We start from the raw sequence: 57,671 nt of genomic DNA on the forward strand, positions 1-57,671 counted from the left end.
TGGGGCCCCCTCCCCGCACCCAGAGCAGGAAGGAGAGGAGGAGCGCCCCCCCCCCCCCCCCCCTCCCTCCCCCCCCCCCCCTCCCCTCCCCCCCCCCCCCCCCCCCCCCCCGCCGACGCACGGCCCGCACCACCGGACCGGACCGGCATCCCCCGCCTCACCGACGACGAGGGCCGCACCCTCACCCTGCGCGGATGGAGCGTCGCGGACAAGGCGAACAGCGGTGACCAGGCGCTGACCGCCATCACCGAGAAACACTTCCGCGATCTGCACGCGAAGGGCTTCGACTTCGCCCGGCTGCTCATCTTCTGGGACGACCTGGAGCCGCGCCGGGGCCAGTACAGCACCGCGTATCTGCGCAAGATCGACCGGGTCCTGGACTGGGCGCGGAAGTACGACATCCGAGTGGTGCTCGATGCCCACCAGGACGTCTTCGGCCCGGCGTTCGGCAGTCGGGGCATCCCAGCCTGGGCGACCCGTACCGACGGTCTGCCCTTCACCCCGCACCCCGACGACTGGTTCTCCGAGTACTTCGAGCCCGCCGTGCAACGCGCCTTCACCCATCTCTACGAGGACCCCGATCTCCAGCGAGCCCAGGCGCAGATGTGGAAGGTCGTCGCCGACCGCTACGCGCACCACCCCGCCGTCCTCGGCTACGACCTGATCAACGAGCCGATGGGGGAGCTTCAGGAGGGGGAGGACCTGCCGACAGCTGCCCGGCGCATCGAGGCCCACCAGCTCACCCCGATGTACAACAGGCTGGCCCGCGCAATTCGTTCGGTGGACCGCTCCACCTGGCTGTTCGTCGAACCCACCCCCGCCGTCGGCGAGGGTGTCCCCACCGGGCTGGGCGTGATCAAGGACCACCGGACCGTCTACGCACCGCACTTCTACAACACCGCGATGGAGGCGGGCGCCGACTACGACCCGTCGGCGGGCTGGATCGAGTCGTACGAGGCCGCCGTCACCACGTACCCGGAGCAGCGGCACATTCCGGTCGTCGTCGGCGAGTGGGGCCCATTGAACAACACACTTCCCCAGATGGGCCGTTTCTACCAGGACGCGATGGCCTCCCTGAGCCGCTACACCTCGGGCTGGGCCGGCTGGGCGTGGTGCTACGGCGGCGGTTACTGCGCGCTGGACAAGGACGGTGCGTTCGCGAAGAACAAGGAGCGGACCGCCACACCGTACGCACCCGCCGTCGCCGGAACCGTCCACTCGGACACCTACGACGACACCACCGGCGTCTACCGGCTCTCCTACACGGCGGGCCGCCGCGGCAGCACGGAGGTCTCCCTGCCGCCGACGCCCGGGGAGTGGCGGGTCTCGGTGGACGGCCGTGCCACGGTCCGGAGGCATGGGGGAGAGGTGAGTGTCAGGGCCCGTGAAGGGGCTCGCGTCACGGTCACGGTGACGCAGGCGGCGCGCGGCTGAGCGGTCCTCGCGGCACCCTTGTCAACGATGGTTGACAGGGGTGCCGTGTCAACGTGAGTTGACATCATGACCGAAGCAACGGATTTTGCCGCGCGCGCCGGTGACCGCGACCCCCGGGTGGGATTGCGGGCGGTCGTCGCGCTGCGGCGGCTGCTGGAGCAACTCGAAGCCGTGCAAGTCGCAAGCGCCCGCGCGAACGGCTGGTCGTGGCAGGAGATCGCCGCCGAACTGGGCGTCAGCCGACAGGCCGTGCACAAGAAGTACGGGAGGCATTGATCTTCGAACGATTCACCGAGAGCGCCCGGGCGACCGTGACCGGCGCCGTGACCCATGCCGAACGGGCCGACGCCGAATCAATCACCGAGGAGCATCTGCTGCTCGCCCTGCTGGATCAGCACAGCGGCCGGGCCTCCTTCGCCATCACCTCGCTGGGCCTCGCCGACCGCCGCGCGGCGGTCGAGGCCGATCTGGTCACGGCGCGCCGCCGTGGCGGGCTGACCCGGGCCGATACGGACGCGCTCGCCGGCACCGGCATCGATGTCGCCGAGATCGTCGCCCGGGTCGAGGAGATCCACGGGGCAGGCGCGCTGGACAGGGGCCGGCGGCGCGGGCCGGGGCGTCGCCCGTTCACCCGCGGGTCGAAGGACGTCCTGGCTAGGACACTGCGGATCGCGGTGGGGCGCGGAGATCGCTTCATCGGCGACGAGCACCTGCTGCTGGCGCTCACCGCCTGCCCCGGTGCGGTCGCCGACGTACTCGCCGCCCATGGCGCGACGTACGAAGCGGTGAACCGCGCGCTGTACGGGGACGGGGGCGACACCGCCCCGTCCGTCATCTGAGGGCCGGGAGCCGGTGAGCCGGGGCGGGACCCCGGTTCACCTCTCCCCGCCGTCGTCCTTCCTCAGCAGCGCCTCGATGTGGGCCGCCGCCGTGGACAGCTGGCGGCGGGCCTCCGCCAGCTGCTTCTCCGTGACGCCCTGGTCCCGGGCCGCGTCGCGGATGTCGTCGCGGAAGCGGTCGAGCAGGCGGTCCAGGTCGCGGGCCGGGTCGCCGGTGCGGGCGGTGTCCTTGCCCCATTCCGGGTCGGCGTCGGCGGGCTCAGGCTTGATGTACGGGGGCCGGCTGCCCGTCCTGGCGAAGTTGCCCAACTGGCCGGTGATCTCGGCCAGCCCTTCCCGTACGCCCGAGGGCCAGTCGCCCCGCGCGAAGTGCTCCTGGACCTGGCGGGCGGCGTTCTGCATCTGCTCGCGCGCCTTGTCCTGGGCCTCCTTGGCCTGCCGGCGGGCCTGCTGGGCGTCCTCGCGGGCGCGGCGGGACTCGTCCTTCGCCCGGCGGGCCTGCTCCTTCCACTCCTGTTTGGCCTTGCGCAGCTCCTCCTTCGCGGCCCGCCACGACTCCTTGTCGCCGAAGTCCGTGAAGTCGCCGAAGGGGAAGTCCCGGCCGCCGGTGGACCCGGTGGAGGTCTGCCTGGTCTCGTGCGCCGCGGCCCGCATCTCGCTGCGCAGCTTCCCGGCGGCGCCGCGGACGTCGTCCCGGATCTCGGAGGCCAGTTCGGAGACGGATTCCCTGATCTCCAGTTCCAGATCGGCCAGCTCGCCCGTGCGGCCCGCCAGTTCGGCGCGGCCCGCGTCGGTGATCGAGTAGACCTTGCGGCCGCCCTCGGTGGCATGGGTGACGAGACCCTCGGCCTCCAGCTTGGCGAGGCGCGGATAGACCGTGCCCGCCGAGGGCGCGTACAACCCCTGGAAGCGCTCTTCCAGGAGCCGGATCACCTCGTAACCATGGCGAGGGGCCTCGTCGAGCAGCTTCAGCAGATAGAGGCGGAGGCGGCCGTGGGCGAATACGGGAGGCATGTCAGAGCACCTTTCCGGTCGGCTCGGCATCGTACGGGTCGTCCTCGGCCGGTGGGCGGCGCAGCAGGGCGATCGATCCCGAGACGGTCGTCGCCCTCAGCTTCCCGGTCCCGGCGCCGAGCGTGCCGGTGATCTTCTTCGCCCCCCACTGGCCGCTGACCCGCAGATCCTCGAAGCCGTTGGAGACGGCGCCGCTCGCGGTGTTCGCCTCGACCGTCGCGTCCGCCGGGTGCGGCAGCCGGATGGCGACCTCGCCGGAGACCGTGGCCAGCTGGATGTCCGTGGGCTTCCCGGTCGGGTCCAGATCCAGCACCATGTTGCCGCTGATCGAATCCGCCCGTACCGAGGCCCCGGCGCCCTCGACGACCGTCAGATCGCCCGAGACCGTCTGGAAGCGCAGATCGCCGGTGACCGACTGGGCCTCCACGCTGCCGGAGACCGTCTCGGCCCGGACCGGACCTGCGAGCCCGACGAGCGTGGTGTCGCCGCTGACGCCCCGTACGTCCGTGCGCCCATGGATTCCGGATATGACGGCTCCGGCGCCGACCACGCCCACCTCCACCGCCGACCCGGCCGGCACGGCGAGCGAGACGACCGCGCTGCGGTGCCAGCCCTTGCGGTCGAACCACTTGAGGAAGTCGTTCCACGGCAGGCCCTCGTACGCGACCGTGAGGGCGCCGCCCTCCTGGGTCACGATCAGCGGCGGGCCCTCGATCGCGGAGATCTCCAGCCGGGCCGTCGGCTCCTCGGTGCCGACGACATTGACCGTGCCCCCGACGATGCGCACATTGAGCGACGTCACGGGGTCGTCGAAGGTCAGCTTCTGGGGCTCGGCGATGGCCCATGTCGACACAGGCATGGATCTGGCCTCCCGGGGAACGCGGAATGACGCAACATATCGCGTCTCTTGCAGGACACGATATATCGCGGATCGGGGAAGTCAAGGGAAGTCGAGAGGCGTCACGATGTCATTGACTGATCAAAGACCGTCGAATATGGGCAAATTGCCCTACCGCGTGGGGCATGAACGCGACATCCCCCGTGGGGCGCTGCTGCTGTGCCGTGCCGAACCCGAGAACGTACGGCCGGTAGCCCATCTGCTGCGCGAGCGGATGCTGCTCGCGCCCGCCGGAGACGGGTGGTCCGTCCTCGTACCCGAGGGAAAGCCCTGGCAGAACGATGGCGGGGGTACGGACGCGGAGCACGTCGACCGGGTCGTGGCCGGCTGGGCCACGGCGCTCGCGGTCGGCTCGACCTGGCCCGTCCTCGCCCTGTGGTGGGACGGCGACCGGGCCGGCCATACACTCGCGTCCGGATTCCGGCGCCCGGTCGGCTACATCTGGCTCGCGGACGGCACGCCGGTCGGTGAGGACGAGGCCATGGGTACGTTCGCCGAGCGGCTGGGCCCCGACCCCGTACTGGATGTCCAGGCGCTCGAAGGGCTGACCCGCCCGGACCCGGACGCCGATGCCCGCATCCGGCTGCGCGGGCTGCTCGCCGTCCTCAGCCGCATCGGCCTGGCCCTCCCGCCCGGTCTGGACCCGGACATGCCCGGTGACCGCCTGTACGCGGCGGCCGACGACCGGCCCGAAGCGGAACCGATCGCCCGGACCGGCCGGCGCGAGGCGGTGAGGGTCGAACTCGACGCGGTCGGGAGCAGCCGCCTCGGCCCCTGGATGCGCGGCCCCGGAGCCCGCGTGCTGGGCGGCGCCCAGGTGGCGGCCGGGCTGCGGCTCACCCTCTGGGGGATGAGCCGCAGCAGTGGCGGCCGGGTCTTGGCGGGGGCGCTGCTGATGACGCACGGAGCGCTCGGACTCGCCTACGACCGGTTCAGGGCCGACGGGGCCGATGGCGTCGGGCCGGCCTGACTACTCGTCCTCGTCCTCGTCGTCGAGACGGGCCAGCCAGGTGGCGAGGCGCTCGACCGGCACCTCGAAATCGGGATTGAGATCGACGAACGTACGCAGCTGCTCGGCGAGCCACTCGAAAGTGATCTCTTCCTCGCCTCGCCGCTTCTCCAGTTCCTCGATACCGCGGTCGGTGAAGTACATGCGGCAAGCCTAATGCCTGGTGACAGCCCCGCGAAGGCCGGGATTACGTCCTCGGGCGCGGTCCGCGGCAGCCGCGCGAGCCCGTCGAGAACCGGCCCGCCGCGCCCCGGCGTCATGGTCCATGTCTCTCGCATCGGCGGCGTACTGCCGTTAACCTGCGGGTAGTTGGGGGAACGGGGGGTTTCATGAGTGACGGCGGGGCCCGTATCACGCGTATCGAGATGCCGGACGGCACACCGGTCTGGGCGCGAATCTCCGGGGCGGAGGAGCTGGCGAAGCCCGCCCGGGGGCCGGCGTTCACGGACATCGGCTACGGGGACTTCGCCGAGCAGGTGCAGGCCCGGGTCGAGAGCCTCCAGGCCGTCGTGACCAGCGTCGCGCGTTCGCTCGCCGAGCCGTTGCGGGCGGTGCGGCCCGACGAGGTCAGCGTCGAATTCGGCATCGAGCTCACCGCGAAGGCGGGCAAGGTCGTCGGCCTGCTCGCGGACGGCGAGGCCAAGGGCGGCATCAAGGTCACGCTGACGTGGAGCGGTGGCGGTCCGCCCGCCGATCCGACCCTCCCGGCGCAGACGGGGGCGCGTGGGGCGGGGCAGGCCGCGCCGCAGGCAGCCGTGCCCCAGGCCGCGCAGGCCACCCCGCCCATGCCGCCCCCGCCCTCCTCGCCGCCCGGGCATCCGCCCGCGCCCACGGCACCACCGGCGGCGGTCCCGGCCGCATCCGCGGGGAATCCGGACGCCGGGGCATCCACCGGCGCACCGGCGCATCCGGACGGGCCCGGACCGGACGCCGGAAGCGGGTCATGACCCAGCCGCCGGGCAGGGGCGCAGGGGGCGGCTCGGAGAGTACGTACCGTGCGCTGGCGGGCCTCGTGATGGCGGCGACCGTACGCATCCATCGCCCGGAGCCCGGGTATGCCCCTGACGGATCCGACAGAGGCTTCCTGGGGAGCGGCTTCTTCATCGCCCCGAGCTGGGTCCTCACGTGCGCGCACGTGGCGATGGAGGGGGAGGGGCGTCACGTGAACGTGGTCTTCAAACCGGACCGGGGCAGCGCCGAGACCGCGGTCGAGGGCACCGTGGTCGCCGCCCTGCCCGAGGGCCGTCACGCTACGGCCGGGCCCGGCGGCGCACGGGTCCCGGCGCCTTCGGGCAGCTGGCCCGCCCCCGATCTCGCGCTCATCCGGCTGCTGCGGCCCGTCGAGCACCCCTGTGTGTACGTCACCGAGCGTCCGGCGGGCATGTTCGGCGGCGGCTCGGTCCTCTACACGGGCTGGACCGACGGCGGGTCGGGGCAGTTGACCCGGTTCAGCGGGCGGTGCCAGGTGATGGGCACCTTCGGCGACTGGGCCGAGGACGACGAACAGATGCGGCTCGACGGCGACCGGATGTACCCGGGCCTGTCCGGCGGACCCGTGGTGGATCTGGCCCGCGGCGAGGTCGTCGGCGTACTCAAGTCGCGCTCCGACGGCACGACCGGCGGGACCTCGATCGGCGTCGAGCGGCTGCGCACACTGCCCGTGCCCCCCGGGGCGGTCGCCGCCGAGTCCGACGACCCCTACCAGGCGGTGTTCCACGCCCACGACCGCTACCACGCCGACCGGCACACCAGCCCGGTCGGCATGGACCGGACCTGGGCCGACCTCCAGCGCGAACTGGGTGCCGGAGCAGGGCTCGCCCTCAGTCCCCAGCAACGCGTCGACCTGCTCGGCCGGCTCGCCGAACTCCCGCCCCCGCTCAGCACCCGCAGCCTCCTCGACCTCCTGGACCGGCTGCCGGACACCCACCCGGCCGAGCACCACGCGGCCCCGCGCGGCTGGCGCGACGGACTGGGGACGCTGTACGACGCCCCCGGCGGCGACGGCGCACTGGAACTGATCCTGCGCTACTGCATGAGCGCCATCTCCGCCGAACGCCCTTACGTCCTGCCGTCCACCCAGCTCGCCGAGGCATCCTTGTGGGAATGGGTGAAGCGGATGGCCGAGGACCGGCTCTCCCGCAAGTTCCGTCACGAGCTTGCCGGGCTCCGGCACAACGGCCGGCACGCCCCGGGCCTCGAACACCTGCGAACCCCGGCGCCGACGCTCGAACCCGCCAGGACGCGCAGTGTCCCGTTCGTCCTGCTGACGCTGGAGCCGCGCGGCTGGGAACGGGACCGCTACGACTGGCGGATCGGCGTCGCCCAGCACGGCGGGGACGTCCTGCCCGTCGCCGAGGACAGCCGGGGCACCGCATCGGAGGCCCTCCCGGCCCGGCTCGCGGGCCCGCTGGCGGAGGCGTTCCGGCGGTGCGACGAACCCGACGACCCCGCCGTGCTCCAGGTCGCGGTGGACCAGGCCCTCATGGGCCTGGAGGTCGACGGATGGCGGGTGCCGCCCGACGGGCGGCCGCTCGGAGTGCTGCGCCCCGTGGTCATCCGCCGCCTGGACCACCGTCCGCTTCTGGCCGATGACGGGATCGACGAGCGCGAGGCGCGCTGGAACCGGACCACGACCGCCGCGATGCGGGCCGCCGTCGTCGACTGCGAGGACGGAATGCGGGTACCCGTACCTGTGGTGGAGGAGCTGCGCCAACTGGCTTACGAGACCGTCCCGGTGCTCTGCCGCTACGGTGAACGGGCCCACCCGGAGACCGTGGCCGGTCTCGGACGGGTGATCGACGGGGGTTTCGGGGTGGCCCTCTGGCGGCGCCGGGCGGGCGAGCCGGCCGCGGTCTGCACGGAATTCCACCGGCGCGCCGCCGATACGGTCGCCGAGGCCCGCACCGCCGTTCAACTCCCGAAAAAAGTCCATGAGTTGAGGCAGGGGGTGCATGCGGGCCGTGCGGAGACGTACTGGTCGGACGGTGTCGCCCTGTTCTACGAAGATCCACACCATCCACTGCCCGGCTCCGGGCAGTTCCTTGAGGCGCCGTGAACGGCCGGGCCCTTACGGCGTGTACGCCGGATCGCTACCGTGATGCACGTTCGACTGCTGCCCCTGGCGGACGAGTGACGACGAGGAACGCGTTATGAGTGAACCCAGCGAGTGGCTCATCTACCGAGGGGCCGGCGAACCGCACGAGGGCATCGAGCAGCTGCCGCCCCCGCCGCCCTGGCGGGACTTCGCGGGCCGCGGCGCCCCGGACCCCGACGAGCCGGACGGGGACGGATCCGCCGATCGCCGCCTCGGCGGCTACCGGCACATCGCCGAACTCCACCGGCCGGGTGCCGAAGAGCTCGAAATGATCAACGCCGCGCTCTATCTGCGGCGTCCGCTGCTGGTCACCGGCAGCCCCGGCGCCGGAAAGAGCACGCTGGCCCACTCCGTCGCCCATGAGCTCGGGCTCGGCCGGGTCCTGCGCTGGCCCATCGTCAGCCGCTCGACGCTCCAGGACGGCCTCTACCACTACGACGCGATCGCCCGGCTCCAGGATGTACAGATCGCCGCGCACAGTGCGGCGGCCGGGGCGCCCGGCGCCGAATCGGCACAGAGCGTCGGCAGCTACATCCGGCTCGGGCCGCTCGGCACCGCACTGCTGCCCTCGGACCGGCCGCGCGTACTGCTCATCGACGAGCTCGACAAGAGCGACATCGATCTGCCGAACGATCTGCTCAATGTGCTGGAGGAGGGCGAGTTCGCCATCCTCGAGCTGGAGCGGATCGCCGACCGGCTGCCCGACGGCGAGGCGGAGGTCCTCGACGACGACGGCAACAAGGTGAAGGTGAGGGGCGGCAGGGTGCAGTGCCGGTCCTTCCCGTTCGTGGTGCTCACCAGCAACGGCGAGCGGGACTTCCCGGCGCCCCTGATGCGCCGCTGCATCCACCTGGAGCTCGGACGCCCCGACCACCAGCGGCTCGCGACCTTCGTACGTGCCCACCTGGGCGACGAGGCGGCGCGGTCCGGGGACGATCTCATCGCCCACTTCCTGGAGCGCTCCCGCAGCGAACTCCTCGCCACCGACCAGCTGTTGAACGCGATCTATCTCACCGATGCCGCCGCGCCGGCCGGCCGCGACCGTCTCGCCGACCTGCTCATCCAGCGACTCGACCGGCCGAGGTGATGCGCTGATGGCCGACGGCAAGGCGCGGCACGGACCGGATGAGGGACGCGGCCCCGGCGGCGAGCGGAATGACACCGTGGAGCCTTACGGCACCCATGTCCCGGACGGGGCAATGGACACTGGGTCCAAAGCTCCTGAAGCTGTCGGGCCGGTGCCGGTGCCGGTGCCGGAGCCCGGTCGCGAGCCGCAGCAACAGCCGCAGCCGGACTCCGAGCCGTACGGCGGAGGCCTGCTGCCCGCATTCGTCGCCCGGTTACGCGAAGCCGGGCTCGACCCCGACGCCGAGCAGCTCTGCGACGCCCTCTGGCTGGCCCGCTGGACCCGCCACCCCGACGCGCCGGACGACGAGGACGACGCGGCCGCGCCGCTGCTGTCCGCCGGCCCCGCCCAGGAGGGCCGCCCGGCGGGACGGCCCGTCCCGCAGGTGACCGGACGGGACGAAGCCCCGGACCCCGCCCCGGACGACGACGAGCCCGCGGAGCAGCGGGACCTCGGCGACACCGACCGGCGGATCGCCCTCTACCCCGTACCCCGCACCGCGACACCCGGTGGCCCCCGCCCGGACGGCCCGGCCGGGCGCGGACGGAGCGCCGCCCGGGGCGGCCGGGCGAGAGCGCTCACCGTCGGCGTACCAGCCGCCCCAGCCCTCCCGGCGCCGCTCGAACTCCAGCGAGCCCTGCGCCCGTTGCAGCGCTACCGCCCGGCCGCGCCCCCGCTGCGCCGCACGCTCGACGAGACGGCGACCGCGGAGCTCAGCGCCCGTGCCGGTGGGATGATCATGCCGGTGTTCCGCGGTGCTTCCCGGGGCGAGGCGCTGCTGCAGTGCGTCATGGACGCCTCGTCCTCGATGCTGGTGTGGGACCGGATGTTCGGCGAACTGCAGGACATCTTCGGGCAGTTGGGTGCCTTCCGGGATGTCCAGGTGCGCTATCTGCATCAGGGGCCCGACGGTGCGGCCGCGGTGAGCCGCAGCCCCGATCCGGCCGCCGCACCACTGAACTCCGCGGACCGGCTGAGCGATCCGACAGGCCGTCGTGTCACCGTCCTCGTCAGCGACTGTGCCGGTCCGCTCTGGCACAGCGGCCGGGCCCACCGGCTGCTGCACCAGCTGGCCGGACAGGCCCCGGCCGCCGTGCTCCAGCCCCTGCCGCAGCGGATGTGGAACCGCACCAGGCTGCCGGTCACCTACGGTTCGCTGTCCCGGGGTGACGGGCCCGGCGGCGCCGCCGTACTGAAGGTCACGGAGCACGCCGGAACGGGGCCCGCCGTGCACCCGGGCGCCCTCGCGATTCCCGTACTTCCGCCGGTGGAAGGTGCGTTGGCGGCCTGGGCGAGGCTGCTCTCCGGCACCGGCGCGGGGCGGATCTCCGGAGCCGTCGGCTGGGTACGGGCCGATCAGCCCGCGGCGGCCGCGCAGCGCCCCGGCGACGGGCTGTCCTCGCTCCAACTGGTCAGCCGCTTCCGTTCCGCGGCCTCCCCGGTCGCCGGACAGCTGGCCGTCTACCTCGCGGCGGCTCCGCTGTATCTGCCCGTGATGCAGCTGGTGCAGCGCACGATGCTGCCCCACTCCGGCCCGTCCGAACTCGCCGAGGTACTGCTGAGCGGACTGCTGACGCGGAGCAAGGCCGAGGACGGCGGTCACGACGGCGGCCAGTGGTACGAGTTCGCGCCCGGAGTCCGGGAAGCGCTGCTCGGTCCGCTGGGCCGGGACGAGGCGCTGCTCGTACTCAAGCACTGTTCGCAGTACATCGAGCAGCGATTCGGGAAGGGCGGGCCGAACTTCCCTGCCCTCGCCTTCGCCCAGCTCGGAGAGGGCAGGGACGGATCGTCGCGGTCCACCCGCACCACGGACACCAGGGAGAACGGCGCGCCCGACGGGGAGACCGAAGAGGGTGACGAGAACGGGGAGAGCGGCGCAAGCGGCGGGTCGCGCGCCCCCCATCCCTTCGCCGAGGTCGCGGTCCGCGTACTGGAGCGTTTCATGCCCCTGCCCGAGCAGTTCGTCATCCAGACCGACCGGGACGGCTACCGGAGCCCCGTCCAGACGCCGAACGCGGCGGTGGAGAGCGCCCGCGTCCTCGTGCGGCACTTCGAATCGGACAGCATGGTGCAGTACCTGATCGATGCCGTGCAGCTGCTGCGGGGGGCCACCGAGCGCGAGGAGCGGCCGGGCGCCGACCCCGAACTGTGGGCGGAGTACTCGCGCTGCGTCCTGCGGCTGTGGGAGGTCCAGGGCGACGCCGAACTGCTCCGCGAGGCCGAGTACGCCGCCGAACAGGCCGCCGCGCACCCCGGGGCGGCGCGCGAACGGGCCGTACTGGCGAAGGTGTTGCACGCCGCGGCCGACGACCGGCGGCGGCGCGGCGACCGGCGCGGCGCACTGGAGCTGCTGCGGCGCGCCGACCGCGAGTACACGGCCGCCTGCTCGGCCCCCGGCCTGGATCCCGCCGAGGCCCTCCGGCTCACGCTGGAGCGGGTCCGGGCCCTGGAGGCCCAGTGGCGGCTCGACGGCGACACCGCCCTGCTGCAGGCCGCGTACGGCATGCTGGAGGCGTTCGCCGACGTCTGGCCCGACCAGGAGAACCGGCCCGCCGCCCTGCCACTGGCGCACGGCCGGACCCTGCTGAGACTGGCCGGGGCCACCGTCGACACCGAACAGTCCCGGGTGTATGCCGGTCAGGCGGCGCGCTCCTTGCGCACGGCGTTCGAGCAGGGCGGCGGCCGGCACACCATGGGCACCGAGGTGCGCATCCTGCTGGATCTGGTGGACGCCCTGCTCGCCTCCGGCGAGGAGCCGGACGAGGCGGCGACCCTGATCGAACAGGCCCTGGCGACCGTACGGGAACAGCGGCTGCGCGCCCTCCTCCAGACCCGGGCCGCCCGAGTCCGTGTCGCCCGTTACGAACACACCGGGAACCCGGATGAACTCGTGGACGCCGCCGACTGGTTCGCCCGCGCCGCCCGCGGCGTTCCGCGCGACTCGCAGGCTCACGCCGATCTGCTCGCCGAATGGGGCGGCATCCTGCTGCGCCGCGCCCAACTGCCCGACGGCCGCGCACACATCGGTGCCGCGGTGCGGGTGTTGCGCGACTGCCGTACGGAGACGGCGGCGGGCAGCGCGCGCCAGGCCGAGCGGCTGCTGATGCTGGGGCGGGCGCTGATGCTGCGGCACCGGGCCACCGAGGACCGGGTCGATCTGCGGGAGGCCGAGCATCTCTTCGGGCTCGCGGCCCAGGAGGCGACCGACCCGCTGACCGCGGCGCGCTGCTGGCTGGAACTGGGCCTGTCCCACCTCGACGCCTCCCGGGTGCTGAACCGTCCGGCCCGGCTCGACGAGGCGGCCGAGGCGTTCCGGGGCGCGGCCGAAGCGGCCGGCGCGGCGGAAGCGCAGCTGGAAAGTTCACAACAGGTCCGGCAGGCGGTCGAGTTGGGTGGTACGGCCAACCACTGGCGGGGTATGACATACGAGAGGGCGGGCCGTCCCCGGGCCGCACGCGAGGCATACCGGGCGGCCCGCCAGGAATGGCGCAAACTGCCGGACGGCGGCGGCGCGGCGGGCGAGGCGACCGCCGAGCGGCTGGCCGAGTTGGAGCGCTGAGTGCCGGGCGGGAGCGATCGGGCGGTCCGTCCGGACGGCGACCCCGGTGTGATGTCTTCCGGGAGATGTGCGCCAAGTACGACCGGCGTACGACCGACGCCGGTCGACGGCATGCCCACACAGGCGTATGCCGGACTGTGCGGGGCATCGGTACAGAGGTGACCGGTGCGGGTGAGACCGCACGGGTGTCATCGCAACGCGAGTAGATGTACGTGTGTCAGGGACACGGGCTCGGCGGGACGCGCTCAACGGCGAGCGAGTGACCGCGGGCCCGATGCGGCAGTACGTGTTACGGGGAGGCGTGATGAGCGAGTCGACAGGCAACGGCGGGTCGGGCGGTGGGTCGTCCGGCGGGCCGGACGCGCTGCCGGATCTGCTGGAACTCGATCTGGAGGCGCTGCGGACACTGGACCACCCGGTGCTCAGCGAGGTGGTCGCGGATCTGTGCGGCCGGGCCGAGCAGCCGCGGGAAATGCTGTGGGGATTCAACAGCGCCTTCTGAGGCGGGGAGCCACGCGGTTCCTCAGGACGGGGCCGGAGCCGGAGGATTTCGGTCCGGGGCCCGGTTGAACAGGACATCCTGGCCCGGGACGGGTTTGCCCGCACGGCAGGCCTGGGATACTCGCCTCGGGCCGGCGACGGGGGCCGTCCCGGCAGACATGCAGCACGGGGGTGCCGGAGTGTCTCGACAGGCGACGCCGCGCACACCCCGGCGCGTGGACACCAGTGCCGCCGGCCGACTCCCGGTCCCCTTCGGGCAGTTCATCGTCAAGGTGCACGGCCGGTGCAATCTGGCCTGCCGCTACTGCTACCTCTACGAGGGCCCCGACCGCACCTGGCGCGCCCGCCCGGCCGCCGCCGCACCCGCCGTCCTGGAGCGCACCGCGGACCGGATCGCCGAACACGCCGCGGCCCACGGACTGCGCGACGTCGCCCTCGTCCTGCACGGTGGCGAACCCCTTCTCGCGGGCGTGGACCGGCTGGCCGCCCTCGCCGACCGGGTACGCGACGTGGTGCCCGCGCACTGCACCGTCCACACCACCGTGCAGACCAATGCCACCCTGCTCACCGACGCCCGCATCGCCGCCCTCGCCCGGCACGGCATACGCATAGGCATCAGCCTCGACGGCGGTCTGGCCGCCCACAACACCCTGCGCACCGACCACGCGGGACGACCCTCATGGCCCGCCGCCTCGCGCGGCGCCCGGCTCCTCGCCGAACGGCACCCCGACGCGTACGCGGGCATCCTCACCGTCGTCGACCCGCGGACCGACCCGGTAGAGATGTATGAGTCGCTGCTCGCCCTGCGCCCACCGGCCCTGGACCTGCTGCTGCCGCACGGCAACTGGACGAATCCCCCGCCGGGCCTTCCCGGCGCGGGAACGGCCCCCGCGGGGCCGGGCTCGGGCCGCCCGGCCCCGTACGGCGACTGGCTCATCACCGTCTTCGACCGCTGGTGGCCGGCCGCACACCGGGAGACCCGGGTGCGGCTCTTCGAGGAGTGCATCGCCCTGCTGCTGGGCCTGCCCGCCGCCACGGAATCCCTCGGCCTCGACCCCGTCAACGCGATCGTGGTCGAGACCGACGGCTCGATCGAGCAGGTGGACTCCCTCAAGTCCGCCTACGACACGGCCGCCGCCACCGGGCTCGACGTCTTCCGCCACACCTTCGACGACGCCCTGGGCCACCCCGGCGTCGCCGCCCGCCAGGCGGGCGCCGACGCGCTCGCCGCCGCCTGCCGCGCCTGCCCGCTGCTGACCGTCTGCGGCGCCGGCCACTACGCACACCGCTACCGCGCAGACAACGGCTTCACCAACCCGTCCGTCTACTGCGCCGATCTCGAACGGCTGGTGCGTCACATCGCGGACCGGCTGTCCGACGCAACCGCAGGAGCACACCGATGATCCCCCCACCGAACCCCTTGCTCCCGGATCGCATGCTGCGCCAACTCGGCCGCACGGAGGGCGACTCCGACACCCTCCGCGTCCTCGTACGCGACCAGGACACCCGCCGGCTTCTTCTTTTGCGCGCCCTGCTCGACGCGGCCGAGGCCGCCCCCACGACCGTCTGCCCCCCTCAGGCACTCGACCGGCTGCACCAGGACTGGGTACTGCTGGAATCGTCCGAGCGTGCCGACCGGGCCGCCGTGCGCACCGTCCTGCTCCACCCCTTCACGGGCCCCTGGGCGCAACGCTGCCTGCGCGGCCTCTCCGGCAGTACCCCCGGGATCGAACTCAAGGCCGATATGGACCACTTGAGCGCTCTCACCGCCGCGGCCGCGATCCGCGCGGGAGTCGCGTTCACGACCCGGCTCACCGCACACGACGGACTTCTGTCACTGCCCACCCTGGGCGCCGTCCGCACGGCCTCGGGCTCGGCCGACATCGTCTTCGCCGAAGGGGAATTGACGGTATTCGAGGCCGATGGCCGACCGCTGATCACCGTGCATACGCAACAGGACGGCACGGCCTGCTCCGCCGACCCGCGCTGGCTGCCCGTGCTCGCCCTGCCCGCCGTACTGCCGGGCACCGGACCTGTACCCATGGACGACGTCGACCCGTACCGCACCGAGGGCGGCGGACTCCGGCGCCACGGACTGAGCGCCGCAACCCACATCGACGATCACGAACGCAAGGCCTGGGCCGAGTCCTGGGCCGGAATCGAGCCCCTGCTCCGCATCGGCGGCGAACACCGCCTCACCGAAGCGGCCGTCCTGCTGCGCTGCCTGGTGCCGCTCGGACCGCCACCCGGCTCCGGGCCCCTCGGCGACGGTGTGGCGCACTGCAGCGGCACCAGGCGCGAGGCGTTCGGCGCCGTCCTCAGCAGCAAACCCGCCACTCCCGCCTACTTCGCCTCGACCCTCGTCCACGAACTCCAGCACACCAAACTGGCCGCGCTCGGCTCCCTCGTACCGCTGCATCACGAGGACGCGACACCACGCCACTTCGCCCCCTGGCGCTCCGACCCCAGGCCCTTCGACGGCCTGCTCCAGGGCGCCTACTCGCACATCGCGCTGGCCGACTACTGGCAGCGGTTCGCGCTCAGTGCGCAGCGCGTCACCCACCGAGACCTCGCCTGGGCCGAGCACGCCCGCTGCCGCGAACAGGTCGGGGCCGTAATGCCCGTGCTGGCCGGATCGGCGGCACTGACCCGCGAAGGCCGCGTGCTGGTCGACGAGATGATCGCGCTCTACCACCGTCTGGACGATTGTCCGCCCCCCACGGGTCATCTCGCGCGCGCGGAGGCGTACGTGGCCACCGCCAAGGTGATATGGCAGCAGAGGAACGGCTCGCGAAGGCAGTGAGCGACCGCGTGGTATCGATCGGAGCGACCATGCTCCGGTGTATCTTGACAAGGCCCGTATCTAGGCAGGGAGATGGTTGAATGCCCGGAACGCGTAAGCAAGTTGGAGCAGCCGGGGCGCAGACCGTCACCATCAGTTTCGCCGGTTTCAACCGCGCCTGGGCGGCGTGGACCGCAGACCGTCTGGAGCGGCGTGGGGTGACGGTCGTCCAGCAGCGCTGGGACCCCCCGGTGGAGGTTCCGCTGGAGGAGTCGCTGCGGGATCTGACACTGTCGCGCGGCCGTGTCCTGGTGATCCTCAGCGACTGGTACTTCCAGCTCGGACCGCGCAGCCACGAGGAGTGGAACAGGGCCCTGCGCGAGGTCGTCGCCGCCGACCCCGACCGCTTCGCCGCCGTCTGTGTCACCACCTCCGCGCTGCCCGGCGCCACCTCGGTCTTCGCCGCCGCCGACCTGACCAACGTCGGCGCCGACGAGGCCGAACGGCGCCTCCTTGTACGCCTGGGCCTGCCCACCGACCCGCTCCCCGAGCCCGTCGATGCCAGGCCGGGGACCCGGTATCCGGCCGACACCCCCGAGGTGTGGGGCGGGGTGCCACGCCGCAACACCCGGTTCACCGGCCGTGAGGAACTGCTCAGCAAGGCGTACCGGGCCCTCCAGGACGCCGGACCCGGAGCCGGCGTCGTGACCCTGCACGGCATGTCCGGCGTAGGCAAGACCCAGCTGGCCGCCGAGTATGTCTACCGCTTCGGCTCCGAGTACGACGTCGTGTGGTGGGTGCCCGCCGACCGCCGCGCCCTCTACCGCCAGAAACTCGCCGAACTCGCCCCCGAACTGGGCCTGTCCACCGGTGCCGAGTACGGCGAGCGGCTGCGCGCGGTACGCGATGCACTGCGCCGCGGCGAACCGCACTCCCACTGGCTCCTCGTCCTCGACGGCGCCGACGAACCCGAACACATCTGGGACCTGGTGCCGACCGGCCCCGGACACGTCCTGATCACCTCCCGCAACCCTGAGTGGAGCGAGCACAACAGCAACCTCGTCGAGGTCCCGGTCTACGACCGCGAGGAGTCGGTCGCCTTCATCCGCCGCCGGGCCCCGCGCCTGGCCCCGGCCGAGGCCGACCAGCTCGCCGACGCACTCGAAGACCTCCCGCTGCTCCTCGATCAGACCGCCGGCTGGCTCAACGACTCCGACATGTCGGTCGAGGAGTACATCGAGCTCCTCGAAGGCGGCATCGACCAGGACGTCGTCAAGGTCTCCGCGGACTTCCCGCTCGCCTTCCAGACCGCCTGGTCGATACTGCTGAACAAGCTCAGGGACACCGTCCCCGAGTCCGTCGACCTGCTGCGCCTGTGCAGCTTCTTCGCACCCGGCTCCATCCCCGTACGGCTGCTGAAGGAAATGCCCCCCGGCGAACTGCCGGAACAGCTCTCCGGCCTGATGAACGACCCGCTGCTGTGGAACAGGGCGATCGGCCAGCTCCGCCAGTACTCCGTGGTCCGCCTGGAGTCCCACGAATCGGTGGCCGACGAGGCGTCGTCCGGCGAATCGCTCTACATGCACCGCATGGTCCACCAGATCATCGGCAAGGACATGCCGGAGCGGGACCGTCAGGAGTTCATCAACGTGGTCCGCCGAGCCCTCGCGGCCGCGGACCCCGGCCGGCCCACCGACACCCGTCTGTGGCCCGCCTACGCCGAGATCACCCCGCACCTGAAATGGGCCGACGTACTCAAGAGCACCGACCCGGGAGTGCAGAGCCTGGTACTCAACTGCCTGCGCTACATGTACCTCTCCGGGGAGTACCGGGCCGGCATCAAGCTGGGCGCACGGGCCATGGAGGCCTGGCGGGAACTCCTCGGCGAGGACTACTCCAGAGTCTGGGACCTCCGTTACCACTACGCCAACCTGCTGCGGGCTGTCGGCGACTACGCCGGTACGGAGGCCATCGAACGGGCCGCCGTCGACCATCTGCGCGCCGAACGCGGCCCGCAGGACCTGGAACACCTGCGCGCCGCCAGCGGCCTCGCCGCCGACCTGCGGGGCCTGGGCCGGTACGACGAGGCGCTGAACATCTCCAGCTGGATCCTCGGCGCCTACCGCGAACTGCTGGGCGACCAGGATTCACGCACGCTCAACGCCCAGAACAACCTGGGCACTTCGATGCGTCTGCTGGGCCGGTACGAGGAGGCGCTCGAGCTCAACCAACGCACCCTGGAGGCCCGGCGCCGACTGTTGCGACCGCGCCACAGCTGGACGCTCTATTCCGAGATCAACTACGCCACCGACCTGCGCCTGCTGGGCCGGTACGGCGACGCCCTGTCGCTCCAGAACCAGAGCGCCAGGGTGCACCGGCTGGTCATGGGCTCCGACAACCCGCAGACCCTGCGCGCCGAGCACAATCTCGCGCTGTGCCAGTACCGCTCGGGGGAGCGAGCCAAGGCCGCGGCCCTGTTTACCCGGGTTCTCGAACGATCCGAGCGTGTGCTGGGCGAGGACGACCCCCTGACGATGATGTTCGCGGCCAGCCAGAGCTGCTTCGCCCGTGAGCACGCCGACATCGACCGGGCCAGGGACATAAGCGAGAAGGTCGTCGCCGGCTATGTGGACATGCTCGGCGAGAAACACCCGTATGTGGCGGGGACCCGGGCCAACCATGCCCTGATCCTGCGCAACGTGGGCGAGCGGGACCACGCGCACACCCTCCTGGAGGAGGCGCTCGCCGACATGACGCGGGCCGTGGGCGAGAACCACCCCTGGACGCTGGGCTGCGCGATCAACGCCTCGGCGCTGCGCAACCTGGTGGGCGATCCGGAATCCGCCGCCGCACTGACGGACTCGGTCATCACCCGGGCCGTCGAGGTCCTCGGCCGGACCCATCCGCTGACCCTGTCCGCCCGGATCGCGCACGCCGCGGACCTGCGCGGTCTCCGGGATCTGCAGCGTGCGGACAAGGTCGAGACGGAGGCGCTGGGCGACCTGGCGGCGACCCTGGGCGAGCAGCACGTCCACACGGTCTCGGCGCGCTCCCGCAACCGTCCGTACTGGGACTTCGAACCGCAGATGATCTGAAGCATTCAGATGGTCTGAAGCACTCAGGTGGTCCGAAGCCCACCGTATGCACGACGAAGGGCCCGGCCCCGCGATCAACTCGCGGAACCGGGCCCCTCGTCGTGCGTACAGCGACCGGTCAGGTCTCGAAGCGTCAGGCCTCGAAGACCTCGGCGACCAGCTGTGCCTGCTCGGCCTGGTGGCGCTTGGCCGAGCCGACCGCCGGGGACGAACCGTGCGGCCGCGAGATGCGGCGCAGGCGCTCACCGTGCGGGACGTCGGCGCCGACGGCCAGGTCCAGGTGGTCGATCAGGTTCAGGGCGATGAACGGCCAGGCACCCTGGTTGGCCGGCTCCTCCTGAGCCCACAGGTACTTCTCGGCGTTCGGGTACTTGGCGATCTCGGCCTGGAGCTCGGCACCCGGCAGCGGGTACAGGCGCTCCAGACGGATAATCGCCGTGTTGGCAGCTTCAGTGTCCGTGGCGCCGCGCTTCTCGCGCTCCGCCTCCAGGTCGTAGTAGACCTTGCCGGCGCAGAAGACGACCTTGCGCACCGCGTTCGGGTCGACCGAGTCGTCGCCGATCACCGGGCGGAAGCCGCCGGTGGTGAACTCCTCCGCCTTCGACGCGGCCGCCTTGAGGCGGAGCATCGACTTCGGGGTGAAGACGACCAGCGGCTTGTGGTGCGGGTTGTGCACCTGCCACCGCAGGAGGTGGAAGTAGTTCGACGGGAGCGTCGGCATGGCGACCGTCATGTTGTTCTGCGCGCACAGCTGCAGGAAGCGCTCCGGGCGGGCGGACGAGTGGTCCGGCCCCTGGCCCTCGTAGCCGTGCGGCAGCAGCAGCGTGACGCCGGAGGTCTGGCCCCACTTCTGCTCGGCCGAGGAGATGAACTCGTCGACGACGGTCTGCGCGCCGTTGACGAAGTCACCGAACTGGGCCTCCCAGATGACCAGCGACTCCGGACGGGCCAGCGAGTAGCCGTACTCGAAGCCCATCGCCGCGTACTCGCTGAGGAGCGAGTCGTAGACGTTGTAACGGGCCTGGTCGTCGGAGAGGTAGAGCAGCGGGGTGTAGTCCTCGCCGGTCACCTGGTCGACGAGGACCGCGTGACGCTGGCCGAAGGTGCCGCGGCGGGTGTCCTGGCCGGCGAGCCGGACCGGGGTGCCCTCCATCAGCAGCGAACCGATGGCCAGGGTCTCGCCCATGCCCCAGTCGATCGTGCCGCTCTCCACCGAGGCCGCGCGACGCTGCATCTGCGGCATCAGACGGGGGTGGACGGTGATCCGGTCGGGGATGTTGACCTGGGACTCCGCGATGACCTTCACGACCTCCTGGGAGACCGCGGTGGTCACGGCGACCGGGAACTCGGGCTGGACCTCGGGGGCGTGTGCCGGAGCCGGCAGCGAGGTGGCCTCGCGGACCTCCGCGAAGACCTTCTCCAGCTGGCCCTGGAAGTCCTGCAGCGCCTGCTCGGCCTCTTCCAGCGTGATGTCGCCACGACCGATGAGGGACTCGGTGTAGAGCTTGCGCACCGAGCGCTTCTTGTCGATCAGGGTGTACATCTGCGGGTTGGTGAACTCCGGGTTGTCGCCCTCGTTGTGACCGCGGCGGCGGTAGCAGATGAGGTCGATCACGACGTCCTTGTTGAACGCCTGCCGGAACTCGAAGGCCAGGCGCGCGACACGGACGACGGCCTCGGGGTCGTCACCGTTGACGTGGATGATCGGCGCCTCGATCATGCGCGCCACGTCCGTGGCGTACATCGAGGAGCGCGAGGACTCCGGGGCGGCGGTGAAGCCGACCTGGTTGTTGATCACCACGTGCACGGTGCCGCCGGTGCGGTAGCCGCGCAGCTGCGACATGTTGAGCGTCTCGGCGACGACGCCCTGGCCCGCGAAGGCCGCGTCGCCGTGGAGCGCGACGGGCAGGACCGTGAAGTCCGTGCCGCCCTTGTTGATGATGTCCTGCTTGGCGCGGGCGATGCCCTCCAGGACCGGGTCGACCGCCTCCAGGTGCGAGGGGTTGGCGGCCAGCGAGACCTTGATCTGCTCGCCGTCCAGGCCGGTGAAGGTGCCCTCGGCGCCCAGGTGGTACTTCACGTCGCCGGAGCCGTGCATCGACCGGGGGTCGAGGTTGCCCTCGAACTCGCGGAAGATCTGCGCGTAGGACTTGCCGACGATATTCGCCAGCACGTTCAGCCGGCCGCGGTGGGCCATGCCGATGACGACCTCGTCGAGGCGGGCCTCGGCGGCGGAGTCGATGACCGCGTCGAGCAGCGGGATGACGGACTCGCCGCCCTCCAGCGAGAACCGCTTCTGGCCGACGTACTTGGTCTGCAGGAACGTCTCGAACGCCTCGGCGGCGTTCAGCCGGCGCAGGATGCGCAGCTGCTCCTCGCGCTCGGGCTGCTGGGTGCGCGTGCGCTCCACCCGGTCCTGGATCCACTTGCGCTGCTTCGGGTCCTGGATGTGCATGAACTCGATGCCGGTGGTACGGCAGTACGACTCTCGCAGCACACCGAGGATGTCGCGGAGCTTCATCATCGACTTGCCGGCGAAACCGCCGACCGCGAAGTCCCGCTCCAGGTCCCACAGGGTGAGGCCGTGCTCGGTGATGTCCAGGTCGGGGTGCTTGCGCTGGCGGTACTCCAGCGGGTCGGTGTCGGCCATGACATGGCCGCGGACCCGGTAGGAGTGGATCAGCTCGAAGACCCGCGCGGCCTTGGTGACGTCGTTGTCGTGCGAGGCGTCGATGTCCGTGAGCCAGCGGACCGGCTCGTACGGGATGCGAAGCGCCTTGAAGATCTCGTCGTAGAACTCGTTCTCGCCGAGGAGGAGCTGGGCGACGATCCGCAGGAACTCGCCGGAGGCGGCGCCCTGGATGACCCGGTGGTCGTACGTCGAGGTCAGCGTCATGACCTTGGAGATGCCCAGCTTGTTCAGGGTGTCCTGAGAGGTGCCCTGGAACTCTGCCGGGTAGTCCATCGCGCCGACGCCCATGATGAGGCCCTGTCCGGGCATCAGACGGGGCACCGAGTGCACGGTGCCGATGCCGCCGGGGTTGGTCAGCGAGGCGGTGACTCCGGTGAAGTCGTCCATGCCGAGCTTGCCGTTGCGGGCGCGGCGGACGATGTCCTCGTAGGCCTGCCAGAACTCGAAGAAGTTGAGCGTCTCGGCCTTCTTGATGGCCGCGACGACCAGCTGGCGGTCGCCGTTCGGCTTCACCAGGTCGATGGCCAGACCGAGGTTGACGTGGTCCGGCTTGACCAGGGTCGGCTTGCCGTCCTTCAGCGCGAAGGAGTGGTTCATCGCCGGCATGGCCTTGAGGGCCTGCACCATCGCGTACCCGATGAGGTGCGTGAAGGAGATCTTCCCGCCCCGGGCGCGCTTGAGGTGGTTGTTGATGACGATGCGGTTGTCGAAGAGCAGCTTCACCGGAACGGCGCGGACGGACGTGGCCGTCGGCAGCTCCAGCGAGGCGTTCATGTTCTTCGCGACGGCGGCCGACGGACCGCGCAGCGTCACGTACTCGGGGCCGGCCGCGGCCTCGGTGGCCTCAGCCGCGGCGGGCTTGGCCGGCGCAGGAGCGGCGGCCTTCGCAGCCGGAGCCGGAGCCGGAGCCGGCGCGGCCTTCGCCGGGGCTGCCGGAGCAGCGGCGGCGGGAGCGGCCTGTACGGGCGCCGGAGCCGCGGGCGCGGGGGCCTTCGCGGCCGGAGCCGGGACCTGCGCCGGAGCGGCCTGGGGCGTGGTGGCGGCCGGGGCCGGGGTCACCGCAGCCCCCGCGGCTGCGGCGCCGGGAACGGGCTTGTCCGCCGTGCCGGACGTACCCGGCTTGTAGTCGGCGAAGAAGTCCCACCAGGCGCGATCGACCGAACTGGGATCCTGGAGGTACTGCTGGTAGATCTCGTCGACGAGCCACTCATTGGGGCCGAAAGCTGCAGCCGGGTTCGTACCCGGGCTGGCTTGGTCGGTCGAGATGCTCGAGTTACTGGGGGACTGAGACGACACGGCGGCAACCGCCCTCTTCCGCTTCACAAGGTGATGGACAGCGGAAATCAAGGCTACGCCTCCCCAGCCGTTCCATGCAGGCCGGGCCGGTCTTCGTCGTGCAAGTCACATCGGAAGACGGGTTTCGGCGCAGGAAATGGCGGGAAACAGGCATGGTTCCGCTTCGCTTCGGGTACGCGGGACCGCGGCTACGGCCCCCTGGACCGTACCCCCTGAACAGAACACGTAGAACGTGCCCTTCCGGTTCGAACCCTATGTCAGCCTCGCGGTTGCCGGATCCCCGGAAGAGTGACCTGGATGCGGCAACCGCGAGCGGATTCGGCCACGCCGATCCGTCCGCCGTGCAGATCCACCGCCCAGCGGGCGATCGCCAGGCCCAGGCCCGTACCGCCGTCGCTGCCCGGACCGTGCGGGGACGGCACCTCGCCGCGGTTGAAACGCTCGAAGACGCGGTGCCGCTCGGACTCAGGAATGCCCGGGCCCTCGTCCAGGACCTCCAGTGCCAGGGATTCCGGTCCGGCCCCGCGCCGGGCCAGCACGGTGACCCGGCCGTGCGGCGGGCTGTGCTTGACAGCGTTGTCGATCAGATTGGCCACGACCTGGTGCAGGCGTTCCGCATCCGCGTGCGCGGTCAGCTCGGGCGGCGACACATCCAGATGCAGATGTACGTCCTTGCGGGTGTGATTCCCGGAGCCGGAGGACAGCCGGCGGTGCGAGGCGGCGAGGTTCGCCTCCTTCAGCACACCCGACAGATACGGCCACACCTCGAAACGGCGGGCCTTCAGCGTGACCACCCCGCTGTCCAGGCGGGACAGGTCCAGCAGCGTCTCCACCAGCCTGCCGAGCCGCTCGGTCTGCTTCAGGGCCGTGCGCATCGTCTCCGGATCGGCCGAGGACACCCCGTCCACGACGTTCTCCAGCACGGCTCTCAGCGCCGCGATGGGTGTTCGTAGCTCATGCGACACATTGGCCACCAGCTCCTTCCGGTGCCGGTCCACGGCCTCCAGATCGTCCGCCATGCGGTTGATCGTCTGGGCCAGATCGCCGAGCTCGTCACGCCGGTCGGCGCCGCTCACCCGTCTGGTGTAGTCACCGTGCGATATCGACCGGGCCACGGTCGTCATCTCGTCGAGCGGCGCAGTCAGACCGTGCGCCACGAACTGGGTGATCAACAGGGTCGCGATCACCGAGAACACCGTGATGAAGCGCAGTTCGGTCCTGGTGCGCACGGCCACCATCAGCAGCCCGGTGGTGATGAACACGGAGACCACCACGAGCGTGCCCAGCTTGGCCTTGACCGAGAAAGGGCGCAGTCCGGAACCGGGCCGGGTCATGGTGCCGGGGTCTCCAGGGCGTAGCCGACACCGTGCACGGTACGGATCCGCTCCGCACCGATCTTCCGGCGCAGCGCCTTGATGTGGCTGTCGACGGTACGGGTGCCGGAGGCGTCCGCCCAGTCCCAGACCTCGGCCAGCAGCTGCTCCCGGGAGAGCACCGCACGCGGGGTGTTGGCCAGGCAGACCAGCAGATCGAACTCGGTCGGCGTGAGGTGGACGTCTTCGGCGCGCACCCGGACCCGGCGCTGCGCGTGATCGATCTCCAGCTCGCCGAGGCGCAGTATGCCGCTGCGCGGCGTCACCGCGGCCAGTGCCGCACGCTCGACCCGGCGCAGCAGGACGTGTACCCGGGCCGCCAGCTCGCGCATCGAGAACGGCTTGGTCATGTAGTCGTCGGCGCCGACCCCGAGGCCGACCAGCATGTCGGTCTCGTCGTCCCTGGCGGTCAGCATCAGTACCGGCACCGGCCGCTGGGCCTGCACACGGCGGCAGACCTCCAGGCCGTCGAAGCCGGGGAGCATGATGTCGAGCACCATCAGATCGGGCTGCCATGCCTCGGCCGCGTCCACGGCCGCGGGTCCGTCGAGTGCGGTCTGCACCAGAAAGCCCTCGGCCCGCAGCCGGGCGGAAATGGCATCGACGATTGTGGCGTCGTCCTCGACCACCAGCACCCGGCGCTGCGCGCCCGGCGTGGCCGCGACACCGTTGTGGGTGGTGTGTGTCTGTTCCATCGCCCCGCCCCTGCCCGCTCTCACGGGGGCCATTCCCCCGGACGCACGGTCTTCGCTTGTGGATTTCGTGGGTGATCCCCGTTACCGGTCAGCAGCGTAAAGGCAGCGGACTGCTCTCGGCTACGCAGGGTGTAACGGCTTCGGCGCGACGAAGTGGCGGAGTGTCGGCCTTGTGACGCTTGGCCCCCGGGCGTCCGGGGGCCACGGATACCCGGTGGGGGCTCTCAGCCCGTCCGAAGTGCGAGATGCACCACGTCGGGAACACCTCGGGCAACACTTACCTCTTCCGTCCTAACCCCACTGAATCCGGCATTCTGCAAAGCCTGTTCGAACTCGGCGGATGGTTGGGCGGACCACACCGCGAGAACGCCGCCCGGCGTCAGTCGCTCCCGGCAGTCCGCCAGACCGGCGGGGGAGTACAGGCTCGTGTTGTCCTCTGTGACTGTCCAGTCCGGTCCGTTGTCGATGTCCAGGCACAGGGCGTCGTAACGGTCCGTAGTCGTGCGCAGGTACGAAATGAGATCCGTCGTCAGGATCGCGGTCCGCGGATCGGCGAGCGCCGCACCGGAGATCCCGGCCAACGGCCCCTCCAGATGCCAGTCCACGATCGCCTGCTCCCGCTCGACGACGGCGATCCGCCCCCACCGCGGCTCGGCGGCGGCCCGGACGAGCGAGAACCCCACCCCGAGACCCCCGATGAGCACCGACGGTGCCTCCCGGTCGGCCGGCAGCGCGGCCAGCGCCGCGTCGATCAGCAGCCGCTCGGAACGCCCGTCGGAGGTGTCCATCAGAAAGCACCCGTTGGCGATGATCTCGAAGTCGTCCCCCCGCTCCCGCAGAACGACCTCGCCGTAAGGGCCTTCGCGGCGGTCGAGCGTGACGGGGGCGAGGGTGTCGGGGCCGTGGATGTCGGGCATGGTGCGAGTCTCCGGTGGATGGCGGACAGGTTCACCGCCATCCTGGCCGCTCGGCGCGGTCGGGGGCCAGCGCATTGCCGGATCCGCCCGTTCCACCCGATCCGTCCGGGGGAGCGTGCACCGTTGTGCGGCCCGGGGCGTGCGACGGACGAGAGTTACGCGCTCTGGGGGCGTGGAACGTCCAGGGTTACGCGCTCTCCGGGCGCGCGCCGCGCACCGCGAGGAGGGCCGCCCCGATCACGTACGCCGTCAGGGCCACCGCCCACGCCGCACCCTGCGGACCCGGCTGCATCGGCCAGGCCCACACCGCCGCTGCGCCGCCCGGGGTGTGGGGAGCCGCCAGATAGACGGCGCCGCCGTAGACCGTCATCGGCAGCCAGCTCAGCCGGGCACCGATCAGGGCGGCGGAGGCCGCGGCCACCCCGGTCGCGCCGAGCACATTGCGCACCATGCCCGGTGCGCCGAACTCCTCCGGGTGCCCGGGGACCGCCGACGCGAGCGCCCCGGTCGCGAGCACGGTCAGTACGAGCAGATGCAGCAGCCGGCGCGGCCACCAGCGGCGTACGGCGGTCCGGTCCAGCTCGTCGCTGTGCGCGTGCAGGCTGGTGCCGATCGCGGCGGAGGCGAGCAGCGGGGCCAGCACGATGACCGGGACACGGGCGGTGTGGTCGAAGTGCGGCTGGTCCTGCAGCCAGTGGGCCGCCCAGGCGGCGACGAGGACGATGCAGGTCAGGGCGGCGGTGGTGAGGGGGAGGGCGCGGGAGCGGATATAGAGGAGGGGGAGTGCGGCGTGGGTCGGCCGATGGCTCACAGGACCGGGACCTCCGAGGGCGTGCAGCGCTGCGGGGTGGCCAGGAAGCGGCCGATCCAGGCCCTGCGGTCAGCGTCCGGCATGGCCTTGAGACGGGCGAGATAGCGCGAATCCGGAGACCACGTCGAGTCTTCGCCGGTCAGCCAGCTCAGCACCGCGTCGGCCGTGCGTGCCACACGCTCGGCCTCCTTCTTCAGGTCCTTCCCACGCGGGCCGGCCTGGCAGTCGCGGTTCACCAGACCCAAGGCGGTTTCCGAGGCGTACCTGCGGGGATCGGTCAGCCGGTTCCGTGTGATGCCCCAGCCGCGCGTCACGTAGGCGAGAGTGGCTTCGCCGTCCTTCGGGCCGGACCCGTTGTCCACGTATCTGACCGGTGCGCCCGGGACTCCCTCCAGCCGCGAGAACACCCCCTGCAGCGCCTCGGACGCCTGGGGGAGTACCGAGGCGTCGGAGGCTCTCATGCAGATCTGCGGTGTGCCGGGGGCGGCCTTCGTGCAGACCCTGCGCGCCACGGCCGGATCGTCCCGGAACAGGTCCTCGCCCGTGTGCGCGATCAATGTTCCGGCCGCGATCGCCAGGGCGAGCGGAACAACGGCCAGGTGGCGCCGCCGCGCCGCGTACCCGAGGAGCACGGCGGCGGCGATACCGCCCGTCCACGCCACCAGAACCGGGGCGAACCACCAGACCGGTACGTATCCGTTCAGGCGGACTTCCTGTGCCGGGCTCAGGTATCGGGCTGCCGTGTCCAGATAGCCCGGGAACCCCTGGACGACGTACGCGCACACCGCCGACAGCGGAGCGATCAGCCGCCACCGCACCAGCCTGCCGACGACGAAGCCCACGAAACCGATGGACAGCAGGAAGCCGAGATCCGTGACGACGATCGAGACGGACGGGCTGCCGGCCCCGGTGTACGGTGCGGTCGCCGCGAACACCACGGCCAGCGCGAACAGATACCCGGCCGCCGCCCACAGCGCGATCGGTGCCGCGGCCGTCGTCACCTGCGCGAGCCGGCTGCGCGGTACCGAGAGCAGCAGCTCGGCGGTGCGGCGGCGGTGCTCCCGGCCGCCCTGCCAACAGGCCGCCGCGGCGACGAGCGGACCGCCGAGCAGCGCCGCCGCCGTGTGCACCTGGCTCTGCGTCTCCCCCCAGCTGCCCTGCCACTGGGGCGCCTTGCCCCACAGCGGAACGAGGAGGGTGAGGGCGACTGCCAGCCCGGTCCAGGGGGCGATCCCGCGCCGGAGCTCGGCCCCCAGCGCGGTGTGCGTCCGACGGCGTACCGGTGCTTCGGGGTTCGTCATCGGTGCGCCACCGCCGCCCGGTGCGCCCGCAGCGCAGCGGTGTAGCCGCGCTCGATCGGGTTGCCGTCCGGCCCGTCCGCTCCGGTGCCCGCGCCGCCGAGGGCCGTCAGCTCCTGCGTCGTACCCCGGTACGCGATCCGGCCCGTCTCGATCAGAGTCACATCGGTGCAGGCCGCGGCGACATCCTCGACCAGATGGGTCGAGACGATCACGGTGGACGTGCTGCCCAGCTCGCGTATCAGCGCCCGGAACTCGACCCGCTGCTCCGGGTCGAGACCGGCGGTCGGCTCATCGAACAGCAGCAGGTCCGGAGCGTTGACGATCGCCTGGGCGATGCCGACGCGCCGCACCATCCCGCCCGACAGGGTCTTCACCGGGGCGTCGATCCGGTCCGCCAGACCCACCCGGGCCACTGCGAGCTCCACGGCCGCGGGCACCGCCGCCGCGTCCATCTCCTTGAGCCAGGCCACATAGGCGACGAACTCGCGGACGGTGAAGCCCGGGTAGTACCCGAACTCCTGCGGCAGATAGCCGAGCTTGCGCCGGACCGCCGCCCGGCTGCGGTGGCCGGACTTCGCACCGACCTCGTTGCCGAGCAGCTCCACCCGGCCGCCGGACGGTGCGGCGACCGTCGCGAGCACCCGGATCAGCGAGGTCTTGCCCGCCCCGTTCGGTCCGAGGAGCCCGTGCACACCGGGTGCGAAGTCGAGGTCGACGGCGTCGAGCACGGTCGTTCTGCGGTGCCGCACGGTCAGTTTCCTGACCTTGACCGTGCTCATGAGTGTGGTGCTGTTCATGCGTTCACGCTCACAACGTCTCCAGATGGTCGAAGGATCTACGGCGTGCGGCGAGCAGCGCGGCGAACACCAGCGCCCCGGCCGCCCAGCCGCCCTGTGCGGCGGGCCCTGCGAAGTACTTCGCGGCTTCGGCCGCAGGCTCGCCGATCTCCGGGGGAGAGGCGGCGAAGACAGGCAGGAGCACGGCGGCAGCCCAGGCCACGGCGACGGACGAGGCGCCGGTACGGCAGCCGACATACGAACCGAGGGCGAGCGCCGCCAGCGTCATCGCCAGCCCCGGCAGCAGCCATGCCGCTGGGCCCGGCCCCCCGGCGGACGGGGGCAGCGCGGCCCCGGCGAGGGTGAGCGCCGGGATGCTCACGCCGAGCACCGCGGCGGTTCTCGTCAGCAGCAGCCGCAGCCCGCCGGACGGGGTGGCGGCGGTGATCTCGTGCATCGGGTCCGTGTGCCGTCCGTAGGAGACGACGACCCCGGCGACCGGCAGCACCGGCGCGATGACGAGGAGCAGCGGCCGTGTGGCCGCGCCGAGCCCGGCCCCGTACGCCAGAGTGAGGGCACCTACGGCCACCAGCACCAGCGCCAGCAGCCACGCACCGCGCAGTGCGGGTCCGGCGGCCCACAGCAGACGCCCGGTGCGGGTGGCGGACCCGGGAAGGCGGACGCGATCGTTCAGGACGGCCTCGGTTGCGGACGCGAGGGAACGGACCCGGTTGCTCCGGACGGGCCGACTTTCCGGTGTCCCTTCCGCCGCCACCGCGGCCAGTACCCCCGCCCGCACCCCGTCCAGCAGCGCCGCCACCTCCTGCCGTGCCCGTACCGCCGCCGAGACCCGTGCCGCACACCCCACGCACGTCTCCACGTGCTTCTCCAGGGACCAGGCATCCGTCTCCGCCACCGAACCGGCTGCGTACCGGTCGGCCAGTTCTCCGCCCACATGCCAGTGGGTCATACCGTCGCCTCCCCTCATGCCGTGCCCCCCAGCGGACCGGCTTCCGGCGCCAGCAGTTCCAGCGCGGCGCGCAGCTCGCGTCTGGCCCGCATTGCCCGGGTCTTGACCGTTCCTTCCGGTATGTCCAGAAGCCGGGCCGCCTCACGGGTCGTCAGCCCGTCGATGACCGTCGCGCGCAGGACCTCGCGCAGCTCCGGCGAGATCCGGTCGAGTGCGGCGCCCACATCCCCGTACTCCAGACCGGCCAGCACCCGCTCCTCGGCGGACGGCGCGGCGGCTGCCCACTTCTTGCTCCCGGCCCGCTCGGCCTCGGCCCGTGCGGCGAGATCGGCGCGGGCGTGGACCCGCTGCGCATCCACCAGCCGGCGCGAGGCGATCACCCAGAGCCAACCGCCGATCTGCCCCCCGCGGTGCGATCCGGCGGAGCGCCAGGCCGTCACGAAGGTGTCCTGAAGGACTTCCCGTACGGTCTCGGTATCCGCGCACCGTCTGCTGAGCCGGGCGAGCAGCCAGCCGGCGTGCCGGTCGTAGAGCGTCGCCAGGGCCGCCGTATCCCCCTGCGCGACGGCACGCAGCAGCGCGTCGTCGTCATTTCGGTCCTCCCCCGGGGGGCGCAACAGGTTCACACTCCCTCTATCGAGCACCGGACCCGAGTCGGTTCATACGTGACTCATGTGGTTCACGCCATAGACGGCGCGAGGGACGATCACGGAGGGTGGAACGTTGCTTCGGGGGCCGGTACGGAAAGGGGCCTCGCACGGTGCATCAGGGTACGGACGGGGCGGTTCGCGAAGAAGAGCTCTCGGCGCCGCTGCTCGACGCCATACCGCGTCAGCGCCGTACGGAAGAGCCCGCCGTTCCTGCGGATCGCAAGGCCCGCCGGTGGCTGCGGCTGCTGCCGACGCCCACCGGTACCCCGTTCACCTTCGGGTATCTGCTGGTGCTCGTCGCCACGTCCCTCTTCATGGAGTACGCCGATCCGGACACCGTCTCCGCCGTACTGCGCGAATCGAGCACGGATGTCGCGCACCTCGGCGAGACCCCGCTCCTCGTCCTGGCCGCCAGTGCCCTGTGGGTCGTCGGCGGGCTCACCTCCCCGTACGTCCTCGGCTTCGCTCTTGTGCTGACCGCCCTGGAACGCCGCATCGGGGGGTGGCGCACCGCCGGTGTGTTCCTGCTCGGTCATGTCGCGGCGACGCTCGCCACGGAGATCCCGGTCGGGCTGTCCGTGGTGGCCGGTCATCTGCCGGAGTCCTCGCTGCACAGACTCGACTACGGCATCAGCTTCGGGCTGATGGCGAGCGTGGGTGCGCTCGCCGGGCTGCTCACGCCGTGGCTCCGGGGGCTGGTGCTCGGCGGGGTCGGTGCGATGCTGCTGCGCGATCTGTTCGAACTCAGCAACCCCCTCGCCAACTGGGGCCATCCGCTGGCGCTGCTGCTGGGCGTGGCCTGCTGGCCGCTGCTGCGCCGGGCCGGTGCGGTCACAGGAGTGGTGGTCAGGGGCGTGGGGCCTTCTCGCCGTGCACCGCGAGATACTCGGCTGCCAGCCAGGGCGCCAGATCGTCGATGAGCATCGCGAGGACGGCCGGGTCGGCGGAGGGAGCGCGGCCCGTGCGCGCGGCCACCCGCATCTGCTCGATCCGCTCCGGGTAGTAGCGGGCGAACACCTCGGCGGACTCCACCAGATCGCTGGTCCAGCCGCCCCACCGCGGCATGACCAGGGTGAAGCCCGACCGGACGATACGGCGGGCGGCGCCGCGGCTGAGGTTTCGGCGTTCGGAGTCCGTGGTGGCTTCGGCGGCCCTCCGCTGCCGGCGCGGGAGCGAGAGGTAGAGGTCGCCGTTGGTCTCGCGGGCGATCAGCGGGGTGGGACGATAGCGCGGAAGCTGTACGGCGAGGTCCTCGCCCAGCAGCGGGGTGCAGAGACAGGCGAGGAAGAAGCCGAGGTCATTGCGTTCGAGTTCGCTGGTGAGGGTGTCGGCGCCGAACAGCAGGATGCCGACGCCGTCGATCTGGCCGAACGAGGCGTCCAGCCCGGCCTCGACGGCCCGGGCCGCCGCCTCGTCGGCCTCCGTGGGCCCGGTGTGCAGGGCGAGCAGCAGGTCCAGATCGGAGACACCGGGAACGGCCGTGCCGCGCGGAATGCTGCCGTAGATGTACGCGCTGTGCAGCCGCGCGGCGCCGAACGCTTCGGCGATCCGGGCGCGGGCCGCCGCCACCACGGGGGCGAAGGCCGCCGGCACCCGGCTCAGCGAGCCCTCCCGCCGGATGGTGCCGTCCGGATTCATTCCTCGGTCGTCGTTCATACCGGCACTCTGCCCGGTGTTCCGTCCAACTCGCAGTGGCAGGTCGATCTGTACGTCATGATCCGCCGGGATCACCGAGAGGGGATGCCTTGATCCGGGGCTGCGCAAAGTCCCGCCGGGCCGGAGGTGCGACGGCATGCCGGACTGGAGCCCGGTCGGTCTTGATCGCCTTTCGCGCTGAGCCGCATGACTGTCTGTCTCGCCCTCGAGTCACCGTCCGTCGATCCGACCACGATGATCGAAGACGTGGCGGCGTTCAGCGCGGAATCACCCAGCCCGGCGCCCAGGTCCCGGCGGCGTCGTGGCCGGCCGCTGTGGCGGCGAGGTGGGCGCGGAGGGTGGCCAGCGCTGGGTGGGGGTTGTCGCGGTGCCAGAGGAGCGAGTGCGGGTAGACGGGCGTCGGGTCGGTCACCGGGATGCGGCGCAGGCCGAGGCCGGCGGGCCAGACGAGGCGAGTCTGCCCGCCCATGAAGGTGGCCAGGGCCGGGGTGTCGGCGACGGTGTCGAGGAGCGCGTCGGAGCCGAAGTTGGGGCCGGTCGCCTCGATGGTGATGCCGAACTCGGCGACGAGGTCGTCGTAGTAGGCGGCCCACTCGGTACCGGGGACGATGCCAGGCATCCAGATCCGGTGCTCGGCGAGCTGAGCGACGGTCACCGACCGGGCGCCCGCCAGCGCGTGGGCGGGGCCGGTGAGGAGCTGGAGCGGCTCGTCGAGCACCCGGACGGACTCGATGTCCTCGGGAAGGGGCCGGCCGGGCACGGCGACGGCGCGGAAGGACGCGTCGATCGCACCGGACCGGATGGCGGCGACGGCCGTCTCGATGTCGAACAGCCACACCACGTCGAGCTCGATCTCGGGGTGCGCGCGGTGGAATTCGCGCATCAGGCCCGACGCCGCGCCGCGCGAGGCGATCACGTCGACGCGCAGCGGACGGCGGCCGGGGCACACGGACGCGACCGCGCGCTCGGCGACGCGCAGCAGCTCGCGCGCGTGGGGCAGGAACGCCTGCCCGTCGATGGTGAGCTCGGCACCGCGCGCGGTGCGGGTGAACAGCCGCACGCCGAGGTTGCGCTCCAGCGCGGCGATGCGCTTGGAGACGGCCTGCTGGGTGACCGCCAGCTCGGCGGCGGCCTCCTGGAACTGCCCCGCGCCGGCGGCGGCGACGAAGGTCCGGACGATGTCGAGATCCATGTCGGCACCCTATGGCCACAACCGTTGGTTGTGGCCAGGCGGTCCTGCGGTTGTTTGATCCCCGGGTGTGGCGCCCGCCTTGATGCTTCCGATCGCGGATCGGTTGTGCGAGTGAGTGGCGAGGGGCGGCGGGCATGAGGAGCGGGCACCGGCTGGGGCGGCGGTTCGGGTGGCGCTGGGGAGCGTACGGGACCAGCGCGCTCGGCACGTGGCTCGCCTTCGGCGCGTTCCCGCTGATCGCCATCCAGGTGCTGCACGCCGGACCGGCCGAGGTCGCCGCGCTCTCCTCCGTGGGGGCTGCGGTGGGCGCGGCCGTGGCGGTGCCGCTCGGCCCGTGGGTGGAGTTCCGCCGCAAGCGGCCGGTGCTGATCGCGATGGACCGGGTGCGGTTCGCGGCGCTGCTGACGATCCCCGCCGCGTTCGCGCTCGGCGCGCCCACGACCCGGAAGGTCGTAGGTACCAGCATCGCCGGTCTGATGGGTTAAGGGGATCCGCCCCCCTTTCCCACCCGCTTGCCTCACCAGGTATCTTGCATCGCATGGAACCAGGTGATTCGGCCAAGCAGGCCCGGGCAGCCGCCCAGTTGCGCAAGGGTGTCCTGGAGTACTGCGTACTCGCCCTGATGCGGGACCGCCCCCGCTACGGCGTGGAACTCCTCCACGCCCTGGAGGACTCCGGCGCCCTGGCCACCAGCCAGGGCACGGTCTACCCGCTGCTCTCCCGGCTCCGCCGCGACGACCTGGTCGCCACCACCTGGCAGGAATCTGCCTCCGGACCACCCCGTCGCTACTACGCGCTCACCGACAGCGGCCGGGCCGCGCTCGACGAGTTCACCCGCGTCTGGCCCGGCTTCCGCAACGCCGTCGACGCCTTCCTGACCACCCCGCACCCCTCCACCGGAGACCTCGCATGAAGACCTCTGCCGACCCCGTACGCGACTACCTCTCCGCCGTCGAGCGCGAGGGCTCCGCACTCCCCGCCGACCGTCGCCAGGAACTCCTCGCCGACCTCGCCGAACACATTGAGGTGACGCGCGCCGAGCGTCCCGACGCCGCGATCGGCGAGATCCTCGCGGAGCTGGGGGACCCCCGCACGATCGCGGCAACGGCGCTGGCCGAGGCAGGGAACGGGGCCGCCGGGGCCTCGGCCCGGAGCGGTGCCGGTGCACCCGCCCGGCGCGGCAAGGTGCACCCCCTGGTCCCGCTCCTGATGCTCACCCTCTCGCTGCCCTTCATGATGGTCTTCCCCGACCTCCCCGGGCCGCTGTTCGGCGTCCTGTTCCGCGTCACCGGCGCGGTACTTCTCTGCACCTCGGTGCACTGGACCGCCGTCCAGAAGACCACCGGCGTACTGCTTACCGCCGTCCTGCCGAGCGCCGTCATCGCCACCTGGAACCTGGCCGGCGGCGGCCCGGCGGGCGACGCCCCGGCCCTCCTGGCCAACCTGGCGATGCTCGCTCTGCTGGCCGGCACGGCAGCATGGCTCTTGCGGGTCCGCCGCGCCTGAGACGTTGTTTCCGGTCTGCGGGTTCGTCAAGAGCTGTTGGGCGACTGGCGCGGTGACGGAGGGTGGCCGGTCAGCGGGTGATGGGGCGGGTCATGAGGGTGAGGGCGGTCATCACCCTTACGCCCGCGATACTTCAGCAGCTCAAGCAACGGTATTGGCCGGTGTCCACGACGTAGCGGATCGCGTCGACGACCTCCCGGCGCGGGTGCTTCTCCGGCGACCCCGGATCGGGGCCGATCGCTCACAGCGAACATGCATCGGGGAACAATAGGTGGCTCAGGAGCATTGAGTCTGCATAACTCAACTTGACTGCCGAAGGGGAGATCATGGCTACCGAGTCCGATGCGGTCACTCCGCTCGCCCTGCCCGTGCTGCCGCTCGACGACGAGGTCGTGCTGCCCGGGATGGTGGTGCCTCTGGACCTGTCCGACAGCGACGTACGCGCTGCCGTGGAAGCCGCACAGGCCGCAGCCCGCGAGGGCGGCGGCAAGCCCGAGGTGCTTCTTGTGCCGCGGATCGACGGGACGTACACCGGCACCGGTGTCATCGGCACCGTCGAACAGGTCGGACGGCTTTCGGACGGGGATCCGGGCGCGCTCATCCGCGGCCGTGGCCGGGTACGGATCGGGGCCGGGACCAGCGGACCGGGTGCCGCGCTCTGGGTGGAAGGGACACGGGTCGACGCGGTCGTCCCCGATCCTTCCCCAGCCTCGAACAAGCTCGGCCGGGGAGACCCCATTCCCGGAGCCGCCGCCGAGCTGGTCAAGGAGTACAAGGCGCTCGCCACCAGCTGGCTGAAGAAGCGCGGCGCGTGGCAGGTCGTGGACCGGGTCCAGCAGATCGAGGACATCTCCGCGCTCGCCGACAATTCCGGCTACTCACCCTTCCTCACCACTGCCCAGAAGGTGCAGCTCCTGGAGACCGTGGACGCGGTCGCCCGGCTGAAGCTCGCCATCCAGTGGCTCGGTGAACACCTTGCCGAGCAGGACGTCGCCGAGTCCATCGCCAAGGACGTCCAGGAGGGCGTCGACAAGCAGCAGCGCGAGTTCCTGCTGCGGCGCCAGTTGGAAGCCGTACGCAAGGAGCTCGCCGATCTCAATGGCGGTCCTGGTTCCGGCGCAGACGAGTCCGACGACTACCGGGCCCGCGTCGAGGCCGCCGATCTTCCCGAGCACGTCCGTGAGGCCGCCCTCAAGGAGGTCGACAAGCTGGAGCGCTCGTCCGACCAGAGCCCCGAGGGCTCCTGGATCAGGACCTGGCTCGACACCGTCCTCGAACTGCCGTGGACCGAGCGGACCGAGGACGCGTACGACATCCGTGGCGCCCAGGCGGTCCTCGACGCCGAGCACGCGGGCCTGCAGGACGTGAAGGAGCGGATCACCGAGTACCTGGCGGTACGCAAGCGGCGTTCCGAGCGCGGTCTCGGCGTCGTCGGCGGGCGGCGCGGCGGTGCCGTGCTGGCGCTGGTGGGTCCGCCGGGCGTGGGCAAGACCTCGCTCGGTGAATCCGTCGCGCACGCCATGGGACGCAAGTTCGTCCGCGTCGCGCTCGGCGGTGTACGGGACGAGGCGGAGATCCGCGGCCACCGGCGTACCTACGTCGGTGCCCTGCCGGGACGTATCGTCCGGGCCATCAAGGAGGCCGGTTCGATGAACCCGGTCGTCCTGCTCGACGAGATCGACAAGGTCGGCTCCGACTTCCGGGGCGACCCGGCCGCCGCCCTCCTCGAAGTCCTCGACCCGGCGCAGAACCACACCTTCCGCGACCACTACCTGGAGGTCGAACTCGACCTCAGCGATGTCGTCTTCCTGGCGACGGCCAATGTGCTCGAAGCCATCCCGGAGGCCCTGCTCGACCGTATGGAGCTGGTCAGGCTCGACGGCTACACCGAGGACGAGAAGGTCGTCATCGCCCGCGACCACCTGCTCCCGCGCCAGCTGGAGCGGGCCGGTCTGGAGAAGGACGAGGTGACGCTCGACGAGTCCGCGCTGCGCAAGCTGGCCGGTGAGTACACCCGTGAAGCGGGCGTACGAAACCTGGAGCGGGCCGTCGCCCGGCTGCTCCGCAAGGTCGCGGCCCAGCACGAACTGGGTGACCGGGAACTCCCGTTCACGGTCACCGATGCGGATCTGCGCGGTCTGATCGGCCGGCCGCACCACGTCCCCGAGTCCGCCCAGGACCCGGCCGAGCGCCGCACCGCGGTGCCGGGCGTGGCCACCGGACTCGCGGTGACCGGTGCCGGTGGTGATGTGCTGTTCGTGGAGGCGTCGCTGGCCGACCCGGAGACCGGGGCGTCCGGACTGACCCTCACCGGTCAGCTCGGCGACGTCATGAAGGAGTCCGCGCAGATCGCGCTGAGCTTCCTGCGGTCGCACGGCGCGGAGCTGGAGCTGCCGGTCGCGGATCTGAAGGACCGCGGCGTGCACATCCACTTCCCGGCGGGCGCGGTCCCGAAGGACGGCCCGAGCGCCGGCATCACCATGACGACTGCGCTGGCCTCGCTGCTCTCCGGACGGCTGGTCCGTACGGATGTGGCGATGACCGGTGAGGTCTCGCTCACCGGACGGGTGCTGCCGATCGGCGGCCTGAAGCAGAAGCTGCTGGCCGCGCACCGAGCCGGGATCACCACCGTGGTGATCCCGAAGCGGAACGAGGCCGACCTGGACGACGTCCCGGCCGAGGTCCTGGACACCCTGGAGGTCCACCCGGTGACGGACGTCCGCCAGGTGCTGGAGATCGCCCTCGCCCCGGCCTCCGCGGCCAGGCCCGAGGAGAGGATCCCGGCCGCGGCGTAGGCGCCATGGCGTGACGGGCGTGGCACCACGTGCGCGACCGGTACGGACGGCCCGCCTTCCCGGCAACGGGTGGGCGGGCCGTTCCGCGTGCGCCTGGAGGTCTCGCTTTTCGGGACGTACGGCTCAGGGGCGGTAGATGGTCCCCGGGACCGGCTCCGCGGGCGCCATCAGCTGCGGGACGGTGACGAAGGTGTAGCCCTGCTTCTTCAGCGCGTCGATGATGCCCGGTACGGCGGGCACCGTCCCCTTGTAGATGTCGTGCAGCAGGATGATGCCGTCCCGGCCGGCCTGGTCCAGGATGCGCTTCTTGATCAGAGCCGAGTCGGTCGTGGAGTAGTCCTTGGCGGTCGCGCTCCACAGGATCTGGGAGAGCCCCAGGTCCTTGCTGATGTCCGAGACGGTGTCGTCGGTACGGCCCTGCGGCGGGCGCATCAGGCGCGGCTTCTTGCCGGTGATCTCCGCTATCGCGTCCTGCGTCTTCTCCAGCTCGGCGCGTATCTCGGCGGGCTTCTTGTCCGTCAGGATCTCGTGGGACCAGGTGTGGTTGGCCACCTCGTGCCCCTCGGCGGCGAGCCTGCGCACGGTGTCGGGGTGCTTCTTGACGTGGTTCTTGCCCAGCAGGAAGAAGGTCGCGTGCACCTTCTTCTCCTTGAGGATGTCCAGCAGATGCGGGGTGTCCTCGCCCGGTCCCGCGTCGAAGGTCAGGGCTATGCACTTCGCCTTGCGGCAGTCCACGGGGCCGAAGGAGCCCTTGGCGTCGGAGCCCGCGTCGCCGCGCGCGGAGGCCGGCGCCGTGGTCTGCATGGAGCAGCCGCTCAGCGTCAGAGTGAGTGCCGTCACAAGAGCGGCGGCCAACCCCGTACCGATCGACTTCGTCTTCATGGACAAGGCGGGTCACTCCTCCGTAGCTGAACAAGGCGCACGGTGTGCGGCAGAGAAGGACTATACACACGACGTATACACGGGTGTATATGGGGACTTCGCTGTCGGCTCGGAGGGTGAAATGCCTGGTCAGGGGGCGCGAAAAGGGAAGAGCCCCGGCGACTGGGCGGGTCGCCGGGGCTCTGCTGTGCGAAGCGTCGGACCGGGCGGGCGCGGCAGGCCGGCTCAGCCGTTGGCGAGGGCCTGTACGCGGTCGAGGGCGCCGTTGAAGTGGTTGTGGTCGCCGACGTAGGGGCCGGACGAGGTGTACTGCCAGATCGTGTAGTAGCTCCAGCCGGCCGGGAGTTCGCCGACCGTGGTGTTGTAGCGGGCCACCCACAGCGGGTTGGTGGCGCCGAAGCTCGCATTGTTCCCGGTGCAGGTCTGCCACCAGCTGGTCGCGGTGTAGATGACCGCGTCGCGCCCGGTGCGCGCCTTGTAGGTGTTCACGAAGTCTCGGATCCAGGACACCATGCCCGCCTGGGTCTTGCCGTAGCACTGCGCGCCGTACGGGTTCCACTCGATGTCGAGCACGCCGGGCAGGGTCTTGCCGTCCTTCGACCAGCCGCCCCCGTGGTCCACGAAGTAGTTGGCCTGGACGGCGCCGCTCGTGGTGTCCGGGGTGGCGAAGTGGTACGCGCCCCGGATCATGCCGATGTTGTACGAGCCGTTGTACTGCTGGGCGAAGTACGGGTTCGTGTAGTACGTGCCCTCCGTGGCCTTGGTGTAGGCCCACTTCACGCCGCTGTTCCAGAGGGTCGCCCAGTCGACGTTGCCCTGGTGGCCGCTGACGTCCACGCCTTCGGTCTGGACGGCGCGGGTGTCGCGCGGCAGTCCGCCCTGGCCGTCGTGTGCGACGACGCCCATGCCCATCGTGGCCGTGCCGCGCGCGGGCTTCTTGGTCGCGGCGGCGGTGTCGTGGGTGCCCGCGGCGCTCGCCGCGCCGGGCAGGGCGAGGAGGAGGGAGAGGGCTGCGAGCAGGGTGCCGGCCGCGGCGAAGCGCGAGCGGCGGGATGTTCCGGATCTGGATCTGAGCACCGGCATGTGAGTGCCTCCGAGGCCTTGGTGGGGGGACGTGCTGATCCCAGGGGGACGCCGGGCGAACCCCTGTCGGCATGTCATGGTGTGAACATGCCATGCATGAAGCTACGCACGTAGACCCGCGCTGCGGAAGGGGGCCTGAGTGCTGCCGTTGGTCTACGCCTGCGAAATACTGGCCAAGCTGCGGCGATGACCAGCGGCGAAAGAAACTTTCAGCGGCAGGAAAGCTCATGAGGGGTGTTGACGTGCACGGGAGCGGAAGCGGTAGTGAACCCGGCGCGAACGGAGAAAGTGGTGTGGACCACGCATTCCTTGCCCTGGAACGGGAGTTGGCCGTCTTTCTGCGCCGGGCGCGGGCCAACTCCGGGGAAATGGCGCGCGAGGTCCACCCCGAACTGGAGGCCGCCGCATACGGACTTCTCGTACGGCTGGAGTCGGCCGGGCAGCAGCGGGCCACCGATCTCGCGGCCTACTTCGGGGTCGGCAAGGCGACCATGAGCCGTCAACTGCGTGCTCTGGAGGCCCTCGGACTGGTGGCCCGCGAGCCCGATCCGGCCGACGGCCGGGCCTCCCTCGTCCACCTCACCGCCGAGGGGCTGGCCCGCTACCGCAGCGTCCGCGACGCCCGACGCGACCGCTATGTGCGCAAGCTCGCCGACTGGGACCGGACCGAGGTGGCCGAACTGGCCCGGCTGCTGCACCACTTGAACGCCCGGGCCGAGGACTGACGCCCCGGCCCGCCCTCCCCGGTGCGCCGTCACAGCACCGCGTAGACCGCCGTCGCGTCGTCGTGGGTCTTGCTGCGGCGCAGATACGTGCGCTCCGTGTCCGCGCCCTCCAGCGCCCTGACGCGGTCGATCAGTCCCTGTGGGCCTTCCTTGTGGAGCACCCCGAGGCAGTCCGCCCAGTCGCCGGCGCGGAACATCTCGGTCCAGCGGGCCGCCCCGTCGGTCAGCGCGGCCAGCGCCCGTACCTGGCCGAGCGGGGTGCGCCCGACGACCGCGCGGGCCGCCACGGAGGGGTCGGCGGCGGCGGTGAAGAAGCCGCCCTCCTTGTTGCGTACCTGCGCGTCGGTGATCGCTTCGTCGGCCAGAGAGCCCGGCGGCAGGCGGTCCAGCCGGTCGTCGAGGAGGGGGTGCACGGTTCCGTCCGGCGCCTCGAACAACAGTACGGAATCAGACAGCACCAGGTGCTCGATCCCGTGTTCGTCCCAGCGCGCCATGACGACCGTCGCCTGCGGCGTCCTCGCGTGAGAAAGGTCACACGAGGAGCGATGTGTATCGGCGGTGTGCCGGATGGACTCGGCCAGGATCTCCTGGAGGGTCAGATCCCGTCGCGAACCGGACAGTTCGACCAGTGAGCCGCCCAGCCGTGCGGTGAACCAGGGGACCGAGTGCACACAACCGTCGTCACCCTGCGGCGGGGTCACTCCGTCGAGCAGGATCAGCGTCCCGCCCTGGCCGGAAGCGGGCAGCGCGGTGGCGGCCCAGTCCTCGTTCGGTCGTTCAGCGCTACCGGCGACGGTGGCGAGTTCGATTCGCATACAGCCAGTCTGCACGACGCCTTCACGGGCCCTGCACTGCGCATGGTTGGCCCGTACCAGCAGGTCAGATGGATGTCCGGAGCGGAAGGAAAGGCTCCGTGCGGCGTGCGGGCGGGCATCCTGCCAAAGCCTGGGCGGAAGTTCCAGCCGACGGCCCAGGTGTGCCGGACGCGACCTCTGGGGAGACTTGTTCGTCAACTCCGGAGTGATGTTCACTCGTTCAGGTGGCGGAGTGGTTGATGCGCGCCCCCCTCTCAAAAGCACTGGAATGGTCAGAAGCCGTACCAGGGGACGGGGCGCTCGTTCACATGTGACCGTGCGTCACCTCTGCTTCAAGGGCGGACGAGTCAAGAATGCGAGCACCGGTGCAGAAGAAGCGGCCTCGGAGCAAGGGCAGCAAACACAGTGGTTCCGGGGTGACGCCTCCGGCACCCGCCGAGAGCGAGAGCACCCGGCGCACCGTGCGCGTACGCAGCCGGCTGGTTGCCGGTGTCGCGGTCGTCGGTATCACTGTCATCGCCGCGGGCGCACCCGCGGCCCTCAGTGCTTCCTCCGACCTGAACGACTCGCAGCGGCTGGTCACCCTCGCCGAGCTGAACCAGCAGGCCATCGCGCTCGCACACGCCCTCGCGGACGAGCGTGACGAAGTCACCGCCTACATCGCGGCCGGCCGTGAAGAGAAGTCCGGCCCCACTGCGGAGGGCAAGGGCGACCCCGGCAGCCGGAGCGCCCGCGTCGACCAGCAGGTGGACGAGATCAGGGGTGCGGCCCCGGCCGCACTGCGCCGCGACCTCTCCGCCATTCCCTCCCTGCGCCGCGACGCGCTCAGCGGCAAGGGCACCGCGCTGGAGGCCCATCAGGCGTACTCCGAGGTCATCGCCAAGCTCCACGACCTCGCCGACGAGCTCGCCGAGAAGACCCCGCCGCGGGCCGCCGAGTCCACCCGCGCCCCGCTCGCCCTCGGCCAGGCCACCGAGCAGGCCTCAGCCACCCGCGGGCTGCTGATCGCCGCGCTGTCCGTACCCCGCAAGGTCACGACCTCGCAGATCGACCAGATCACCGGGCTGCCCGTCCAGAACCAGGACACGGGCAGCAGCAAGGACGACCGCACCCGTGACGAGCTGAGCGCCGCCGCCCAGCAGGCCCGGGTCCGCGAACTCTCCTCGCTCGCCGACTTCGACCAGGCCGCGGGCTCCACCGCCCGCGACAAGCTGTCGTCCACCGTCACCGGGCCCGAGGTCAACAGCGCGGAGAAGTACCTCAAATCCCTCACCAGCCGCCCCGAGCTGTCGGACTCCGACCAGAAGGCCAACAGCAAGAAGGTCGAGGCGGCACTCTCCGCCCGGATCGACCGGATGCGCAGTGTCGAGTCCGCCCTCGGCACCGCACAGGTCCAGCGCCTGGAGCAGCTGCGCGACGACGACGTCACCGCGCTGGAACTGCGGATCGCGCTGCTCGGCGGCTGTCTGCTGATCGCCGTCGGCGTCTCCACCGCCGTGGCCCGCACCCTCACCCAGCCGCTCGCCGTCCTGCGGATCGGTGCCGCCCGCCTCGCCGCGGAACCCGCCACCGCCGAACCGGTCCGCTACACCGGCCGCAACGACGAGTTCGCCCAGGTCGTACGGTCCATCAACGCCCTGCACGGCCAGCTGCACGGACTGCTCCACGAGTTCAACGGCCGCTTCGAGAGCCTGCAGACCGAGCGTGCCGAGCTGATCGCCGGACGCGAGGCCCTCACCGTCCAGCGCGCCGAACTCCAGGTCATGGCCTCCGACCTCACCGCCCAGCTGGAGCGGCTGAAGAACACGGTCCACCACACCTTCGTCAACCTCTCGCTGCGCACCCTCGGCCTCGTCGAGCGTCAGCTCGGTGTCATCGAGAGCCTGGAGGAGCGGGAGCACGACCCGGAGCGGCTGGCCACCCTCTTCAAGCTCGACCACATGGCCACGGTCATGCGCCGCCACAGCGAGAACATGCTGGTCCTCGCCGGCGCCGAGCACGGCCACGGCCATGCGGGCCCGATCCCGCTGGTCGACGTGTTGCGTGCGGCCGTCTCCGAGATCGAGCGGTACGAGCGGGTCACCATCCAGTCCCTGCCGCCGCACGCCCAGATCGCCGGTTTCGCCGCGGACGACCTCAGCCACCTCGTCGCCGAACTCCTGGAGAACGCGACCTCCTTCTCACCGCCGGATTCCCATGTCCTGCTCTCCGGCTGGCTGCTGGAGACCGGCGAGGTGATGCTCTCCGTCCAGGACGAGGGCATCGGGATGTCCGCCGTACGGATGGGCGAGCTCAACACCAGGCTCGGCGACCCCACGTTGTTCGAGGCGGGCGAACAGAGTGCGGACAGGGCCGGGCTCGGACTCCAGGTCACCTCCCTGCTGGCCGCGCGCCACGGTGTACGGGTCCAGCTGCGCGACCACATGGGCACCGGCGGGGTCACGGCGGTCGTCGTCCTGCCCAAGACCCTGCTGCCGAAGGCGCCACCGGCTGCCACGCCACCGCCGGTGAAGGTCCCCGGGGACGCCCCCGCGCTGAACCTGCCGGGGTCGGTCGCCGAGGCCAACTCCAACGCACTGCCGGAGCGTACGCTCGCCCTGCCCGACGACCCGCTGATCGCCGCGGCCGAGCAGACGATCCGCGAGTCCGGGGCCACCTCCGAGCCCGTGTCCGGGCCCGCGGCGGGCAACGCCCCCGCACCCGCTCCGGCCGCCGTCGAGGCCGAGACCACGATGCAGGTACGGCTCCCGGTGGTTCCGGAGTTCGCGGACGTCCCCGAGTTCACGGCGCCCGACCCGTACGCCGTCGGCCCCGACCGCCACGAGCGCACAGTCGACGAGTCCCCGGAGCCGTACACCGCCCCGGCCCCGGCTCCCGTGTCCGCCCCGGAGCCGTACACCGCCCCGGCCCCGGCTCCCGTGTCCGCCCCGGAGCCGTACACCGCACCCGCCCCGGCCCCGGCTCCCGTGTCCGCCCCGGAGCCGTACACCGCACCCGCCCCGGCCCCCGCGCCCGTCGCCGACGCCCTGCCCGGCCCCCGGCAGCCGGAGCAGCACTCGCAGCCGCAACAGGAGCGCATCACCGACAAGGGGCTGCCCAAGCGCACCCCCAAGGTCGTCAAGCCCACCACGGCACCCAGCACCGAGCGCAAGGGCAGCCTGGACAAGGAAGCGCTGCGCCGTCGGCTCGGCGGCTTCCACCAGGGCGCGAAGGACGGCCGCCGGGACGTCGAGGCGGAGATCGCCGAGATCACGGCGACCCAGCCGTTCCCCGGGGCCCCCGCACGCGCCGGGCGCTCCACACTTACCGAGCACAGTGACCCGGCCGACCCCAGCGACGGCCGAACCGATGAGACGGGGGACACAGTCAAGGAGGCACGCAGTTGACTGCGCCCAGCACATTCGGGCTGAGTACCGAGGCCCGGAACCTTCACTGGTTGCTGAGCAATCTGGTGGAGGAGGTGCCAGGGGTCCACTCGGTCACCGTCGTCTCGTCCGACGGACTGATGCTGCTCTCCTCCGACCCCGGCCATCTGACCACTCAGGGCACCGGTCGGCAGGACGGCCCCAAGGGCTCCAGCGCCGACCTGGCCACCATCGTCTCCGGCATCGGCAGCCTCACCGTCGGCGCCGCCAAGCTGATGGGCGGCGGCGGTGTCAAGCAGACCATGGTCGCCATGGACGAGGGCAGCGTCTTCGTCATGTCGATCAGCGACGGCTCGCTGCTCGGTGTGCACGCCACCCCGGACTGCGACATGAGTGTCATCGCCTACCACATGGCGCTCTTCGTCGGCCGAGCCGGACACGTACTCACCCCCGAACTCCGCAGTGAACTGCGCAAATCGATGGAGAGCGCCCAGTGACGCCCGCTGCTGAACCCGCCCGAAGGCTTCCTGTCCGCGGGTCCGACCGAAGGCCCGCACGGGTCCGCCCGTACTCGCTCACCGGCGGTCGCACCCGCTTCGGCCACGTTCTGCTCGTCGAGACGTTCGTCGCCGCGCTGGAAGCGCCCGAGGAGCGCCGCGAGCTGACCAACGGCAACCTGGCCACCCGTGTCATGCCGGAGCTCCAGGCCATCGTCGAAATCTGCCGCCGGATGCGTACGGTCGCTGAGATCTCCGCCCTGTTGAAGATGCCGCTCGGCGTGGTCCGGGTGCTGCTCAGCGACTTGGCCGACCAGGGAAAGATCCGCGTGTACGGGACCGGTCACGGCACCGGCCAGCCCGACCGCGCACTGCTCGAAAGGGTGCTCAATGGACTCCGCCGTCTCTGAGTCGCCGCTCTTCGCCCCGCGTCAGCCGGGGGCCAAGGACCAGGCCGAAGAATCGCTGCAGACCTGGCAGTTGGACCACACCAGGGCCCCCATCGCCACGAAGATCGTGGTCGCGGGCGGGTTCGGCGTGGGCAAGACGACCTTCGTGGGGTCGGTCTCCGAGATCACCCCGCTGAGGACCGAAGCGATGATGACCCAGGCCAGCGAGGAGACCGACGATCTCTCCGCGACACCCGACAAGGTCACCACGACCGTCGCGATGGACTTCGGCCGGCTCACGCTCGACGACGACCTCGTGCTGTACGTGTTCGGCACACCGGGCCAGCAGCGCTTCTGGTTCATGTGGGACGATCTGGTGCGCGGCGCGATCGGTGCGGTCGTGCTCGCCGACACCCGGCGGCTCGCCGACTGCTTCCCCGCACTCGACTACTTCGAGAGCTGCGGCCTGCCGTACATCGTCGCCGTCAACCACTTCGAAGGAACGCCGGGGTTCGAGGCGGAGGACGTCAGGGAGGCCCTGACTGTGCCGCCGCACGTGCCTGTTGTGATCATGGACGCGCGTAACAGGATCACCGTCGTCGAGTCGCTGCTGGCCCTAGTCGGCCACGCCCTCGACGCCACCCCGGCATAGGAGGGCGCTGAAGATCGAGGATCTTCAGTAGCCTCCTGGCTCGCACGCAACACGTAACGGAGAACCGCGATGCGGAAGATACTCATAGTCGGAGCCGGTCAGTCCGGTCTCCAGCTCGCCCTCGGACTGCAGTCCCGAGGGTACGAAGTCACCCTGATGTCCAACCGCACCGCCGACGAGATCCGCTCCGGACGGGTCATGTCGACGCAGTGCATGTTCGACACGGCGCTCCAGTACGAGCGTGACTACCAGCTCAACTTCTGGGAGTCCCAGGCCCCGCGCATCGAGGGCCTCGGCGTCTCGGTCGCCGCGCCCGACTCCTCGCGCGCCGTCGACTGGGTCGGAAAGCTGGACGGCTTCGCCCAGTCCGTCGACCAGCGCGTGAAGATGGCCGGCTGGATGGAGACCTTCGCCCAGCGCGGCGGACAGCTCGTCATCCACGGTGCCGCCGTCTCCGACCTGGACTACTTCTCCCGCACCTACGACCTGGTGATGGTCTCCGCGGGCAAGGGCGAGCTGGTCTCCATGTTCGGCAGGGACGCGTCCCGTTCGCCGTTCGACGCCCCGCAGCGCGCCCTGGCCGTCGCGTACGTCCACGGCATGGGCCCGCGCCCCGAGCACCCCGAGTTCGACGCGGTCCGCTGCAACCTGGTTCCCGGCGTCGGCGAGCTCTTCGTGATGCCGACCCTGACCACGTCCGGCCGCGCCGACATCCTGTTCTGGGAGGGCATCCCGGGCGGCCCGCTCGACGTGTTCCAGGGCATCAAGGACCCCTCCGAGCACCTCGCCAAGACGCTGGAGCTCCTGGAGCGGTTCCTGCCGTGGGAGTACGCCCGCGCCACCAAGGTCGAACTGACCGACGCCAACGGCACCCTGGCGGGACGCTACGCCCCGACCGTTCGCAAGCCGATCGGCCGGCTGCCCAGCGGCGGTCTGGTGCTCGGTGTGGCGGACGTCGTCGTCGCCAACGACCCGGTCACCGGCCAGGGCTCCAACTCGGCCTCCAAGTGCGCCAACGCGTACCTGGAGTCGATCATCGAGCACGGCGACCGGGAGTTCGACGCGGACTGGATGCAGGCCACGTTCGACCGTTACTGGGACACCGCGCAGCACGTCGTGAAGTGGACCAACGCGATGCTCGGCGTTCCGCCGGAGCACGTGCTGAACCTGATCGGCGCAGCCGGCCAGCTCCAGCCGGTCGCCAACCGCTTCGCCAACGGCTTCAACAACCCGGCGGACTTCGAGAACTTCTTCTTCGACCCGGAGAAGACGAACGCGTACCTCGCCTCGGTGTCCGGGGCCTGATCTACCGCCTGACCTGCGAAGTAGCGGTCAGCGTTGGTGAACGTTGGTGGCTGTGGGCCACCCTCGGACGGCCCACAGACGGCCCGGCCGGACAAGCAAGAGGAGCACCACGCCGCACCACGGGGCGGGTGCTCCTCTTGTTGTTCGGCGGAACGCCGCCCGGTGGTCGCGCCGCGCAGCGGCTCCTTCTTCACTCTGTGAGGCGCACCGCACTACAACAGACACCCCTCTTTTTTCCTAAGTAAGGAAAGTCTGCGTCACAGCGTCACCAGAAGACCCGAAACGGCCCCTGAGCTGCTGCGATAGGCGTGACGCAGAGCGGCTTCGGCTGCGTCATCCTGCGTCATCTGCGTCACGCCGTGCGTCATCAGTGACGTACGCCTGCGTCACCGATGACACACCCCCGCGTCCCTGCGTCACCACAAAACCGCAGCTCAGCGGCCACGCGTGACGCGCATGACGCTGTGACGCAGAAATCCAGTCCTCGGACAGGCGCGGACCTCCAAGTGGGCCCCGCTTTGGAGAACATGCGTCTTACCCTTCCGGCGGGACGCCCGCTGAACGCCCCTGCTAGACCTAGCAGGGGCGGGTGCTAGGTCTAGCAGGGGCGCTAGCAGCCAAATGGCCCGCTGATCAGGGGCCTAGCGTCTAGCACTCAGTTCTCAGTCCGGCCTCTTCGAGCGCCTTCAGCACCGAATCAGGGTCACCGCCATAGACGATGTGAGGCTCATCATCCTGAGGCGGGACGAACCGTGTCCGGTAGCGAGCCAGGTCACTCTCTGAGAAGAAGATCGAGTTCGGATCCGCTTCGTGCTGAGCGTTTCGTTTGCTCACCCGCGTCCAGAGTTCTTCGTGACTCGCCTCCAGGTAGACAAGCATCGGTAGCGCACCGGCGTCGACAGCCACCGACTGCCAATGAGCGCGGTCCTCTGGGGTCCAGAATCCGTGATCCACCACTACGTTGCGCCCCGCTTGAAGTTGCTCACCGAGGTCCACGGCGATCTCTTCGAGCACCGGGCGTTCCAGCTTTGGAAAGATGCCCCGGGGGAAGTCGACCCCGTACACGCCATGCCGACGGAACATCTCCTCGTCCGGGCACAGCCGGACGAACCCACGAGCCGTGAGAGCGCGAGAGAGCGTCGTCTTGCCCGAGCCGGGAAGTCCCGCCATCAGGACGCAGAACGGCCCCGGGCCCGAGGTCGCCGTCACTGCGCGACCTCCGACTCCGTGAGCCACGTCCGACCCGGTCCGCCGAGGTCTACGCCGTATTCCACGACGTGGTTCGCACTGTCGATGAACTTCGCAGTCATGACGACCACTGGTTCCGCAGGCGGGTTCGCAGGGTCCAGCTCCAGAAGTTCCGCATCTGCGGGCGTCAGCAGGCGCGCTGACGCAGTGTCGATCCGACGAATGATCGGTCGTCCGGTGGCCTGGGCGATGAGCTGCAACGACGTGCCACCGGTCAGACGCTCGCTCTCGGCCAGTTGAGGCACCAGCTTTCCGTGCTCAACCGGAATCCACGAAGTGGAGTGCGCGACGATGCCGCGCCGATCGCGGTACACACGACGACGGCGGATCACGTCAGTCCCCTGCGCGATGTCCAGCGCCGCCGCCACGTCGGCCGGCGCCGAGACCACCGACGCTTCGTGCGAGTCGGACCGCTCGCCCGCTCCCCAGCTCGAACCGCTGCGATGCCCTCGATCCTGCCGCTGAGACCCCGAGGACATGGGGGTGGGGCGGTCGATCACCTCGGTGCCGATGCCGTGGATGCCCCGTACAAGCCCTTCACTGCGGAGCTGCCTCAACGCCTTCTCAGCGGTCGCCGTGCTGACCGCCCATTCCTGCGACAGGGCCTTGATACTGGGCAGTAGCTCCCCCGGCCGCAGCTGCCCCGACGTGATCAGTTCTGTGTAGTGGGCGGCGATCCGTGCGTACGGCGCCCGATGACCGGCCTGCTCCGACACCACGTCAGCTCCTTCGTCTCAATCGATGCGTTCCCTAGCGTACCGCTTGACACCCTAGGGTGCCCTAGGGAACCTTAGGGATGTGCCCGCCGGTCGGCCCGATCGGAAAGGACACAGCGCGGCGCCTAGCGCTGATCGAAAGAAAGCCCTGGCCAGAAGGCCAGGGCTCTCTCCCCGGGGGCGGCCCCTACCGCCAAGCAGACAGCCGCTCCCCGACCCACGAAGGGGCAATTCCATGATGCCTGAAACCGCCACCACCACGCGTATCGCTGAGCGGACGACCGATGTTACGGGCTCCGTCTCGGTCATGGACTTGACGGGATCGGAGCGCGCTGTCGCCCTGTACGCGTCGGACATGCCGTCCGGACGACGGCGGCACTCGAACGAACAGGTCAGTGCCTGGATCGAGCAGGGTGTTCAGCGGCTCGGCCGCGAGGAGACCGCGCGCTGGGGAGCCTTCCGTTACGGGCACCGCCTGCTGGAGCTCAGCAAGCTGGTGACCGTACAGGTGCAGCAGCGGCACGAGCAGCGCTTCCCGAAGGGTCGACGCCTGCTGGTGGCCGACCAGCAGGCGTCGAACAGCGTCTGGTGCGACGGCATGACCGACGCGGCGCGGTCCCGCAACCGGGACGCAGCGGTCGACGGCGAGTGCGCCTGCCGCGCCACCGGCCGCATCCCGTCGTTCTACGAGGAGGGCATGGGGCTGGTCGACATGCTGTGCCCGGTCCACGCGGCGGCCACGATCCGCGCGATGCGGGGACCGGCGGTCTCGGCATGAGCAACCTGATCGCACACACGGACGCACTGTTCGCGCAGGTGCCCTCCCGCCCGCACTGTGCCCTCGTGGCCCGTACGGGCGGGGCCGCGCCGCTGTCGGTCCCCGTGGCGGGCATGGAGCTGTGCCGCGAGGAGACGGCCGCCGCGCTGTTCGAGGTCTACAGCGACGAACACGCGATGCCCGGCATCACCACGGACACCCTGTACGCCCTGCTCGGCACGGCCGTGAGCGAGCTGGGACCGGCCGGACTCGTCGAGACGACCGATGTGTTTTCCGGGCTGGACTCGGTGGAGTTCCCGGAAGTCGGGGAGTGCCGCTGGTACGCCTACCGGCTGGCCCTCTCGTTCTGGTACGAGGGCGCGCGGTCGCGGCCAATGACGGCCGGTGAAGCCGCCGCCGCCCTGGCCCTGTCCGGGTACGCCCGCACCCCCGGCGCCAGCCGACTCGACCCCCGCAGCCTCGCGCGCCAGGTCCGCGAAGCCGCTGCCCGCCTCCCCGCGAGCGCTCTGGTTCAACTCGGCCGCGCGGTGAGTGCCGACCTGGCCCGCGTCCCGGACCCCGCCGGTAGCGGGTCGTGGCTGTACCGCCGCCTCCTGCCCGACCGGCAGCGCACCCGCAACTGCTTCGACCTCATCCGCGGCAACGTCCCCGTGCCCCTGCCGCTGGTCGTACGGACCGACGACGGCATGTACCGGATCGGCGCCACCCCGCCGCCGGGCCCCGGCAACCGATGGGCCCGACCACTGCGCGCCCAGTGGTGACCAATCGGCCTGCAGTCGACCCCGCCCGACCGATCGACCGCACCCCGACTGAAGTCGAACGGTCGACCCCTGACCAGCGTGACGACCTGCGTCACACCCCGCGTCACACCCACGGCAGTCACCCTCACGGCCACCCGATCGCCTGAACAGTCGAGGGGTGACCTGCCCGTACACCCTTTTCGTGCGGACACCCGCACGGTCACCCCGCACCAGTCCAGCGGCGGGAGGGTCGCCGCGTGAACACACCCATCGATCCGGTGAACGCCGACCCGACCGCCGTGAACATCCGGAGCCATCGCGTGAACACCCACCCCGCCCTCAATCGACCGACCCGAACCGAGCAGTACGAGACGGAAGGACTGGCGGCATGACCCTGCCCCCGCCCAAGTCGACCGACCCCCGCGCGATCCTCCGCGCCGGACTCCCGGACCGCTACCTCACTCCCGAAGACCTCGCCGCGATGCTCGCCGTCCCGATCGAGACCGTTTACCACTGGCGCAAGCGGCGCATCGGCCCGCCCGGCTTCCGCGTCGGCCGCCACGTCCGCTACGACCCTGCCGCCGTCCGCGACTGGATCGACCAGCAGGCCGCACACGACGCGGCCTGACCTCGCCCACACGAGGGGGAGGTAAAGCCCTCCCCCTCTACTCGGTGCCCTGGTCCGTCCCGCGACCTGGTCGCCGCCGACGGGCCTACCCGGGGCCTGTCGGTAGAGGGGGCCCTTTACCCCGGTAGAGGGGGAGGTAAGAGCCCCCGACCTGCGAGGTAAGGGCGGTAAAGGGGGGCAGGGCACACCCCTCCACCGACCGCTCCCGTGCCTCCCTCAGCTCAGGGATGCAGCAGGGAGACAGGGAGAACTCCCTAACCGCCTCCCTGAAACCCCTTCCTGCGCTGACCAGCACGAACAGCCCACACAGGGAGGCAGGGAGGCAGGGAGGCGCGCCCGCACAGGGCGCCAAGACCCCCGCTCAGAGAGCACAGAGGCCCTCTGCTTCTCCTCCCTGCCAGATCACACCCAACCGAGAACCGAGAGGAGTCAGCCCCCATGGCTGGCCACATCCAAGACCGCTGGTACAAGACCCAGACCACCGACGGCAAGACCACCCGCGTCAAGACCGACCGCCACAGCACCGGCATGCGCTACCGAGCCCGATACGTCGGCCCCGACGGAACCGAAAAGTCCAAGTCCTTCCGCGACGGACAGAAGCGCCTCGCTGAGCAGTGGCTCGCCCAGATCGAGGCCGACATGACGCGCGGCCAGTACGTCGACCCGCGCGCCGGCCGAATCACCTTCCGGCAGTACGCGGAGAAGTGGCTCAAGACGCTGAGCTCCGAACCGAGCACGGTGGCGTCGATGGAGTCTCAGCTCAGGCTGCACGCCTTCCCGTACATCGGGGCGCGTCCGCTCGGAGCCTTCCAGCCGGAGCACGTCCGCGAATGGGTGGCCACCCTCGAACAGCGAGGAATCCCCGGCCCCTACGCCCGAGCGATCTATTCCAATGTGCGAGCCGTGCTGAGTGCCGCCGTTGACGACAAGTACCTGAACCGCAACCCGTGTTCTGTGCGTTCCGTCAAGCAACCGGTTGTCGAGCGGAAGCGGATCGTTCCGTGGCTCGCTGAGCGGGTGTTCGCCGTGCAGGCCGCGATGCCTGAGAGGTATCAGGCGATGGTCGACCTGGGGGCGGGTTGCGGCATGCGGCAGAGCGAGATCCTGGGCGTAACTGTGGACGCCTTCGACTTCGAGACCGACACTCTTCACGTGGTGCAGCAGCTCAAACTCAGCCGTAGCAAGCCGGTGTTCGCGCCACCCAAGGGCGGGAAGCTGAGGGACGTTCCGCTGCCTGGCCCCGTGGCCGACGCTCTCAAGGCGCACATGAAGCAGTACGCACCGGTCGAGATCACCTTGCCGTGGCGGCGTGCTGACGGCCCGAAGGTGACCAAACGCCTGATCTTCACCGCACCGATGGGCAATCACGTGTGGCGTACCTCGCTCAACGATGGTGCGTGGAAGCCTGCGCTCGTGGCGGCCGGAGTCATCCCGGAGCCTGAGACCAAGGAGGACAGCTACGCCGCGGCGCGAGAGCACGGGATGCACGCTCTGAGGCACTTCTACGCGTCGGCCCTCCTTGATGGCGGGGAGAACATCAAGGCCGTGAGCGAGTACCTGGGTCACAGTGACCCCGCCATGACGCTGCGGGTGTACGCCCACCTCATGCCGAGCAGCCGAGAGCGCACGCGAAAGGCCATCGCGACGGCCTACAACAGGGGCCCGATTCGGGGCTGACGGCCCACAGACGGCCCACGGGGTGTCAGAAGCCCCTCATCTGTGGAGAGTTCGCAGGTGAGGGGCTTCTGACGTGAGTGGCTTACTTCTCCGACCCGGAGAAGACGAACGCGTACCTCGCCGAGGTTTCCGGGGCCGCGTCGGCCGCCTGACCGCAGCAGCCGGGCCGAGTCCCGTCGGGAATCCGACGGGGCTCGGCCCGGCTGCCATGTGCGGACGTCACGGCCCCCGGCCGGCTACTGCTCGGGCGCCGACGGCGAGCTGTACCCCGCGTCCGAGCCCGAGGACGCCCCCTGCGGGAGCTGCGGCGGCTTGTACGCGGACAGCGGCGAGCTCTGTGGATCCGGCCGTACGGCACCCAGCAGCGGATTCGACGCCACCGGTGAGACCTTCACCTGCGAACCCGGCCGGGGGGCCTGCACCACCTGGCCGTTGCCGACGTACAGCGCCACATGAGTGGCCTTCGGGAAGTAGATCACCAGGTCGCCCGGGCGCAGTGCGTCGAGCGGCACCTTCGGCAGCTGCCGCCACTGCTCCTGCGAGGTCCGCGGAATGACCCGGCCCGCCTTCGCCCAGGCCTGCGAGGTGAGCCCCGAGCAGTCGAACGAGTCCGGCCCCTGCGCGCCCCACACATACGGCTTGCCCACTTGCCCGATCGCGTACTTCACCGCCTCGCCGCCCGCCTGGGACGGCGACCCGGTCGAGGACAGGGACCCCGAGGCGGCCAGGGCGCCCTGAGCCTTCGCCATGTCCTGCCGTTCCAGCCGGGACAGCTCGGCGAGCTGCGTGCCGGAGAGCGTGGCCAGTTTCCCCTCGACGGCCTTGAGCCGCGACTGCACCGCGTCCCGCTGCTTCTTCTGCTTCGTGGCCAGAGCCTGCTGCCGGTCCAGCACCTTGCGGGACTCGGCCGCCAGGTCGTCGGCGCGCTTCTCGGCGCCGGTGAGCCGCTGCACAGTGGCCGCCCGCCCGGCCGCCGCACGCCGGACCACATGTTCCTGGTCCAGGAAGTGCTCGGGATCACGGGCCAGCAGGAGCTGCATGTACGAGGAGATGTCGGACTGCCCCTGGTACTGCTCACGGGCCAGCTGCCCCGCCTCGTCGCGGCTGTCGGACAGCGCGGTGCGGGCGGCGACGAGGGAGGCGTGGAGCTTCTTCGCCTGCGCCTTGCGCTTCTCCAGCTCCGCCGCGGTCCCGTTGTACGTCTCGGTGGCCTCCTCGGCCTGCTGGTAGAGCTTCTGCAGCTCGGTCAGCAGCTGGGCGACGCTCCTGTTCGTGGCCGCGGGGGCGGCGGGCGACTTCGCGGCGGGGCCCGCGGCGGGGCTCGGGTCCACGGGTGCGGCGGCTGCCGGCGAGGTTACGACTAGCGTGGTCAGGGTCGCAGTGCAGACCGCACGCAGGACTCCGCCTGACACGACATCACCTCCGGTGACGGGGCGAGTCATGGGACTTCCCCATGAGTGAGCGCATCAAATACGGTCACTCGGTGTCACGAGATGCAAGAACCGTGCGGTGTGGCGGCAGACGGGTTCGCCCGGAAGGCGGTGGGCGGGTGCGGACCTCCTGGGCCTTCGCTCAGGCGACCGGGAAGGCGTAGAAGATCCGGTCGCGCTGGACTACGGCGGTCTTTCCGGTCGCCAGCACCCGGTACGGAGCGGTGACTGTGGGCCCCTTCGGATCCTGTGATCCGATGTCCTGGAACTTCCACAGCCGTCGCCCGTCCTCCGCCGCGAACGCGGTGACCTGGGCCCCGTCCGCGGCCAACAGCGTCCTGCCGGTCGTGCTGAGCGTCACCGCGGGGGCGGCGGTGCCGGGCGCCGCCTCCGTCGAGCGCCGCCAGCGCAGCCGCCCCGTCTCCCGCTCGACCGCGCCCACTTCCTGGTTGTGGTTGGTGGTGTGCAGAAGCGTTCCGGTGGCGACGGGGGTTCCGTACGGGGTCCCGGTGGTGCCGTTCAGCGTCCACTTCGGCTTGCCTGCGGGGATCTCGAAGGCCTGGAGATCGTCGCCCACCGCCGCGTACAGCAGGCCCCGGTCGTCGCCCATGGCCGCTCCGTCCAGTGCGATCGTGCCGAACGACCTGCTCCAGAGCAGCTTTCCGGCCTTCTGGTCGAAGCCCCGGAAGACGGCTTTCCCCTTGGCGGCCTTCACATCGCCGGGTGTCAACGTGCCTGTGCTCTGACGTACGACGAAGTCGTCCTGCCCTACAGCGATCAGCCGGTAGACGGGGGCAGCCGGTCCGCGCCCGGTGGGCACGGCGGTCCGCCACAGCTCCTTGCGCTGCAGGACGTCGTAGGCGAAGAGGTACGACTTGACGACCTGAGTGTCCTTGCCGCGCTTCTTGCCCTTCTTCGGAGCCGGGGCCTTGACTGTGACCGTGTGGGAGCCGGTGAACCAGACCACCGGTCCGAACGTGCCGACGACCCCCGGCATCGTGAGGTTCGGCGCCCCGGTGAACGCGTCCGCGTATCCCGCCCGGTGCGCGACCTTGCCGTCCTTCGGCGACAGCCACAGGAACTCGGACGGACCGGCGACGAAACAGAGATCCTGCCCGGCCGGCAGTGCGGCCTGCCCTCTGGCGGCGTCCGTGTTCTCCCAGACCCGGCGTCCGGTACGCAGATCGATGCCGGCCGCCCCGTTCTCGCTGGTCAGCACCAGCAGCCGGTCGTTCCAGAGGGCGGCGGTGAGCGGCGGAGGTCCGGCCGCGGGGTGCGTGTACACCCAGCGCGGCTGAGGCGGCAGCCCCGCGACGGTGGGACCACTGCGGCTCGGCGCGGGCTTGGGATCGTCCGTCGTCCCCCCGTCACCGGACCCGAGTGCGAGCACCCCACCCCCGCCGACCACCAGCCCGGCGGCCCCGGCAGCGAGCCCGATGAACAGACTGCGCCGACCGACGGCGGGGGAGGCGGGAGCGGCCGGGGCGGGAGCCGCGGGGACCGGCAGCGGGCGGGGCGGCAGCGCAGCGACGGGCGGGAGCACGGCAGGAAGCCCGGCGACGGGCGCGGCAGGGGGCGCGGTGAGTTCGCGCGGTACGGACAGCTGGGTCGTGGGCCGGTCGGTCCTCGGGACATGACGCCCGATGTCCCCCAGTTGAGTGGTACGGGTGTCCCGTGCCGGGGCGAGTTCACGGCCGGGCGCGTCGGCCGGTGTGCCCGAAGGCGTGGCGTCCGCAGGTCCGTCGGCGGGCCCGTCATCCGGCGCATCCACCGGATGACCAGCCGAGATCAGCTCCCGGACCCGCGCCCCCTGTTCCGTCACCGCGGCCGCCAACCGCTCCGGCAGCCATTCGCCCTTCGCCAGGCCCGCCGCCCCTTCGAGGGCCAGCTCCGCCGCCACCGTTCCCGCACTCGGCCGGTCGGCCGGGTCCTTCGCGAGGCAGCGGGCGATCAGGTCACGCAACTCCTCCGGGACCGCGTCGAGTTCGGGGTCCGTGCGGGCGATCCGTTCGGCGCCCTCGGCGGCCGGGCCGTCGGCGAGCGGGGTCGTGCCGGTCGCCGCGTACGCCAGCAGCAGGCCCAGCACGAAGAGATCCGAGGCCGGTCCGGGCTCCTCTCCCTCAACCTGTTCCGGGGTGAGATAGCCGAGCCGTACGGACAACTGCCCGCCGGGCCGGGCCTCGGCAGCGGCCGCAGCGCCCAGCGGGCCGAACGCGGTGAGTCGCGGCCCGTCCTCGGCCAGCAGCACCGTCCCGGGAGCCAGGCCCTGGAGCACGGCTCCGGTGGCGTGCACGCGGGAGAGGGTCTCGGCGATGCCCGCGCCCAGTACCCGCACGGCACGCTCGGGAAGCGGCCCCATGACGTCGATCGCCTCGGAGAGCGTCATCGCGGGTACATAGGGGCCGGCTGTCCACGGCAGGTCGTCGTCCGCGTCGTCGGCCGGGGTGTCGAGCTGCGGCTGGACCCAGCCGCCGGCCAGCCGGTCCGCGGTGCGGGCCTCCGCCTGGAAGCGGCGCCGGAAGGCGGGCAGCGCGGCGAGTTCGGGGCGGGCGGCGGTGACCACCACGGGTCTGTCCGCGGCCGTGTCGTGCGCGAGGTACTGCACGGTGCTCGCGCTCTCGCGGCACCGCGCCAGCACGGCGTACGGACCGATGCGGCGTGGATCGTCCTGACGCAGCGCCTCCATGGCGCACCCCCTTGCTGACCGTGCCCGGCACCAGAGCGTCGATCTTAGACCGATCCCTCCGTCCCGCCGGGTGC

Annotated in this window: 47 protein-coding genes and 2 pseudogenes; 28 read left to right on the plus strand and 21 right to left on the minus strand. The window is 71.1% G+C overall.

Annotated elements, in window-relative coordinates; genetic code table 11:
* The 3 genes from ACZ7IB_RS04760 to ACZ7IB_RS04770 all read left to right on the plus strand — a co-directional run.
* On the plus strand, positions 1–1,434 hold a 1,434-nt coding region (locus ACZ7IB_RS04760), incomplete at its 5' end, for a cellulase family glycosylhydrolase (RefSeq protein ID WP_470909164.1).
* A 66-nt stretch (positions 1,435–1,500) separates the two neighbouring features.
* A complete protein-coding gene (locus ACZ7IB_RS04765) occupies positions 1,501–1,710 on the plus strand; it encodes a helix-turn-helix domain-containing protein (protein ID WP_470909166.1) in 210 nt (69 codons plus the stop codon).
* Positions 1,710–2,273: a Clp protease N-terminal domain-containing protein gene (locus tag ACZ7IB_RS04770; RefSeq protein WP_470909524.1), complete on the plus strand. Its 564-nt coding sequence runs from the start codon at positions 1,710–1,712 to the stop codon at positions 2,271–2,273. The genes ACZ7IB_RS04765 and ACZ7IB_RS04770 overlap by 1 nt, the downstream gene beginning before the upstream one ends.
* Before the next feature lie 36 nt (positions 2,274–2,309).
* On the opposite strand, the gene ACZ7IB_RS04775 is transcribed toward ACZ7IB_RS04770, so the two are convergent.
* Positions 2,310–3,287 (minus strand): PadR family transcriptional regulator, encoded by a 978-nt coding sequence (locus ACZ7IB_RS04775; RefSeq protein ID WP_470909168.1) that lies wholly within the window; start codon positions 3,285–3,287, stop codon positions 2,310–2,312.
* A 1-nt stretch (position 3,288) separates the two neighbouring features.
* A complete protein-coding gene (locus ACZ7IB_RS04780; protein WP_470909170.1) occupies positions 3,289–4,146 on the minus strand; it encodes a DUF4097 family beta strand repeat-containing protein in 858 nt (285 codons plus the stop codon).
* 164 nt (positions 4,147–4,310) lie between these two features.
* Here ACZ7IB_RS04780 and ACZ7IB_RS04785 point away from each other — a divergent pair.
* A pseudogene (locus tag ACZ7IB_RS04785) lies at positions 4,311–5,155 on the plus strand (hypothetical protein).
* On the opposite strand, the gene ACZ7IB_RS04790 reads toward ACZ7IB_RS04785, so the two are convergent.
* Positions 5,156–5,338, minus strand: coding sequence for a DUF6104 family protein (locus ACZ7IB_RS04790; protein WP_014176503.1), 183 nt, complete (start codon positions 5,336–5,338; stop codon positions 5,156–5,158). It abuts the pseudogene before it with no gap.
* Positions 5,339–5,523: 185 nt separating this feature from the next.
* Here ACZ7IB_RS04790 and ACZ7IB_RS04795 point away from each other — a divergent pair, with 185 nt between their 5' ends.
* The 8 genes from ACZ7IB_RS04795 (at position 5,524) to fxsT (ending at position 19,351) form a co-directional block, all read left to right on the plus strand.
* Complete coding sequence (locus ACZ7IB_RS04795) at positions 5,524–6,141, plus strand: CU044_2847 family protein (protein ID WP_470909172.1); 618 nt, start codon at positions 5,524–5,526, stop codon at positions 6,139–6,141.
* Positions 6,138–8,249, plus strand: coding sequence for a VMAP-C domain-containing protein (locus ACZ7IB_RS04800; protein ID WP_470909174.1), 2,112 nt, complete (start codon positions 6,138–6,140; stop codon positions 8,247–8,249). The genes ACZ7IB_RS04795 and ACZ7IB_RS04800 overlap by 4 nt, the downstream gene beginning before the upstream one ends.
* 94 nt (positions 8,250–8,343) lie before the next feature.
* Positions 8,344–9,375, plus strand: a complete 1,032-nt coding sequence (locus ACZ7IB_RS04805; protein WP_470909176.1) for an AAA family ATPase — start codon at positions 8,344–8,346, stop codon at positions 9,373–9,375.
* A 7-nt stretch (positions 9,376–9,382) separates the two neighbouring features.
* Positions 9,383–12,973, plus strand: a complete 3,591-nt coding sequence (locus ACZ7IB_RS04810; RefSeq protein WP_470909177.1) for an SAV_2336 N-terminal domain-related protein — start codon at positions 9,383–9,385, stop codon at positions 12,971–12,973.
* Positions 12,974–13,277: 304 nt separating this feature from the next.
* On the plus strand, positions 13,278–13,475 hold the full coding sequence (gene fxsA / locus ACZ7IB_RS04815; protein WP_266358025.1) for an FxSxx-COOH cyclophane-containing RiPP peptide: 198 nt from the start codon (positions 13,278–13,280) through the stop codon (positions 13,473–13,475).
* 157 nt (positions 13,476–13,632) lie between these two features.
* A complete protein-coding gene (locus ACZ7IB_RS04820; protein WP_470909178.1) occupies positions 13,633–14,877 on the plus strand; it encodes an FxsB family cyclophane-forming radical SAM/SPASM peptide maturase in 1,245 nt (414 codons plus the stop codon).
* A complete protein-coding gene (locus ACZ7IB_RS04825) occupies positions 14,874–16,277 on the plus strand; it encodes an aKG-HExxH-type peptide beta-hydroxylase (protein ID WP_470909180.1) in 1,404 nt (467 codons plus the stop codon). Before ACZ7IB_RS04820 ends, ACZ7IB_RS04825 begins: the two co-directional genes overlap by 4 nt.
* Positions 16,278–16,357: 80 nt before the next feature.
* The gene (gene fxsT, locus ACZ7IB_RS04830; protein WP_470909182.1) at positions 16,358–19,351 is read left to right on the plus strand and encodes an FxSxx-COOH system tetratricopeptide repeat protein; all 2,994 of its coding nucleotides are present in this window, start codon (positions 16,358–16,360) and stop codon (positions 19,349–19,351) included.
* A 133-nt stretch (positions 19,352–19,484) separates the two neighbouring features.
* Here the strand turns inward: fxsT and ACZ7IB_RS04835 are convergent, their stop codons facing one another.
* From ACZ7IB_RS04835 to ACZ7IB_RS04875, 9 genes are all read right to left on the minus strand, one after another.
* The gene (locus tag ACZ7IB_RS04835) at positions 19,485–23,339 is read right to left on the minus strand and encodes a multifunctional oxoglutarate decarboxylase/oxoglutarate dehydrogenase thiamine pyrophosphate-binding subunit/dihydrolipoyllysine-residue succinyltransferase subunit (RefSeq protein ID WP_470909183.1); all 3,855 of its coding nucleotides are present in this window, start codon (positions 23,337–23,339) and stop codon (positions 19,485–19,487) included.
* A gap of 257 nt (positions 23,340–23,596) precedes the next feature.
* Positions 23,597–24,673 (minus strand): HAMP domain-containing sensor histidine kinase, encoded by a 1,077-nt coding sequence (locus ACZ7IB_RS04840; protein WP_383039470.1) that lies wholly within the window; start codon positions 24,671–24,673, stop codon positions 23,597–23,599.
* Positions 24,670–25,407 (minus strand): response regulator transcription factor, encoded by a 738-nt coding sequence (locus tag ACZ7IB_RS04845; RefSeq protein WP_030079431.1) that lies wholly within the window; start codon positions 25,405–25,407, stop codon positions 24,670–24,672. The genes ACZ7IB_RS04840 and ACZ7IB_RS04845 overlap by 4 nt, the downstream gene beginning before the upstream one ends.
* A gap of 224 nt (positions 25,408–25,631) precedes the next feature.
* A complete protein-coding gene (locus tag ACZ7IB_RS04850; protein ID WP_470909184.1) occupies positions 25,632–26,324 on the minus strand; it encodes a spermidine synthase family protein in 693 nt (230 codons plus the stop codon).
* A gap of 187 nt (positions 26,325–26,511) precedes the next feature.
* Positions 26,512–27,135: a hypothetical protein gene (locus ACZ7IB_RS04855; protein WP_470909186.1), complete on the minus strand. Its 624-nt coding sequence runs from the start codon at positions 27,133–27,135 to the stop codon at positions 26,512–26,514.
* Entirely contained in the window at positions 27,132–28,436 is a 1,305-nt protein-coding gene (locus ACZ7IB_RS04860; RefSeq protein WP_470909188.1) for a hypothetical protein, read from the minus strand. Before ACZ7IB_RS04860 ends, ACZ7IB_RS04855 begins: the two co-directional genes overlap by 4 nt.
* A complete protein-coding gene (locus ACZ7IB_RS04865; protein ID WP_470909190.1) occupies positions 28,433–29,233 on the minus strand; it encodes an ABC transporter ATP-binding protein in 801 nt (266 codons plus the stop codon). The genes ACZ7IB_RS04860 and ACZ7IB_RS04865 overlap by 4 nt, the downstream gene beginning before the upstream one ends.
* Before the next feature lie 10 nt (positions 29,234–29,243).
* The gene (locus tag ACZ7IB_RS04870) at positions 29,244–30,182 is read right to left on the minus strand and encodes a zf-HC2 domain-containing protein (protein WP_470909192.1); all 939 of its coding nucleotides are present in this window, start codon (positions 30,180–30,182) and stop codon (positions 29,244–29,246) included.
* A gap of 14 nt (positions 30,183–30,196) precedes the next feature.
* Positions 30,197–30,808 (minus strand): RNA polymerase sigma factor, encoded by a 612-nt coding sequence (locus ACZ7IB_RS04875; protein WP_470909193.1) that lies wholly within the window; start codon positions 30,806–30,808, stop codon positions 30,197–30,199.
* A 134-nt stretch (positions 30,809–30,942) separates the two neighbouring features.
* On the opposite strand from ACZ7IB_RS04875, the gene ACZ7IB_RS04880 reads away from it, so the two are divergent.
* Positions 30,943–31,752 (plus strand): rhomboid-like protein, encoded by an 810-nt coding sequence (locus tag ACZ7IB_RS04880; RefSeq protein WP_470909194.1) that lies wholly within the window; start codon positions 30,943–30,945, stop codon positions 31,750–31,752.
* On the opposite strand, the gene ACZ7IB_RS04885 is transcribed toward ACZ7IB_RS04880, so the two are convergent.
* Both ACZ7IB_RS04885 and ACZ7IB_RS04890 read right to left on the minus strand, forming a co-directional pair.
* The gene (locus tag ACZ7IB_RS04885) at positions 31,679–32,488 is read right to left on the minus strand and encodes a nucleotidyltransferase (protein ID WP_470909195.1); all 810 of its coding nucleotides are present in this window, start codon (positions 32,486–32,488) and stop codon (positions 31,679–31,681) included. The two genes, ACZ7IB_RS04880 and ACZ7IB_RS04885, sit on opposite strands and share 74 nt — an antisense overlap.
* 256 nt (positions 32,489–32,744) lie before the next feature.
* Complete coding sequence (locus ACZ7IB_RS04890) at positions 32,745–33,680, minus strand: LysR family transcriptional regulator (protein ID WP_470909196.1); 936 nt, start codon at positions 33,678–33,680, stop codon at positions 32,745–32,747.
* Positions 33,681–33,814: 134 nt separating this feature from the next.
* On the opposite strand from ACZ7IB_RS04890, the pseudogene ACZ7IB_RS04895 reads away from it, so the two are divergent.
* The 4 genes and pseudogenes from ACZ7IB_RS04895 to lon all read left to right on the plus strand — a co-directional run.
* Positions 33,815–34,120, plus strand: a pseudogene (locus tag ACZ7IB_RS04895) (MFS transporter); the annotation flags it as partial.
* A gap of 98 nt (positions 34,121–34,218) precedes the next feature.
* Positions 34,219–34,593 carry a PadR family transcriptional regulator gene (locus ACZ7IB_RS04900; protein ID WP_470909198.1) on the plus strand — a complete coding sequence of 125 codons (375 nt, stop codon included), beginning with the start codon at positions 34,219–34,221 and terminating at the stop codon, positions 34,591–34,593.
* Complete coding sequence (locus ACZ7IB_RS04905) at positions 34,590–35,186, plus strand: HAAS signaling domain-containing protein (protein WP_470909200.1); 597 nt, start codon at positions 34,590–34,592, stop codon at positions 35,184–35,186. Before ACZ7IB_RS04900 ends, ACZ7IB_RS04905 begins: the two co-directional genes overlap by 4 nt.
* Positions 35,187–35,512: 326 nt before the next feature.
* Complete coding sequence (lon, locus tag ACZ7IB_RS04910; RefSeq protein WP_470909202.1) at positions 35,513–37,981, plus strand: endopeptidase La; 2,469 nt, start codon at positions 35,513–35,515, stop codon at positions 37,979–37,981.
* A gap of 123 nt (positions 37,982–38,104) precedes the next feature.
* Here lon and ACZ7IB_RS04915 read toward each other — a convergent pair whose 3' ends face one another.
* Positions 38,105–38,863, minus strand: a complete 759-nt coding sequence (locus ACZ7IB_RS04915; RefSeq protein ID WP_470909525.1) for a polysaccharide deacetylase family protein — start codon at positions 38,861–38,863, stop codon at positions 38,105–38,107.
* Positions 38,864–39,088: 225 nt separating this feature from the next.
* A complete protein-coding gene (locus tag ACZ7IB_RS04920; protein ID WP_470909204.1) occupies positions 39,089–39,946 on the minus strand; it encodes a lysozyme in 858 nt (285 codons plus the stop codon).
* Between the two features lie 227 nt (positions 39,947–40,173).
* Between ACZ7IB_RS04920 and ACZ7IB_RS04925 the strand changes: the two genes are divergently transcribed.
* Positions 40,174–40,671, plus strand: a complete 498-nt coding sequence (locus tag ACZ7IB_RS04925; protein ID WP_470909206.1) for a MarR family winged helix-turn-helix transcriptional regulator — start codon at positions 40,174–40,176, stop codon at positions 40,669–40,671.
* 29 nt (positions 40,672–40,700) lie between these two features.
* Here the strand turns inward: ACZ7IB_RS04925 and ACZ7IB_RS04930 are convergent, their stop codons facing one another.
* Complete coding sequence (locus tag ACZ7IB_RS04930) at positions 40,701–41,486, minus strand: hypothetical protein (RefSeq protein ID WP_470909208.1); 786 nt, start codon at positions 41,484–41,486, stop codon at positions 40,701–40,703.
* 365 nt (positions 41,487–41,851) lie between these two features.
* Between ACZ7IB_RS04930 and ACZ7IB_RS04935 the strand changes: the two genes are divergently transcribed.
* The 5 genes from ACZ7IB_RS04935 (at position 41,852) to ACZ7IB_RS04955 (ending at position 47,694) form a co-directional block, all read left to right on the plus strand.
* Complete coding sequence (locus ACZ7IB_RS04935; RefSeq protein ID WP_470909527.1) at positions 41,852–44,872, plus strand: sensor histidine kinase; 3,021 nt, start codon at positions 41,852–41,854, stop codon at positions 44,870–44,872.
* Complete coding sequence (locus ACZ7IB_RS04940; RefSeq protein WP_470909210.1) at positions 44,869–45,348, plus strand: roadblock/LC7 domain-containing protein; 480 nt, start codon at positions 44,869–44,871, stop codon at positions 45,346–45,348. Before ACZ7IB_RS04935 ends, ACZ7IB_RS04940 begins: the two co-directional genes overlap by 4 nt.
* Positions 45,345–45,758: a DUF742 domain-containing protein gene (locus ACZ7IB_RS04945; protein WP_037689183.1), complete on the plus strand. Its 414-nt coding sequence runs from the start codon at positions 45,345–45,347 to the stop codon at positions 45,756–45,758. Before ACZ7IB_RS04940 ends, ACZ7IB_RS04945 begins: the two co-directional genes overlap by 4 nt.
* Positions 45,739–46,389: a GTP-binding protein gene (locus tag ACZ7IB_RS04950; RefSeq protein ID WP_470909212.1), complete on the plus strand. Its 651-nt coding sequence runs from the start codon at positions 45,739–45,741 to the stop codon at positions 46,387–46,389. Before ACZ7IB_RS04945 ends, ACZ7IB_RS04950 begins: the two co-directional genes overlap by 20 nt.
* 69 nt (positions 46,390–46,458) lie before the next feature.
* Positions 46,459–47,694, plus strand: coding sequence for a styrene monooxygenase/indole monooxygenase family protein (locus ACZ7IB_RS04955; RefSeq protein WP_470909214.1), 1,236 nt, complete (start codon positions 46,459–46,461; stop codon positions 47,692–47,694).
* Between the two features lie 648 nt (positions 47,695–48,342).
* Here ACZ7IB_RS04955 and ACZ7IB_RS04960 read toward each other — a convergent pair.
* Entirely contained in the window at positions 48,343–48,903 is a 561-nt protein-coding gene (locus tag ACZ7IB_RS04960) for a P-loop nucleotide/nucleoside kinase family protein (RefSeq protein ID WP_470909216.1), read from the minus strand.
* Positions 48,900–49,658: a GntR family transcriptional regulator gene (locus tag ACZ7IB_RS04965; protein WP_470909528.1), complete on the minus strand. Its 759-nt coding sequence runs from the start codon at positions 49,656–49,658 to the stop codon at positions 48,900–48,902. Before ACZ7IB_RS04965 ends, ACZ7IB_RS04960 begins: the two co-directional genes overlap by 4 nt.
* A gap of 235 nt (positions 49,659–49,893) precedes the next feature.
* On the opposite strand from ACZ7IB_RS04965, the gene ACZ7IB_RS04970 reads away from it, so the two are divergent.
* The 5 genes from ACZ7IB_RS04970 to ACZ7IB_RS04990 all read left to right on the plus strand — a co-directional run bounded on the left by ACZ7IB_RS04970 (position 49,894) and on the right by ACZ7IB_RS04990 (position 53,481).
* On the plus strand, positions 49,894–50,436 hold the full coding sequence (locus tag ACZ7IB_RS04970) for a hypothetical protein (RefSeq protein ID WP_470909218.1): 543 nt from the start codon (positions 49,894–49,896) through the stop codon (positions 50,434–50,436).
* A complete protein-coding gene (locus ACZ7IB_RS04975; protein ID WP_470909220.1) occupies positions 50,433–51,197 on the plus strand; it encodes a hypothetical protein in 765 nt (254 codons plus the stop codon). The genes ACZ7IB_RS04970 and ACZ7IB_RS04975 overlap by 4 nt, the downstream gene beginning before the upstream one ends.
* 236 nt (positions 51,198–51,433) lie before the next feature.
* The gene (locus ACZ7IB_RS04980) at positions 51,434–51,568 is read left to right on the plus strand and encodes a hypothetical protein (RefSeq protein WP_470909222.1); all 135 of its coding nucleotides are present in this window, start codon (positions 51,434–51,436) and stop codon (positions 51,566–51,568) included.
* Positions 51,565–51,804, plus strand: coding sequence for a helix-turn-helix transcriptional regulator (locus ACZ7IB_RS04985; RefSeq protein ID WP_470909224.1), 240 nt, complete (start codon positions 51,565–51,567; stop codon positions 51,802–51,804). The genes ACZ7IB_RS04980 and ACZ7IB_RS04985 overlap by 4 nt, the downstream gene beginning before the upstream one ends.
* A gap of 438 nt (positions 51,805–52,242) precedes the next feature.
* Positions 52,243–53,481: a tyrosine-type recombinase/integrase gene (locus ACZ7IB_RS04990; protein WP_470909226.1), complete on the plus strand. Its 1,239-nt coding sequence runs from the start codon at positions 52,243–52,245 to the stop codon at positions 53,479–53,481.
* 236 nt (positions 53,482–53,717) lie between these two features.
* On the opposite strand, the gene ACZ7IB_RS04995 is transcribed toward ACZ7IB_RS04990, so the two are convergent.
* Together ACZ7IB_RS04995 and ACZ7IB_RS05000 are read right to left on the minus strand one after the other, a co-directional pair.
* Positions 53,718–54,893, minus strand: a complete 1,176-nt coding sequence (locus tag ACZ7IB_RS04995; RefSeq protein WP_470909228.1) for a C40 family peptidase — start codon at positions 54,891–54,893, stop codon at positions 53,718–53,720.
* 160 nt (positions 54,894–55,053) lie between these two features.
* A complete protein-coding gene (locus tag ACZ7IB_RS05000; protein ID WP_470909230.1) occupies positions 55,054–57,597 on the minus strand; it encodes an outer membrane protein assembly factor BamB family protein in 2,544 nt (847 codons plus the stop codon).
* Positions 57,598–57,671 lie beyond the last annotated feature (74 nt).

This window comes from Streptomyces sp. NPDC037301 (assembly GCF_055602785.1).

Excerpts from the sequence above, each read along its gene's own strand:
- ACZ7IB_RS04955 (WP_470909214.1), top strand. The coding sequence starts at position 46,459 with ATGCGGAAGATACTCATAGTCGGAGCCGGTCAGTCCGGTCTCCAGCTC.
- lon (WP_470909202.1), top strand. The coding sequence starts at position 35,513 with ATGGCTACCGAGTCCGATGCGGTCACTCCGCTCGCCCTGCCCGTGCTG.
- ACZ7IB_RS04860 (WP_470909188.1), bottom strand. The coding sequence starts at position 28,436 with ATGACGAACCCCGAAGCACCGGTACGCCGTCGGACGCACACCGCGCTG.
- ACZ7IB_RS04930 (WP_470909208.1), bottom strand. The coding sequence starts at position 41,486 with ATGCGAATCGAACTCGCCACCGTCGCCGGTAGCGCTGAACGACCGAAC.
- ACZ7IB_RS04975 (WP_470909220.1), top strand. The coding sequence starts at position 50,433 with ATGAGCAACCTGATCGCACACACGGACGCACTGTTCGCGCAGGTGCCC.
- ACZ7IB_RS04820 (WP_470909178.1), top strand. The coding sequence starts at position 13,633 with ATGCAGCACGGGGGTGCCGGAGTGTCTCGACAGGCGACGCCGCGCACA.
- ACZ7IB_RS04765 (WP_470909166.1), top strand. The coding sequence starts at position 1,501 with ATGACCGAAGCAACGGATTTTGCCGCGCGCGCCGGTGACCGCGACCCC.
- ACZ7IB_RS04925 (WP_470909206.1), top strand. The coding sequence starts at position 40,174 with ATGAGGGGTGTTGACGTGCACGGGAGCGGAAGCGGTAGTGAACCCGGC.
- ACZ7IB_RS04795 (WP_470909172.1), top strand. The coding sequence starts at position 5,524 with ATGAGTGACGGCGGGGCCCGTATCACGCGTATCGAGATGCCGGACGGC.
- ACZ7IB_RS04970 (WP_470909218.1), top strand. The coding sequence starts at position 49,894 with ATGATGCCTGAAACCGCCACCACCACGCGTATCGCTGAGCGGACGACC.
- ACZ7IB_RS04825 (WP_470909180.1), top strand. The coding sequence starts at position 14,874 with ATGATCCCCCCACCGAACCCCTTGCTCCCGGATCGCATGCTGCGCCAA.
- fxsA (WP_266358025.1), top strand. The coding sequence starts at position 13,278 with ATGAGCGAGTCGACAGGCAACGGCGGGTCGGGCGGTGGGTCGTCCGGC.
- ACZ7IB_RS04990 (WP_470909226.1), top strand. The coding sequence starts at position 52,243 with ATGGCTGGCCACATCCAAGACCGCTGGTACAAGACCCAGACCACCGAC.
- ACZ7IB_RS04845 (WP_030079431.1), bottom strand. The coding sequence starts at position 25,407 with ATGGAACAGACACACACCACCCACAACGGTGTCGCGGCCACGCCGGGC.
- ACZ7IB_RS04985 (WP_470909224.1), top strand. The coding sequence starts at position 51,565 with ATGACCCTGCCCCCGCCCAAGTCGACCGACCCCCGCGCGATCCTCCGC.
- ACZ7IB_RS04950 (WP_470909212.1), top strand. The coding sequence starts at position 45,739 with ATGGACTCCGCCGTCTCTGAGTCGCCGCTCTTCGCCCCGCGTCAGCCG.
- ACZ7IB_RS04885 (WP_470909195.1), bottom strand. The coding sequence starts at position 32,488 with ATGAACGACGACCGAGGAATGAATCCGGACGGCACCATCCGGCGGGAG.
- ACZ7IB_RS04870 (WP_470909192.1), bottom strand. The coding sequence starts at position 30,182 with ATGACCCACTGGCATGTGGGCGGAGAACTGGCCGACCGGTACGCAGCC.
- ACZ7IB_RS05000 (WP_470909230.1), bottom strand. The coding sequence starts at position 57,597 with ATGGAGGCGCTGCGTCAGGACGATCCACGCCGCATCGGTCCGTACGCC.
- ACZ7IB_RS04905 (WP_470909200.1), top strand. The coding sequence starts at position 34,590 with ATGAAGACCTCTGCCGACCCCGTACGCGACTACCTCTCCGCCGTCGAG.
- ACZ7IB_RS04900 (WP_470909198.1), top strand. The coding sequence starts at position 34,219 with ATGGAACCAGGTGATTCGGCCAAGCAGGCCCGGGCAGCCGCCCAGTTG.
- ACZ7IB_RS04800 (WP_470909174.1), top strand. The coding sequence starts at position 6,138 with ATGACCCAGCCGCCGGGCAGGGGCGCAGGGGGCGGCTCGGAGAGTACG.
- ACZ7IB_RS04790 (WP_014176503.1), bottom strand. The coding sequence starts at position 5,338 with ATGTACTTCACCGACCGCGGTATCGAGGAACTGGAGAAGCGGCGAGGC.
- ACZ7IB_RS04915 (WP_470909525.1), bottom strand. The coding sequence starts at position 38,863 with ATGAAGACGAAGTCGATCGGTACGGGGTTGGCCGCCGCTCTTGTGACG.
- ACZ7IB_RS04805 (WP_470909176.1), top strand. The coding sequence starts at position 8,344 with ATGAGTGAACCCAGCGAGTGGCTCATCTACCGAGGGGCCGGCGAACCG.
- ACZ7IB_RS04865 (WP_470909190.1), bottom strand. The coding sequence starts at position 29,233 with ATGAACAGCACCACACTCATGAGCACGGTCAAGGTCAGGAAACTGACC.
- ACZ7IB_RS04775 (WP_470909168.1), bottom strand. The coding sequence starts at position 3,287 with ATGCCTCCCGTATTCGCCCACGGCCGCCTCCGCCTCTATCTGCTGAAG.
- ACZ7IB_RS04850 (WP_470909184.1), bottom strand. The coding sequence starts at position 26,324 with ATGCCCGACATCCACGGCCCCGACACCCTCGCCCCCGTCACGCTCGAC.
- ACZ7IB_RS04920 (WP_470909204.1), bottom strand. The coding sequence starts at position 39,946 with ATGCCGGTGCTCAGATCCAGATCCGGAACATCCCGCCGCTCGCGCTTC.
- ACZ7IB_RS04890 (WP_470909196.1), bottom strand. The coding sequence starts at position 33,680 with ATGGATCTCGACATCGTCCGGACCTTCGTCGCCGCCGCCGGCGCGGGG.
- ACZ7IB_RS04840 (WP_383039470.1), bottom strand. The coding sequence starts at position 24,673 with ATGACCCGGCCCGGTTCCGGACTGCGCCCTTTCTCGGTCAAGGCCAAG.
- ACZ7IB_RS04810 (WP_470909177.1), top strand. The coding sequence starts at position 9,383 with ATGGCCGACGGCAAGGCGCGGCACGGACCGGATGAGGGACGCGGCCCC.
- ACZ7IB_RS04780 (WP_470909170.1), bottom strand. The coding sequence starts at position 4,146 with ATGCCTGTGTCGACATGGGCCATCGCCGAGCCCCAGAAGCTGACCTTC.
- fxsT (WP_470909182.1), top strand. The coding sequence starts at position 16,358 with ATGCCCGGAACGCGTAAGCAAGTTGGAGCAGCCGGGGCGCAGACCGTC.